We start from the raw sequence: 57,196 nt of genomic DNA, 5'->3' as shown, positions 1-57,196 counted from the left end.
TTCTCCTCCCGATTTCAGGATACCATCGCCGCCCAGTCCGGCTCGACGGATGAGCCGAGGCCGACGGACCGCAAGACGGTGGAAAAAGTGACTTCGCCGCCCCGGATCGCCAGCCGCGCCCGCCCGGAACCGCTTTCGTAGAGATCGCCATGATGGGCGAGATAGGCGGCCTGCTCCGCCGCCGGGGCGCCGGCCATGCCGTCGACATAGTGGTGGCCGTTGCGTTCGACGTGGCCGGCGCCGACAAGCCCTGCCAGCACGAGGTCCTGCTGGAGCGCCAGGCCCGACTGCGTCGTCAGGTCCTCGGCGGACATGAAATAGCGCGCGGCCCCGGCCTCGGCGTTCCACATCTCCACGCGAGCGCGGTTGACGAGTGCCCGGTAGAAGCCTTTGCAGGACTTCGAGGAGATGCCGGCATAACCGAGCGCGCGGGCACGGAGAAATGCGCCGATATCGCCATCGGACTCGTCGATTTCGAGCGGCATCCGCCGGGCTACCTCCGTGACCGGCCTCGACAGCGCCTCGGCGCGAGCGATCGGCTGCTCGAAGAAGAGCGCCGAGGCGCGCAATTTTTCGAGACGCGGCTCTTCGGCGATCCGGTCGAGAAGATCGGCAACGGCATCGGCATTTTCGAACTGCTCGTTGCCGTCGAGCGTCACCCTATACGCATCGACGCGCTGGTCGAGGACCGCGGCGATGGCGAGCAGACGCCGGGTGTCCTCGGCCGGGCGTCCCGAAACCTTGATCTTGAAATAACGATGGCCATAGGCGGCGATCACCTCTTCCAGAGTCTGAGGCAGTCCGTCCTCCAGCCGCTGCCCGGGCGCTAGATCGGCCGCCGTCAACGCGTCGGCAAGGCCGATCGTATGGCGAACGGCCAGCCTCGGGCCGGGTTCGAGGCGCGAAAGGAACCGCGCAAGGTCGAAGCCTTCCAGATCGGGCGCGGTGGCGCCGGTGATGCCCGGCAGGTTGGCTCTGACCGCCCCGGCGGCGCTTGCTCCGGTCATGCGGCACAGCGCATCGAGGATGGCGCGGTCAAGAAGCGCCAGGCCGTAGGAGGCGACAAGGGCTGGCAGACCATGCCCGGCTGCCGCCCGGTGGTGATCACCCTCGGCAGCCGCATGCAGGCCAAAGGGGGTCTGCGCCTGCAGCGATGTCAGTCCTTCGATCGCCAGCCGCAAGGAGGCACGAAGCTGCTCGACATTATCCTCCGGCGAAAGGCCCGGGTTCTTGTCGAACCATTTCGGCATCATCATCTCGGCCGACCAGCCGATGGCGGACCGGCCGCGCGCATCCTCGACCCGCACCCGGACGAAGGCCTGCGGCGCGGTCGCAACGCGCGCCGATCCGAAGCGGAAGGGGAAACGGAATTCGACCGGCCGCTCGAAAACCTCCGCTTCGGCCAGCCTGACGCGCGGGGCTTCCGTCATCGCAAAGGCCTCACTCGACGCCGTGCACGGCGAGCACGCGCCGCATGCGCGCGGTCGCAAGCTCCGGATCGGCGAGGGCCCCGGCCTTGTCCGCCAGGCGGAAAAGCTCGGCGAGATGGACGAGCGATCGGGCGCTCTGCTGCCCGCCGATCATGACGAAATGGTCCTGTAGACCGTTCAGATAGGCGAGGAAGACGACGCCGGTCTTGTAGAAACGCGTCGGGGCCTTGAAGATGTGGCGCGACAGCGGCACCGTCGGCTCCAGCAATTCGAAGAATTCGCCGTTCCGCCCGCTACCCAGCGCTTCCAGCGCCGCCGAAGCCACCGGCGCGATAGCGTCGAAGATGCCGAGCAGCGCGTCCGAATGCCCTTCCTCGTCGCCGGCGATGAGCTCGGCATAATTGAAGTCGTCGCCGGTATACATGCGCACGCCTTTCGGCAGTTGCCGCCGCATCACGATCTCCTTCTCCTTGGAAAGGAGCGAAATCTTGATGCCGTCGACCTTGGCGGCGTGCGCCTCGAGGACGTCGAGGCAGGTCTTCATCGCCGCCATGTGGTCGGCATTGCCCCAATAGCCTTCGAGCGCCGGATCGAACATCTCGCCGAGCCAATGGATGATCACCGGCTCCTTCACCTGCGAGAGAATGCGGTCGTAGACGCGGATATAGTCCTCCGGGCCCTTTGCCGCGGCGGCAAGCGCCCGGCTCGCCATCAGGATGACCCGGCCTCCTTCTGCCTCGATCGCCTCGATCTGGCTCTCATAGGCCGCGAGAATATCGTCGATCGATACGTCCGGCCCCCGCGCCAGATGGTCGGTCCCGGCGCCGCAGGCGATCAGCGCGTCCGGGCGGCCGCGCGCTTCGGCAAGCGAGCGGCGGATGAGTTTGCGCGCTTCCGGCCAGCCGAGGCCCATGCCGCGCTGGGCTGTATCCATCGACTCGGCGACGCCGAGACCGAGATCCCAGAGGCGGTGACGAAAGGCGAGCGTGCGCTCCCAGTCGATCGCCGGCGCCAGCCAGGGATCGTTGTCGGCGAGCGGGTCGGCGACCACATGGGCGGCGGCGAAGGCGACCCTGGAAAAGGCCTTGGCATCGCGGCTGTTGAACGGCACCGGCCGGCCGGTAAGGTCGTAGCGGGCAAGCCTGCCTTCGATTGGAAGATCGATGCTGACCATGGCTCAGAGCTCCAATTCCGGAACGTCGAGCCAGCGGCGCTCCGCCCAGGATTTGAGGCCGAGTTCCGCAAGCTGCACGCCCTTGGCGCCGGCCTCGAGCCCGTAGGGCCAGGGACCGTCCTCCGCCACGTGGCGCAGGAACATTTCCCACTGCGCCTTGAAGCCGTTGTCGAAGGCCTGCGTATCCGGCACCTCGTCCCAGGTCCTGTAGAAATCGATCGTCTGCGGCTGATCGGGATTCCAGACCGGTTTTGGGGTATTGACGCGGTGCTGCGTCCAGCACTTCGTGAGCCCGGCGACAGCGGAACCATGGGTTCCGTCGACCTGAAACGTCACCAGATCGTCGCGCCGCACGCGCACCGCCCAGGAGGAATTGATATGCGCGACGATGCCGCCCTCGAGTTCGAAGGTGGCATAGGCCGCGTCGTCGGTGTCGCAGTCGTAGGCGCGACCCTGTTCGTCGATGCGGCTTGGGATATGGGTCGCGCCGAGGCAGGAGACCGCCTTCACTTCCCCGAAGAGATTGTCGAGCACGTAGCGCCAGTGGCAGAGCATGTCGAGGATGATGCCGCCGCCGTCCTTTTTCCGGTAGTTCCATGAGGGCCGCTGGGCCGGAACGCCCCAATCGCCTTCGAACACCCAGTAGCCGAACTCGCCACGCACCGAGAGTATCTTGCCGAAGAAGCCTGAATCCCTCAGCAGGGCCAGCTTGCGAAGGCCGGGCAGGAACAGCTTGTCCTGAACGACCCCATGCTTGAGCCCGGAGGCGCGCGCCTTCCGCGCCAGTTTGACCGCCGTCTTCAGATCATCGGAGATCGGCTTCTCGCAATAGACGTGCTTGCCGGCGTCGAGCGCGCGGCCGATGAGCTCGGCACGCATCAGCGTCGTGCCGGCATCGAAGAAGATCTGGTCGTTCGGATCGGCAAGCGCCGCGTCGAGATCGGTCGACCAGCGGGCAATATCATGGCGCTTGGCCAATTGCTCCATCTTGTCGCGATTGCGGCCGACGATGATCGGATCGATCTCCAGCCTTTCGCCCGACTGGAGCGTGATCCCGCCCCGATCACGGATGGCCAGGATCGAACGCACCAGGTGTTGGTTGTATCCCATGCGGCCGGTGACACCGTGCAATATTATACCCAAACGCGGCATGCCGTTCCTCCCTGAGAGGCCCGTGAGGGGAAGAACCAGCCCTCCCAAGCCAGTAACTAATCGGTTACTTTGTGGCAGAGGAGAATCACACTTGTCAACAAAAAAAACGACATGTGCCTGGATCAGCGCCGGATCGATGCCAGCGTGACATGGACGATATGGCGCTGCCAGACGTCGAGATTGCTCTTGTCCATGAGGTCGCGGCCGAAGATCGTCGAGAGCGTGTATTGGTTGGAAAGGTAAAAATAGCCGAGGGCGGCGATCGTCAGATAGAGGTTCAGCGGGTCGACATCGGGCCGAAAGAGGCCACCGGCCTTGCCGCGCTGGAGAAGGTCGGAGAGCTTGTCTATGAAGCTCGAATGCAGTTCCTTTAGACGCGTCGACTGACGCAGCCAGCGGGCCCGGTGCAGGTTTTCGGTGCCGAGGAGACTGAGGAACTCCGGATGCTCCAGGAAGTAGCCCCAGGTGAACATGGCGAGCTCGGCAATTCCCTGTTCAGGTTCCAAGTCGCTGAGGTTTAAGGATTTTTCCGCCGTTCTTATGCCGACATAGGCCTCTTCCAGGACCGCGAGATAAAGCTGCTCCTTGTCGCCGAAGTAGTGATAGAGCATGCGCTTGTTGATGCCCGCCCTCTCGGCGATGGCATCGACGCGGGCGCCGCCTATGCCGTTTTCGGCGAACTCCCGGGTCGCAGCGGCGAGGATCGATGCGCGCGTGCGCTCGGGGTCGCGCTGCAGCGTCCGTTCCGCCCGCCCCCCGGACCCGTTCCTCCCCTTCGCTCCGTCTCGCATCTTCTCCATCACACGCAACCTCCGCATCCTCTTGCCTTTAGCGGCATTCGGGTGCAACTTTGTCATAATAATTTACAAGTCAATGATAGTTCCGCACACAACTGCTTGACAGGATCATTGCTTGTCCATAACTTGTAACCAAATAGTTATTTGTTGCAAGAGGCCGGAACGTTGTGGAGGCGTTCCGAAGGGAGGAGGAACAGATGACGCATAAGATCAGCAGGCGAAATGTACTCGCGGGAGGGGCGGCACTTCTTTCGATGTCCGCACTGGCGCCCGCCTTTGCGCAGGAGGCACGGCTGCGGGTGCTCTGGTGGGGTTCGCAGGCCCGTGCCGACCGCACGAACAAGGTCAATCAGCTCTTTCAGGAGCAGAACGCGGGCGTCGCCATCAATGGCGAATTCCTCGGCTGGAGCGACTACTGGCCACGGCTTGCGACCCAGGTCGCCGGGCGCAATGCGCCCGACATCATCCAGATGGACTATCGCTACATCGTCGAATATGCCCGGCGCGGCGCGCTCGCGCCCCTCGACGACTATCTCGGCTCCGTGCTCAAGGTCGAGGATTTCGACCAGGTGCAGATCAAGGGCGGCAGCGTCGAAGGCAAGCTCTACGGCATCAGCCTCGGCGCCAACTCGGCAGCGATGATGGTCAATGCCGCCGCTTTCGAGGAAGCCGGCATTGAACTTCCGACGCCGTCAACGACCTGGGATGAGATGGCGCGAATCGGCGCCGAGATCACCAAGGCAGGCAAGCGCAAGGGCTTCTATGGCCTCTCCGACGGCAGCGCGGTCGAGCCGCTTTTCGAAAACTGGCTGCGCCAGCGCGGCAAGGCACTGTTCACGGCGGACGGCAAGATCGCCTATGATGCGAACGATGCGGCCGAATGGTTCGCCATGTGGCAGAAGATGCGAGAGGACAAGGCCTGTGTCCCGCCGGACATCCAGGCGCTCGACCAGTACAATGTGGAGACGAGCCCGCTGTCGCTCGGCAAGGCGGCCGCTTCCTTCGCGCACTCCAACCAGTTCGTCGCCTACCAGGGCATAAACAAGGACAAGCTGGCGTTGAGAAGCCATCCGCTGATCGGCAAGGATGCGAAGGGCGGCCATTACCGCAAGCCGTCGATGTTCTTCTCGGTTTCGGCCCAGACCAAGGACCCGGAACTCGGCGCCAAATACGTCAACTTCTTCGTCAAGGATCCGAAAGCCGCCGAAATCCTGGGCGTCGAGCGCGGCGTACCGGAATCGGCAGCCGTACGCGAAAAACTGGCGTCGACGCTCGACGAGCTCGGCCGCGCCATGCTCGACTATGTCTCGGGTCTCGGAGCGCTTGCCGGCGATCTGCCGCCGCCGCCGCCCAGCGGTGCCGGCGAGGCGGAATTCGCTCTGCGCAACGTCGCCGAACAGGTCGGCTTCGGTCAGCTCGACGCCAAGCAAGGGGGCGAGACGCTGGTGAACGAGGTCAGCCAGATCCTCGCGCGGGGTTAAGGAGGATGGCGGCCGTGCAGGACACCGCTGTCGCAGTCGGCACGGGCGCGTCTTCGCGCCCGGCCGCACAGGGTCGCCTGGCCAGGATATGGGCAAGCCATGGAGCCGGCTACATGTTCCTGTTGCCATGGCTCATCGGCTTCTTCGGCCTGACGCTCGGGCCCGCCATCGCGTCGCTCTATCTCTCCTTCACGAACTTCGACCTGATCCGCGCGCCGGAATGGATCGGCACCGCCAACTACGCGCGCATCGCGACGGCCGACCCGAAGTTCGCCGCTGCCGTCAAGGTGACGTTTCTCTATGTCGTGCTCTCGGTGCCCTTCAAGCTCGCCTTCGCGCTGCTCGTCGCGATCCTTCTCGACCGCGGCGTCCGGGGGCTCACCGTCTATCGGGCGATCTTCTACCTGCCGTCGCTGCTTGGCGGCAGCGTCGCTATCGCCGTGCTCTGGCGGCAGCTCTTTGCCGGCGACGGCCTGATCAACAGCCTGCTGGCCCAGTTCGGCATCGAGGGGCCGAGCTGGATCTCGCATCCGGACTATTCGATATGGACGCTCGTGGTCTTGAGCGTCTGGCAGTTCGGATCGCCGATGATCATCTTCCTCGCGGGCCTTCGGCAGATCCCGACGGACATGTACGAGGCGGCAAGCCTCGACGGGGCGTCCAAGTTCCGTCAGTTCTACAAGATCACGCTGCCGCTGCTGACGCCGGTCATCTTCTTCAACGCGGTCGTGCAGACGATCGACGCCTTCAAGGCCTTCACCCCCGCCTTCATCATTTCCGGCGGCACCGGCGGCCCGATCAACTCGACGCTGTTCTACACTCTTTACCTCTACCAGGAGGCCTTCGGTAATTTCCGCATGGGCTACGCCTCGGCGCTTGCCTGGATTCTCGTGCTGATCATCGGGCTGTTCACGGCCTTCTCGTTCCTCACCTCTCGCTACTGGGTGCACTACGATGACTGACGCGACCATGAGCTCGGTAACCGCCCCGCCGCCGGTCCCGACGGGCCGCCGCGGCCCTGTCGGATCGTTCCTCGTTCACGCCGCCCTGATCGCCGCCTCGATCGCCATGATCTATCCGCTCCTGTGGATGATCTCGGCCTCGGTCAGGCCGGAGGACGAGATCTTCGCCTCGACGTCGCTTTGGCCCTCCTCGGTGGACTTTTCCTCCTATGTGCGCGGCTGGTTCGGGCTCGACGTCAGCTTCGGGCGGTTCTTCTGGAACTCGCTGGTCATTGCGGTCCTCACCGTCGTCGGCAATGTCGTCGCCTGCTCGCTCGCGGCCTATGCCTTCGCGAGGCTGCGCTTCGCGGGGCGGAATTTCTGGTTCGCGATCATGCTCGGCACGATGATGATCCCCTATCACGTGACGCTCATTCCCCAATATGTGCTCTTCCTCGATCTCGGCTGGGTGAACACCTTCCTGCCGCTGGTGGTCCCGAAGTTCCTCGCCAGCGATGCCTTCTTCATCTTCCTGATGGTGCAGTTCTTCCGCGGAATACCGCGCGAACTGGACGAAGCGGCGATGATGGACGGCTGCGGCGCCTGGCGCATCTACTGGAAGATCATGCTGCCGCTATCGCTTCCCGTTCTGGCGACGGCCGCCATCTTCTCCTTCATCTGGACCTGGGACGATTTCTTCGGGCCGCTGATCTACCTCAACGACATGAACAGCTACACGATCCAGCTCGGCTTGAGGACCTTCGTCGACTCCAGCAGCACCTCCGACTGGGGCGGGCTCTTCGCCATGTCGACGCTCTCGCTCGTGCCGGTGTTCTTCTTCTTCCTCTTCTTCCAGCGCCTTCTGATCGAGGGCATCGCCACAACCGGCATGAAGCGCTGAGCGACGGAGCTTGAAAATCATCATGGACGAACTGCGTTTCGCTGCCGTCGGGCTCAACCACAACCACATCTACGGCCAGGTCAACTGCCTGCTTCGGGCCGGCGCCCGCCTCGCCGGCTTCCACGAGAAGGACGATGCGCTGGCCGCGGAATTTTCCGCCGTCTACGCGGACGCCCGGCGCATCGCGACGGCAGAGGAAATCCTCGAGGACGAGAACATCGGCCTCATCGTCTCGGCCGCCGTTTCGAGCGAGCGCGCGGAACTGGCGATCCGTGCCATGCAGCACGGCAAGGGCGTGCTCGTCGACAAGCCGGGCATGACGAGCTTCGACCAGCTCGCCAAGCTGCGCCGGGTCCAGGCCGAGACGGGCCGCATCTTCTCGATCCTCTATTCGGAGCATTTCGAGAGCCCGGCCACGGTCAAGGCCGGCGAGCTCGTCGCCGCCGGCGCGATCGGCGAGGTGGTGCACATCGTCGGCCTCGGCCCGCACAGGCTGCGCCGCGAGACGCGGCCCGACTGGTTCTTCCGCCGCGCGGACTATGGCGGCATCCTGACCGACATCGCATCGCACCAGTGCGAGCAGTTCCTGTTCTTCACCGGCGTCAACGACGCGACCGTGCTATCGGCAAGCGTCGGCAACCGAAGCGTTCCCGACGCTCCGGAACTGCAGGATACGGGCAGTATCCACCTCTCGACGGGGCGGACCACCGGCATGATTCATGTGAACTGGCTGACCCCGGAGGGAATGCCGACCTGGGGTGACGGCCGGCTCTTCATCGTCGGCACCTCCGGAACGATCGAGGTCCGCAAGACGGTCGATCTCGCCGGCCGCGAAGGCGGCAACCACCTGTTTCTCGCGGACCGCAACGGCGTCGAACATATCGACTGCTCTCGCGTCGACCTGCCCTTCGGGCGCCAGTTCCTCGCCGACATCCGCGACAGGACCGAAACCGCAATGCCGCAGGAGCGCTGCTTCAAGGCCATGGAGCTTGCGCTTCAGGCGCAGGCGATCGCCGAACAGAACGGGGACAGGAACTGACATGAGCGTGAAGACAGTTGCCATCATCGGCTGCGGCATCGGGCGTTCGCACATCGTCGAAGGCTATCAGCCGCACCCGGACAAGTTCCGGGTCCAGGCTCTCTGCGACCTCAACGAGGAGCGGCTGAACGAGGTCGGCGACGAATTCGGCATCGAGCAGCGGACCCGCTCCTTCAACGAACTGCTCGACGACGACAGCATCGACATCATCGACATCTGCACCCCGCCAGGCATCCATCTCGAACAGGTGCTCGCAGCACTTGCCGCCGGCAAGCATGTGATCTGCGAAAAGCCGCTGACCGGATCGCTCGAGGGCGTCGATGCGATCATGGAAGCCGAGAAAGAGGCCCGCGGCGTGCTGATGCCGATCTTCCAGTACCGCTATGGCGACGGCATCGAGAAAGCCAAGCGCATCATCGAGGCGGGCATCGCGGGCAAGCCCTATGTCGGCTCGGTCGAGACGTTCTGGCTGCGCACGCCCGAATATTATTCCGTCCCCTGGCGCGGCAAGTGGGCGACGGAGCTCGGCGGCGTGCTCGTCACCCACGCGCTGCATCTGCACGATATGATGCTGCATCTTCTCGGCCCGGTGGCGCGCGTATTCGGCCGCGTCGCGACCCGGGTCAACGACATCGAGGTCGAGGATTGCGCCTCGGCGAGCCTGCTCATGAAGAACGGCGCCTTCGTTTCGCTTTCCTGTACGCTCGGCTCGCAGGAGCAGATCAGCCGGCTCAGGCTGCATTTCGAGAACGTCACCTTCGAAAGCAGCCACGAACCCTATGCGCCGGGTAAGGATCCGTGGAAGATCATCGCGGCAAATGACGAAGTGCAGGCGCGGATAGACGAAGTGACCGGCGACTGGCGCCCGGTCTCGCCACGCTTTACCACCCAGATGGCGCATTTCCACGATTTCCTGAGCGGCAGGGGACCCCTGCCCGTGACGACGCAGGACGCGCGCCGCGCACTGGAACTGGTCACCGCGATCTATCAATCCGCCGATACCGGCCGCGAAATTGAGTTACCGCTTGGGCCGGACAGCCCGAAATACGCCGATTGGCGTGCGAATACCCGATAAAGGCCGCAGGGAGGGACTTTGACATGGCGACGAGCGTCGTTCTTCAGAAGGTCGAGAAGCGCTACGGCGCGCTCGACGTGATCCACGGCATCGACCTGACCATAGACCCCGGCGAGTTCGCCGTCTTCGTGGGTCCGTCCGGTTGCGGCAAGTCGACGCTGCTCAGAATGATCGCCGGACTGGAGGAGATTTCCGGCGGCACGCTGATGCTCGACAGCGACCGGATGAACGAAGTGGCACCCGCCAGACGCGGCATTGCCATGGTGTTCCAGTCCTATGCGCTCTATCCGCACATGTCGGTCTACAAGAATCTCGCTTTCGGCCTCGAAACGGCCGGCTTCAAGAAGGCCGAAATCGAGCCGAAGGTGCGCCGGGCGGCCGAGATCCTGCAGATCGAAAAGCTGCTCGACCGCAAGCCGAAGGCGCTCTCCGGCGGTCAGCGGCAGCGCGTGGCGATCGGCCGGGCGATCGTGCGCGAGCCGCGCATCTTCCTCTTCGACGAGCCGCTTTCCAACCTCGACGCCGAACTCCGCGTGCAGATGCGCGTCGAGATCTCGAGGCTTCATCGGGACCTCGGCAACACCATGATCTATGTGACGCACGATCAGGTGGAGGCCATGACCATGGCCGACAAGATCGTCGTCCTGAATTCCGGCCGAATCGAGCAGGTGGGCGCACCGCTCGATCTCTACAACAATCCCGTCAACCGCTTCGTCGCCGGCTTCATCGGCAGCCCCAAGATGAATTTCCTCAAGGCGCGGATCGCGGACGTCACCGGAAGCGAGACGGCGATCGAGGTCTGCGGCGGAACGATCCGCCTTCCCCGTCGCCTGAACGGTGCGACACAGGGACAGGACGTCACGTTCGGCATCCGGCCGGAGCATCTTTCCGCGCGCGAGGGCGGTATCGAGCTCGCTACCGTCAATGTCGAGATTGTCGAGAATCTCGGCGGCGAAACCATGCTCTACGGGATCACGCCGGATCGCCAGCAGCTGACCGTCGCGCTGGAGGGGCAGCAGAAGGTCGAGCGCGGCTCCAATCTCGCCGTCCACTTCGACCCGTCGCGCTGCCATGTCTTCGGCGCCGACGGCAGGGCCATGCGATGAAACTGTTCTACAGCCGCAATCCCAATCCGCGTCTTGCCGTCGCGGTGGCACGCCATCTCGCAGCCGAGGTCGAGTTCGAGTTCGCCTCGCCCTTCGCGCCGGGGCAGGCGGAACGGTTTCGGCCGCTCAACCCGAACCTTTCGCTGCCGATACTCGTGGAGGCCGGAAAAAGCCTTTGGGAGGCCGACGCGATCGCCTGCCGGCTTTCACGCGCGATGAAATCGGATTTCTGGCGCATCGGCGACGACGAACCCGACATGGTCCGATGGATCAGCTGGGGCAAGGAAAACTTCGTACGAGCTTGCGACATGGTGCAGTTCGAGCGCGGCACGAAGCAGCGCTATGGGCTCGGCCCGATCGACCAGCAGCTGGTCGAGGAGGGGCTGAGCATGTTCCGTACGGCAGCGGCGATACTCGATATGGAGCTTTCCGGGCGGAACTGGCTGGTCGGAGGCGCCGTGTCCCATGCGGATTTCCGAATGGCGACCTTTCTGCCCTTCAACGATGCCGCCGGGCTGCCGCTTGGCGATTATCCCAACATCTGCCGCTGGAATGACCGGCTCGAGGAGATCGATGCCTGGCGCGATCCCTTCAGGGGACTGGATGCGCCCGAACTGCCGCCTGTCCCGGAGCGCTGATCGGACCGCAGACGCCAGCCTCAAATCCAACGATCGTCGAAGCGGTGGACGGCCACACCCGCCACGGGGCTTCTTGCGACAAAAATGCCGCCGGAGCGGTTTTCCTCGCCGATGCCCGCGGGCCGCAGCGACGTGACGAGAAACGTCTTCAAGTCCGGCCCGGCGAAGCAGGGCATGGTCGGCGCCGGCACCGGAAAGCGGTGCGTCCCGACAAGGCGGCCTTCGGGCGAGAAGCGATTGACGATCCCGGCCGACACGCCGGCGCTCCAGTATTGGGCTTCCACGTCGGTGGCGGCTCCGTCCGGTCGGCCGCTCGCCTCGTCCAGGCTTGCCAGCCGCCTGCGCCCGGAAAGCGCGCCCGTTGCTGGATCGAACTGCCAGCGGTCGATCCAGGCTCCGCGCGAATCCGAGTGAAACAGAAGGGAACCGTCGCCGCTCCAGGCGAGGCCGTTGGAGCAGACCACGCCTTCCACCTTGCGTTCCACCGCGCCCTCGGGCGAGACGCGGTAGAGCGACGCGACGGGGCGGCGGTCGGGCACATCGTGCATCGTCCCCACCCAGAAGGCGCCGTCCGGTCCCACCTTGCCGTCGTTGAGACGCGTATCCGCAATGTCCGGCTCGATCGCGGCGATTTCCCCGGTGACCGCGCCGGCGTCGGGATCGAACAGAACCACGCGATCGCGCTGCGCCAGCACGAGGCGTCCGGAGCGCGCAAGGCCGGTGCTGCAGGCGCCGCCCTCGATGGTCCATTCGACGTGGCCGGCGCCTGAAAGATCGACGCGATGAAGGGCGCTGCGGCCGATATCGACGAAGAACAGGCAGTTCCGGCGCTCATCGAAAACCGGGCTTTCGGCGACGTCGCAGCGCGAATCCAGAAGACACTCAAATGTTAAATCGAAAGACATGTTTCACACCATGGGCCCGGGCCGCTGCCAGGAGAAATGCGTACAGAGGCGCTTAAAGTCCATATTTGAATTCGTTGCCGCAGGTGTTTGCTCTATCATTGCTCTTGCCCTCGCTCAACTTGTAAAATAAAAATACAAGAAACCGGCCGGGAGATTTACATGAAGACGCCCCTTGAAACCGCGATTCTGAAGGCCTGCCGCTCCGCGCGGTGCGCCGCGGCAGCGTGAGCCGGGCTTTCGGCGAGCGCTTGAAGTGGATCGGAGCATGACCGGATCAGAGATCGCCATGGGAGCCGGTGATACGGGCGCGCGATTCCGTCAGATGGTAGCGCATGTAAAGGCGGGCGAGGTCCCGGTTCTGGCCCGAAATGGCAGAGTAGATCTTGCGGTGTTCTTCGAGGACACGGCGGCGGCGATCATCGGAGCCCTGCCGCGTCAGGCCGAGCGCCATGCGCATCGAGCCGCTGAGAATGTCACGCAGTTCTTCCAGAAGCCGCGGGAAAAGCTCGTTTCCCGCGGCTTCTGCCACGGCGTGGTGAAAGGCGAAATCCTCTTCCCAACCGGTTTCGCCGCGCGCGAAGGCGCCTTCCAGCGCCGCCAGCGCCTCGCCGATCTGATTGAGCTGAGCCTTTGTCCGGCGCATCGCGGCAAGCCCCGCGCATTCCGTCTCCAGCGCGAGCCGGGGCTCGAAAGCCCTCAGATAGCTCGCGATCTCGGCCGAAGCGGCGAGACTGGTGAGCTTGTCGGACGGGCGCGATTTCACGAAGGTGCCGATACCCTGGCGCGAAACCACCAGGCCGTCGGCCTGCAGCCGCATCAGCGCCTCCCGCACGACCGGACGGGAAACCTGAAAGTCGCGGCAGATATGCGCTTCGGACGGCAGCTTCGCCCCCTCGGCCATCTGGCCGCTGGCGATCTGCTCGAGAATTTGCCCGTAGAGAACATCGGCAAGCCGCTCCCGCCGCGCCGGTTTCAGTTTCAACGTTACGTCGTTCAAGGGTCTGCCTTCACCTGTCATTTTTCTGTACAGGCGCAATCTAGCCGACCCGCCCGCAAATGCAAAGGAGCGTGCCGATGACCAGGCGCAAGAAGCCGGAGGAATTTCGAAGCTTTCGCTGGTTCGGCGTCAAGGACCTGCGCGCCTTCGGTCACAGGTCCCGCCTCTATCAGATGGGCTACGACCATGCGGAACTCGCAAACAAGCCCGTCATCGCGATCATCAATACCTGGAGCGACATCAATCCGTGCCACGCACATCTCAGGGCTCGGGCAGAGGAGGTCAAGCGCGGCGTCTGGCAGGCGGGCGGCTTTCCGATCGAGCTGCCGGCCATGTCGCTTGCCGAGACCTATGTGAAGCCAACGACGATGCTCTACCGCAATTTCCTGGCCATGGAGGTGGAGGAGCTCATTCGCTCGCATCCGGTCGACGGCGTCGTCCTGCTTGCCGGCTGCGACAAGACCACGCCGGGAACGATCATGGGAGCGATCCAGGTCGACCTGCCGACGATCTTCGTGCCGGCCGGGCCGATGCTGCGCGGCAATTATCGCGGCCGGATGCTGGGTTCGGGATCGGACGTCTGGAAATACTGGGCGGAAAAGGAAGCCGGCCGCGTCACCGAGAACGAATGGAGCGAAATGGAGCGCGGAATCGCCCGCTCCTTCGGCACCTGCATGACCATGGGCACGGCCTCGACCATGACGGCGCTTGCCGACACGCTGGGGCTTTCGCTGCCCGGCGCCTCCGCCATCCCCGCGGCGGATGCCGGTCATGCGCGCATGGCCGCGCTTTCCGGCGCGCGCATCGTCGAGATGGTCTTCGAGGATCTGAAGCCGTCCGACATTCTGACGGCGAAGGCATTCGAGAATGCGCTCGCGGTGCACATGGCGATGGCCGGCTCGACCAATGCGATGATCCATCTTATCGCGATCGCGCGCCGTTGCGGCGTTCCTCTGACGCTCGATGATTTCGATCGCGTATCGGCCGAAGTCCCTGTTCTCTGCAACATCCGGCCGACCGGTGAATTCCTGATGGAGGACTTCTACTATGCCGGCGGCCTGATCGCGCTCTGGAAACAATTGAAGCCGCTCCTGCATACCGGGGAACGCAATGTGATCGGCACGATCGGCGGCGCCCTCGATGAGGCGGAGGTCCATCTGCCGGAGGTGATCCGCCCGCTCGACAGGCCGGTGGCCGCGCGCGGCGGCACGGCCATTCTCAAAGGCAACCTTGCGCCGCAGGGCTGCGTCATGAAACCCGCGGCGGCCGACCCTGCCCTGCTCCAACACCGCGGTCCGGCGCTCGTCTTCGACGATTACGACGCTATGATGAAAGCGGTGAACGACGAGGATCTCGACGTCACAGCCGACACGGTGATGATCCTGCGCAATGCCGGGCCGGTCGGCGGACCGGGCATGCCGGAATGGGGCATGCTGCCGATCCCGAGGAAGCTCCTCAAAGAAGGCGTGCGCGACATGGTGCGCATTTCCGACGCCCGCATGAGCGGCACCAGCTACGGCGCCTGCATCCTCCACGTAGCACCGGAGGCCTATGTCGGCGGCCCGCTGGCAGCGGTCCGCAACGGCGACATCATCGCGCTCGACGTTGCCCGCCGCACGATCACGCTCGAGGTCGATCAGGCGGAGATCGAGCGCCGGCTCGCCGAATGGAGGCCGCCGGAGCGCGATTATTCGAGGGGCTATCTGAAGATGCATGCGGAGAATATCCAGCAGGCGCCGGAAGGCTGCGACTTCACCTTCCTGCAATCGCCCCATAAGCTGCCCGAACCCGAGATTCATTGATCCCGACGACGACTGGTCATTAGACCCGAAATCATCGCGATCCGTGCCAAGCAGGTTGTACGCATGACGACGCGACTATTGATAACCGGGGCCGCGGGCGGCCTCGGCCGCTATGCCCGCGAGGGGCTGAAGGGCTGCGCCGATGTTTTGCGCCTTTCGGATGTCGCCACGCTTTCTCCCGCCGGAGAGGGCGAGGAGATCGTGCGATGCGACCTCGCCGAGCGCGAGGCGGTCGACCAACTCGTGCGCGGTTGCGATGCGATCCTGCATCTCGGTGCGATCTCGGTGGAGTCAGACTTCGACGCTCTTCTTCAGGCCAACATCCTCGGCACCTACAATCTCTACGAGGCGGCGCGAAAAGCCGGCGTGAACCGCATCCTCTTTGCGAGCACCAACCATGTGACCGGCTTCCATCCCATCGGCGAGACGCTCGACCACCTGTCGCCGCGGCGGCCGGACAGCCTTTACGGCGTCAGCAAGTGCTTCGGCGAGGACCTTTCCCGGCTCTATTTCGACAAATACGGCATGGAAACCGCCTGCCTCAGGATCGGCAGCTGCTTCGCCGAACCCACCAACCGGCGCATGCTCTCCACCTGGCTGAGCCCGCGTGATTTCCTGGCGCTTGTGCGCCGGCTTCTCGATGCTCCGAAAATCGGCCATCTGGTGCTCTACGGCGTCTCCGCCAACCGCGACGTCTGGTGGTCTAACGGGCATGCGGACTTCCTCGGCTGGCGCCCGCAGGACAGCAGCGAGCCTTACCGGCACGAGATTGAGAAGCGTGAGGAGGAGCCTTCGGACGGCGTGCGCTATCAGGGCGGGCGTCATGCGGCGGCGAAGTTGCCGGGTTGAGGCGACCGGCTCCGCAAGACCACGGTTTTCCGTCCCTGCCGCTACGCTCGGCATTGCCCTGGCGCCGCACCGCCATAGATTCTGCAGCGGCAGCTTCGGCGGCTCGTTGCACCGTCGCTATCCGAGCTCTCGCTTCAGGAGGAATACATGACTTCCCCCAGGACGGCACGTGACGTTTCCAGCCAAGAGCCTTTATCCGCCGGTCCGCTGTCTGCAGATGAACTTCAGCGGATGGACGCCTACTGGCGGGCGTCGAACTATCTCTCCGTCGGCCAGATCTACCTCCTCGACAACCCGCTTCTCAGCGAGCCGCTGAAGCGGGAGCACATCAAACCGCGGCTTCTCGGCCATTGGGGTACGTCGCCCGGCCTGAACATGCTCTATGTGCACCTGAACCGGGTGATCAAGCGCGACGATCTGGAGATGATGTATGTCATCGGCCCCGGGCATGGCGGGCCCTCGCTTGTCGCCCACGCCTATCTGGAGGGCACCTATAGCGAGGTCTATCCGGATATCAGCCAGGACGCCGAAGGCCTGCGGAAGCTGTTCAAGCAGTTCAGCTTCCCCGGCGGCATCCCGAGCCATGTCGCGCCGGAAACGCCGGGCAGCATTCACGAGGGCGGCGAGCTCGGCTATGCGTTGAGCCATGCCTACGGTGCCGCCTTCGACAATCCGGAGCTGATCGTCGCCTGCGTGGTGGGCGACGGGGAAGCCGAAACGGGCCCGCTCGCGACCGGCTGGCACGGCAACAAGTTCCTGAACCCGGCGCGCGACGGCTGCGTCCTGCCCATCCTGCACCTCAATGGATACAAGATCGCCAATCCCTGCTTTCTCGCACGCATTCCCAGAGAGGAGCTGCAGAAGTTCTTCGAGGGCATGGGCTATGCGCCGCTTTTCGTCGAGGGTCATGATCCCGCAGACGTGCATCAGCAGCTGGCGGCCGCGCTCGATACCGCGCTCGCGGATATCAGGCGCATTCAGACCGACGCCCGGGTCAACGGCAATCTGAAACGCCCTGCATGGCCCATGATCGTCTTCCGCACACCCAAGGGCTGGACCTGCCCGGCCGAGATCGACGGCAAGAAATGCGAGGATTACTGGCGATCGCATCAGGTTCCGATGGGAGACATGGACAAGCCGGAGCATATCCGCATCCTCGAAGGCTGGATGAAGAGCTATCGGCCGGAGGAGCTCTTCGACGGTGACGGGCGGCTGACGGCGGAACTGGCGGCGCTTGCCCCAACGGGACGCCGCCGGATGAGCGACAATCCGCATGCCAATGGCGGGCTGTTGCTGCGCGACCTGAAGATGCCCGACTTCCGCGATTATGCGGTTGCGGTTCAGAGCCCCGGAGCGGCCACGGCCGAGTCGGCCCGCGTGATGGGCAGCTATCTGCGCGACGTGATGAAGCTCAACCTGAAGTCCGGGAACTTCCGCCTGTTCAGTCCGGACGAAAACAACTCGAACCGCTGGCAGGACGTGCTTGAGGTCACGGATCGCTGTTTCATGGCGGACATCTATCCGGAAGACGACCATTTATCGCCGGACGGACGGCTGATGGAGGTCCTGAGCGAGCATCAATGCCAGGGCTGGCTCGAAGGTTATCTCCTGACCGGACGCCACGGCTTCTTTTCCTGCTACGAAGCCTTCATTCACATCATCGATTCGATGTTCAACCAGCACGCCAAATGGCTGAAGGTCTGCAACGAGATCCCGTGGCGGCGCCCGATCGCTTCCCTGAACTATTTCCTGAGCTCGCATGTCTGGCGCCAGGACCATAACGGCTTCAGCCATCAGGACCCCGGCTTCATCGATCACGTGGTCAACAAGAAGGCGGACATCATCCGCGTCTATCTGCCGCCGGACGCCAATACGCTGCTGTCGGTGACGGACCATTGCCTGAGGAGCCGTAACTACATCAACGTCGTCGTTGCCGGCAAGCAGCCTTCTCCGCAATGGCTGACCATGGACCAGGCGGTGAAGCATTGCACCGAGGGCCTCGGCATCTGGGAATGGGCAAGCAACGACAAAGGCTGCGAGCCGGATGTGGTCATGGCATGTTGCGGCGATGTTCCGACGCTGGAGACGCTCGCCGCGGTGCAATTGCTGCGCGAACACCTGCCGGAATTGAAGGTGCGGGTGATCAACGTCGTCAATCTGATGAAGCTGCAGCCATCGGGAGAGCACCCGCACGGCCTGCCGGACCGCGACTTCGACGCCCTGTTCACCAAGGACAAGCCGATCATCTTCGCCTTCCATGGCTATCCCTGGCTGATCCACCGCCTCACCTATCGCCGCACGAACCATGCCAATCTGCATGTCCGCGGCTACAAGGAAGAGGGGACGACGACGACGCCCTTCGACATGGTGGTGCTCAACCATCTGGACCGGTTCCATCTGGTCGAGGACGTCATCGACCGGCTGCCGCAACTCGGCGCCCGCGCGGCCTATTTCAAGCAGGCGATCCACGAGCGGCTGATCGACCACAGGCACCATATCGAGAAATACGGCGAGGACATGCCGGCGATCAGCGGCTGGAAATGGGGCGCCGGCAGCGCCGGCAAGGCACAGGGAACATCGACCGAAAGCGACAATGTCTGAGAGGACGCACTTCCGCGACCGGACATACCATCACAAAAGGCCCGCCGAAGCGGGCCTTTTTCTGTGTTTCGATCGCAGGGTCTGATGCAGAACGTGCCACTGCCCCCGAGTTCAGGCCGGCAGCTGGAAGAACCAGTTGGCGAACAGCACGATGGCGAGGCCTCCGCCGAGCGCCAGATAGGGTAACATGCCCGCCTTCCTGACGCCGAGGTTCTGCCCGGAGAGGCCGAGATCCTCCATGGCTTCGAGCGGGAACCTGCCGCGATCCTGAAAGTAGTGGCGATAGGCGAAGACCGGCAGGATGAGCGCGGCGAAGATGAAGCCGACCCACAACGCATTGGAGTAGCCCCAGACCTTGGCGCCGGCGCCCAGGAAGAGAGCGTTCACGAAGGCCAGCACGGTGTTCAGGCCGATCAGCCAGGTCGGCGCCTTCCAGGGCCGCTCGATATGGCCGGAGTCGATACGGTGGATCCAGCCGGAGTTGAGGTTCAGGAAGTTGAAGATGATGTAGCCGACATTGGAGACGGCGAGCACGAAGAAGTAGCCGCCGACGTCCGAGGCGATGGCAAGCAGGAACAGATTGAAAGCGAAGTCGGTCCACATGGCCCGGGTCGGCGCGCCGTTCTCGTTCACATGGTTGAGATATTTCGGCAGCCAGCCGTCCTTCGAGCCCTGGTAAAGCGTGCGCGAGGAGCCGGCCATCGCCGTCATGATGGCGAGGAAGAGAGCGAGAATCATTAGAACGACGAGAAGCTGGGTGACGATACGGCCGGCGCCGATCAGGCCCCCGAGCGCCTCGGCCACACCCGTGCCGTCGATGATGCCGGGCGCCAGCATGCCGGCATGACCAAGCACCCCCTGGAAGGCGAAGGGTACGAGGAAGAAGAACAGGCAGCAGACGAGGCCGGAATAGAAGATCGCCTTGAAGGTGTCGGTCCGCGGGTTCTTCAGTTCGCGCGTATAGCAGACCGCCGTCTCGAACCCGTAAGTCGACCAGGCGGCGATATAGAGGCCGCCGAGAAAGAGCGTCCAGCCGCCATTGCTCCAAGTGCCGTCCTCGCCGGAATAGGCGGCCGTCGGTGGCACGAGGCCGGTGACGTTGGAGGCAACGATATGGCCGCTGACGATCGGATAGATGCCGATGATCAGCAAGGGAATGAGGACGAGCATAGCGAGCCACTTCTGAACGCTGGCGGTCCCGGCGATGCCGCGATGCTGGATCGCGAAGATGATCAGCATCAGGATGCCGCCGATCAGGAATGTGGCGTTGATATTGGCCGTGGCGAGGAAGGGTATGCTGAAGCTGACCAGCGACCAGTTGCGGATCATGGGCGTCAGCGCCGCTACGCCGTCGGCTGCGAGAACCGCCTTGACGGCATCTTCCGGGGGGGTGCCGGCATGGGCCGCGATATACTCGGCGACACGGGGGCTATCGGCGGTGACGGAGGCGGCATGGGCGCCGATCCAGTCGAGCACCGCCTGCGAATCCGCCGCCGGAATCGGGAAGAGGGCATTGAGGATATAGCCCGCGGCGATCACGCAGCCGAGCGAGAGCACCGGCGACCAGGCGAACCAGTTGCACCAGACGGAAAGCGGCGCGATGAATTTCGAATAGCGCAGCCATGCGGTCGCTCCATAGATCGAGGCGCCGCCGGACTTGTTGGCGAACATCCCGGCGATTTCCGCATAGGTGAAGGATTGCAGGAAGCCCATGATCATCGAAATGATCCAGACCGCGAAGGCCAGCTTGCCGGTCGTGCCGGCAATGCCGCCGATGGAGAAGAGCACGAGTGGCGGCACGCCAGCTGCCACCCAGAAAGCGCCCTTCCAGTCGAGCGCGCGTATAAGCTTCCCCTCGGTGCCGGCAGCAATGCCGGCGTTCACCACATCTGTCATCGCTGAGTTCCCCTTTTATTTGTTCCGGACGTGTTCTTCGATACGTCTCCCTGAACGTGCCTCCCACGGCAGCCGGCCCGATGTCTTGGTGCCCCATTTATGCATTGAATTCAGATCCGGCCGTTTATGCATAGTGAAGAAAGTTTCTTCATAGTCAATATATCTCCTTTACTTCAGCTCGGTATTTTGCCAGCATGATCCGGGCAGGGGCCAACATTCGGCCGCGAGGGTGCTATGGAAAATCGCCGTCCTGGGATGCTTGGGGGGAGGCCCGTTTCGGCGAGCATCATCCGCTATCCGGGCATTCCGGCGCTGCCGAAGGACACTGAACGATACCGATGCAAGGGTGGCGGCTCGCTGGTCGTACGCGTCGAAGCGGGAGACCTGGTGACGGTCACCGATGCGGAGGGCGGCCAGGCATGCGAGCTTTCCTTCGTTGACGAAAGCGGCCGCTTCCAGGCGGCAGGCCTCGGCGCGGCGTTCACCAATGCCGCCGAGGGCCTCAAGACCATTCTCTCCCGCGAAGAAGCGGGCACGCTGCGCATTCGAAGCGCGCTTCGGCGCCGCGGTGCGGATCTGGCCACGGCCGGCGCGCTCCGCATCTTCGGGGAACGGTCCACGCCGGGCAGCAGGGTCGAATTCACGATCGCGGTGAAGGGGCTGCTGATCGTTGCCGCACCCGCAGAGGCGATGTCGCCCGAGGCACAGGACACGGCAACGCCCATCGAGGTCAGGGTCCGCCGCAGCAGGGTGGTCCGCGACTATTCCTCCGCCTTGCCGGAGCCGCTTGCCGATCCGATCGAAGACATCCGCATCAAGGCTGCAACCGCTTCGGCGTATTTCGTGCGGGCCGGAGAATTCATACAGATCATCGACGTCTATGGCCGCCAGTGCACGGACTTTCAGGCCTTTGCCGCCCGCAAGGTCGACAAGGGCCTCGACCTGGCTCTCGACTCAACCGTCACCCGTACCCTGCTCGGGCGCAGCTACCCGGCGCCGGGCCTGCCCTCCAAGGCTTTCGATCGCGATTTCGAGCCGCTGGTGGAGATCGTGCAGGACACGGTTGGCCGTCACGACGCTTTCGCCACCGCCTGCAATTCGCGCTATTACGATGACATGGGCTATCCCGGCCACGTCAACTGTACCGACAATTTCAACGCGGCGCTTGCGCCTTATGGCATTCCCGGCCGCAAGGGCTGGGAGGCGCTCAACTATTTCTACAACACCGATATCGACCACAACAATCAGCTCTATCTCGATGAGCCCTGGTCGCGTCCGGGCGACTACGTGCTGATGCGGGCCCTGACCGACCTCGTCTGCGTCTCCTCCTCCTGCCCCGACGATATCGACGCGGCAAACGGCTGGGATCCGACCGACATCCACGTCCGGACCTTTTCCGGAAAAGAGCAATTCTCACGAGCGGTAGCCTATCGCATGACACCCGATGCCGATCCCGAACTGACGCGTGAAACCGCCTTTCACCCCCGTTTCTCGGCGCTGACGCGAGACTACGCTGAATATCGCGGCTATTGGCTGCCGAACCGGTTTTCGTCGGCGGGGCCGGTCGAGGAATACTGGGCCTGCCGGGAAAGGGCGGCAGTGATCGATCTCTCGCCTTTGCGCAAGTTCGAGGTCACCGGTCCGGATGCCGAGGAATTGCTGCAATATTGCCTGACGCGCGACGTGCGCAAGCTTTCGACCGGGCAGGTCGTCTATTCCGCGATGTGCTACGAGCATGGCGGCATGATCGACGACGGCACCCTTTTCCGCCTCGGCGACAAGAACTTCCGCTGGATCGGCGGGGACGATTACAGCGGCATCTGGCTGCGCGAGCAGGCGGAGAAGAAAGGCTTCAGGGCCTGGGTGCGTTCCTCGACCGATCAGATGCACAATATTGCCGTTCAGGGCCCGAAGAGCCGCGACATCCTCAAGGAGATCGTTTGGACGGCACCGCGTCAGCCCACGATCGGCGAGCTCGAATGGTTCCGTTTCGCGGTCGGTCGCATCGGAGGCTTCGAGGGGGCGCCCATCGTCGTCTCGCGCACCGGCTATACCGGCGAGCTCGGCTACGAGATATTCTGTCACCCAAAAGACGCCCTGACCGTTTTCGACGCGGTCTGGCGGGCCGGCGAGCCGCATGGGCTGAGGCCGATGGGGCTGGAAGCGCTCGACATGGTCCGCATCGAGGCGGGCCTGATCTTCGCTCATTACGACTTCGACGATCAGACCGACCCGTTCGAGGCCGGTATCGGCTTCACGGTGCCACTGAAGTCCAAGCATGACGATTTCATCGGCCGCGAAGCGCTGATCCGCCGCAAGGAAAACCCGCGCCACTTGATGGTCGGCCTCGACATACAGGCGAACGAGGCGGTCGGCCACGGCGACTGCGTGCATGTCGGACGCGCGCAGATCGGCGTCATCACCAGTGCCACCCGCTCACCGGTCCTCGGCAAGACGATCGCGCTTGCCCGGATCGACGTTACGCATGCGACGGTCGGTACGCAGGTGGAGATCGGCAAGCTTGACGGCCAGCAGAAGCGCCTGCCCGCAATCGTCGTGCCGCTGTCGCACTACGATCCGCAGAAGAAGCGGCCGCGCTCCTGAACCGATTTGGGAAATCCTCTCTACGCCTTGCCGGCCGCGCAAGTGGAATTTAGCCCCTCCCACAGGTGGGAAGGGCATGCGCCGAGCCGAAGATCGTCAAGCGCGCAGATATTCCTCCAGGGAGTCGTCGAGCGCTTCCACCCAAGGCGTGTGATGCTTGGGCGACATATTGCCCGTCATCAGCGAACGATAGGCATTGTCGCGAAAACCCATGATGTTTTCCGCCTTGTGGTGCTCCCACTTCATGAAGGTCCGGTTGACCCCTTCGATATCGAAGCTCGGATAATCGGTTTCGGCCAGTAGCTCCTTCACATAGTCGCCCTGATACCAGATCATCTCCTCGGCATGCTCGAGCGTTTCCTCGCGGGCGCGCCACATGTCGAAATTGGCCTTCAGTTCCTCTTCCGGCGGCAGCGCGATGCGGCCCATCATGACGTCGCGCGCCCACCAGGCCTGCACGTCGAACATGTTGAAGGTATAGAACTGATCCTGCATACCGATGTAGAAAAGCTGCGGATTCTTGTCGAAGACCACGCCCTTGTAGAGATGGTCGGCCCAAAGGCGGTTGGCGGTCTTGAGCCTGAGTTCATCCGGCAGAAACGGAAAATGGTGCTGGTAGCCGGTGCACAGGATCAGCGCGTCCACTTCCTTCGTCGAGCCGTCCGCGAAATGAGCCGTCTTGTTTTCGAGCTTCGTCAGCAGCGGCCGTTCCTCGAAATTTTCCGGCCAGTTGAAGCCCATCGGCTTTGAGCGGTAGCTCGTCGTTACCGATTTCGCCCCATACTTCCAGCATTGCGAACCGATATCCTCGGCCGAGTAGCTCCGGCCGACGATGAGAACGTCCTTACCCTTGAATTCCAATGCATCGCGGAAATCGTGGGCGTGCAGAACGCGGCCGTTGAAGGTTTTCACGCCTTCGAAATAGGGGACGTGCGGTGTCGAGAAGTGGCCGCTCGCAACGACGACGTAGTCGAATTCCTCGTCATACATGCGGTCTTCGAGGCGGTTATGAGCGGTAACCGTGAATTTCTTCGTCTCTTCGTCGAAATGCACCATGCGCACCGGCGTATTGAAACGCACCCAGTCGCGCACATTCGCCTTCTCCACACGGCCCTTGATATAATCCCACAGCACCGCGCGCGGCGGGTAGGAGGCGATCGGCTTGCCGAAGTGCTCCTCGAAGGTGTAGTCCGCGAATTCCAGGCATTCCTTCGGACCGTTCGACCAGAGGTAGCGATACATGCTGCCATGCACCGGCTCTCCATATTCGTCCAGCCCGGTGCGCCAGGTATAGTTCCACAGCCCTCCCCAATCGGACTGCTTTTCATAGCAGACGATCTCCGGAATCTCGGCACCCTTCTGGGCGGCCGACTGGAAGGCCCGCAACTGGGCGAGGCCCGATGGACCGGCACCGATGACGGCAACTCTTGTCATGACGCATTCCCCTTTTGCTTTTGTGAAGTTGCAATTGCATGCAGTCGTCTTGGCGCTGGAAACGGCGTCAATCCGGGAATGTGCCGGGACTGGTCGGCGCGCCGTCGTCGAATTTCGAAAGCCAGTCGATCGTCGTCTGGCGATAGCGCGTCAGGCCCTTGTAATCGATGAGCTCGGGCGGCAGCGTGCTGAGCACGCGCGGAAAGCGGCGCGCCCATTTAGGCACCGTCACGAGCTCGTTCATATTCATCAGATAGCAGCGGATGACGAAGAGGATGGCGTTCGAGCGCGGCAGGCGCCACAGGCTCTGCACCTCGACGCGCAGATGTACCTTCTCGCCGACGTTTTCCGGTGTGACCGTCGCGCGGTCGGGTCCCCATTTATGGTAGTTTTCCGGGCTGGTATCGAGGCGCGGATTGATCGTCATCGTCCAGTTGAAACGGCGCGTAGGCTTGCCCTGCTGCAGGTTCAGGAGGAATTTCAGTGCGCGGTCGAAGACGCCCATCTGATGGGCGAGCGGCACCGGGCCGTGCCATTCCATGAAGTTCATGCCGATGTCGAAATCGAGCGACCAGTCGGCCTGGGTCGTGACCATGCCGGCATCCATCCAGAGATTGCCGTCGCGCTGGTCTACGATGCAGAAATCCCCCTGCGCCTGGCAGGTGATGTATTCGAGCGGTTCATAGGGCAGCGTCGAGCGATCGCCGAAGGTGAAGGTGTCGTCGATGCCGAGCGGCCGGTTGATCCAGCGCCATTGATCGCCGTTCCTGATGAGCGTGAAATGTTCGGGGAAGCCGGCGGCCTGCTCCTCCATCAGAAGTTCCAGCGTATCCCATTGGGCCGTCATCATATGGGGCAACGCCTGGTAGCGCAGCGGATCCTCTTTCAGAACCAGGGCCCGATCGTGCATCTCGGCGACGTAGTGCTCATCGACGTCGATCAGGCTTTCGAAGGCAGTGCCCTTCTGCCCCTTCACATGCGATTCCATGTTGACCGCGTACATGTATTCGTCGCGGTCGAAGGGAAACGGAAAGCGCCGGATGTTTTCCGGACTGTTGCGATAGCTGAAGTCGTCCCGGAACGTTTCCTGCTTGAAGGCGATTGCCATGCCCGTTCTCCTCCTGATCGGCCCGATGGATCGTTTCGTCGAACAATCCAAGTCTTTGAACTACGCATTTCTGGGCGGAAAACTGTTGGACGGTTTTCCTGGAACGGCTCTAGAGGTCGAGATGCAAAGCCTTTCCCTCGAATCGGGAGACGCAGAGCATCACCTTTCGGCCGGAAGCCTTTTCTTCGTCGGTCAGATAGACGTCGTTGTGCAGCAGCCTCCCGTCGCAGAGGGCGACCATCGTTTCGCACTGCCCGCAGGCACCGCCGCGACAGAGAAAGGGCGCATCGATTCCGGCCGCCTCGATCGCCTCCAGCATGCTCTCGTGATGACCGACATGGACGGTCTTGCCGGAGCGCGTCAGCTCGATCGAAAAGGGCTTGCCGGGCTGGGAGGACAGAAAGCGCTCGGAATGCAGGTTCTGCTCCGGCCAGCCAGCCTCCAGCCCGGTCTTGAGTACGCCGTCGATCATGCCCGCGGGACCGCAGACATAGAGATGCGTGCCGAGCGGCTGGCTGTCGAGCAAGCGGGCGACCGGAATGCGATTGTCTTCGGCATCGCAATAGATCTTCACCCGATGCGATCCGTAGCGGGCGACGAGGTCCTCGCAATATGCGCCGCGGTCGCGCGTTCGAATGGCATAATGCATTTCGAAACAGGCGCCTTCGCGGGCAAACTGCTCCATCATGGCGATGAAGGGCGTGATCCCGATGCCGCCGGCAATCAGCAGATGCTTTCGGCCGCGCCAATCCGGCTGAAACAGGTTGACGGGATGCGATACCCTCATTTCGTCGCCTTCGCGCACCTTCTCGTGCATGAAGGACGAGCCGCCGCGGGAATCCTCGACATGCAGCACGCTGATCTCGTAGGCCGAGCAATCATATGGCGCCGACATCAGCGAATAGGCATTGCGCCGCACGTGACCATTGTCGTTCATCGAAACGATGACGTGGGCGCCACCGGAGAAATAGGGCATCGGCCGGCCGTCGAGGCGCTCGAAGCGAAATCGTTTGATGCGATGAGCGACCGGCGTCACGCGGGTCACTCGGACGGGAATTTCAGTACCACCGCTCACAGGAACAACTCCTCCGGATCAGGCGCGCTGCCGGGTTCCTCCGCATCGATATTGACGCCCTGGAAGGCGCCGAGGCGCCGCGAGTAATGGTCGCGTACGAGAAGCGGCAGACCGCAATGGCCGCAGGGAAAGGGGCTGTGGGTGACGTCCTCGGTGACGCCTTTGCAGTGGACACATTGCACGCGGCGCGCCAGCGAGCCGCGGTGTTCGGTGATGATCGAGGCATGGTCCATGCCGTGATCGAGCGCCACCATCATCGCCTGGCCGATGAAGCCCTCCGTGCCGGCGATATAAAGCCGCGTCCCCATATGGGCGGTCGTCAGCGTCCCCCTGAGGCGGAAGAGCAGCGTCGCGATCGTCGGGGCTGCGAAGAACATATCGGCGCCAAGCGCGCGCAGCGCCTCGTCGTTTCCCTTGCCCTGCGAGCCGCGCGCGACATAGAGGATCTCGCTGCGGGAAAGCGCCGTCTCGTCGAGTGCCGGCTTCCGGTCGAGGAGGGCATGGGCGCCCTCCCCTTCCAGTGCGAAGATGTGCCGCCGGGCGCGCGGCTGGATGGAAAGTCCCGTATAGACCGGACGGCTCTTAATGCCTTCGACAAGCATGGCCGCCTCCCTAGCCCACGGCCGTCCTCTTTTTCTTCTCCGGATCGTCGAAGGTCAGCGTGTGGGCGATCGCTCTGGCATTGAGGTTCTTGCCGTGCACCTCGAGCTTCGCGCCCTGGACGGCCTTGTCGACGTCCAAACGGGCAATCGCCATGGATCTCTTCGTCAGCGTCGAATAGCTCGGGCAGGTGATCACCCCGACCTTCTTGCCCTCGGCATAGACTTCGTCGCCGAGATCCGCCGGACCGTCGGCATCGATCAGCATGCCGAATATCTTGAAGCGTTCCCTGCCTTTCAGGCGCGCATGCTCCTCGGCACCGCGGAAGCCCGTCTTGCCGGGGCTGACCGTGAAATCGAGGCCGAGTTCCCAAAGGCTGTCGCCGGGCGGCTGGTCGGCGAAGGGATACATCTGCGAATTGTCGTAAGGATAAAAGAGCAGGTAGCTTTCGACCCGCAGCATGTCGAGCACGCTGAAACAGCAGGGGATGATGCCCGTCTCCTTGCCTTCCGCGACGATGCGATCCCAGATCATGACCGCATCCTGCCCGCGCACGAAGATTTCGTAGCCACGCTCTCCGGTATAGCCGGTGCGCGAGATCATGACGGGCGCGCCGAAGAGCGTCGTCTGCATGTGGTGGAAATATTTAAGGTCGCGGATGCCCGGCACATATTTTGCGAGATAGTCGACGGCAAGCGGGCCCTGCAGCGAAAGATCATGCAGGTCGTCGTCGAACAGGACTGCGCAGTTGCGGCCCGCAGCCTGCTTCACGATCTCCTCGTAGCCCGAGCCGGAGCCGTGGACCAGCATCCAGGAATTCGGCCCGGTGCGGTAGACGATGCAGTCGTCGGTAAAATGGCCGCGATCGTTCAGCATGCAGGCATAGACGGAGCGTCCGGGATAGATCTTCGTCATGTCGCGGGTGGTGATGTAGTCGAGCACGGCGATGGCATGCGGACCGACCAAGTGCACCTTCTTCAGGCCGGAAACGTCCATGATCCCGGCCTTCGTGCGGATCGCGACATGCTCTTCGGACATGTCCTTCTCGTAGGTCCAGGCGGTTCCCATGCCGCTCCAGTCCTCCAGTTTCGATCCGAGAGCGCGATGCCGATCCGCCAAGGCGGAGAAACGCCAAGATAAAGCCATTTCGTTCCCTCTTTTTTTCCCATACGGAATATTTATTTCCTGAATATATTCAGAATTCCGCGGGGAAGCAAGCCGGCCCGATTATTTTTGTCGCGCCGCTGCGGCAGCGATTCGCACGCGTTGGTGCGGCTTTCCGCTCTGACGAGATGGGCGGTAATGGCGGCGTTGGAGTAAGGCCGGTCTCGGCCTCGATCGGCCTCAGCCCATCCGTTCCGAGGCGTAGGAACCCGGGCTCGGCGGGAAGACGACGACGCGGTTGCCGTTGATGAAGCAGCGGTGGTGGATATGGGCGTGCACGGCCCGGGCCAGCACCTGGCTTTCGACGTCGCGGCCGATCGAGACATAATCCTCGGCCGACTGCGCATGGGTGATGCGGGCGATATCCTGCTCGATGATCGGACCCTCGTCGAGATCGGCGGTGACGTAATGCGCCGTCGCGCCGATCAGCTTCACGCCGCGCTCATAGGCCTGCTTGTAGGGGTTCGCCCCCTTGAACGACGGCAGGAAGGAGTGGTGGATGTTGATGATCTTCCCCGACATCTTCTTGCAGAGCGCATCCGAAAGCACCTGCATGTAGCGGGCCAGCACGATCAGCTCGGCGCCGGTCTGCTCGACGACGTCCATCAGCTGGGCTTCGGCCTTGGGCTTGTTCTCCTTCGTCACCTTGATGTGGTGGAAGGGGATGTCGTGGTTGACGACCACCTTCTGGTAGTCGAAGTGGTTGGAAACGACGCCGACGATATCGATCGGCAAGGCGCCGATCTTCCAGCGGTAGAGAAGATCGTTCAGGCAATGGCCGAAGCGCGACACCATGAGCAGCACCTTCATGCGCTCGGACTGTTCGTGGAGAGCCGTCTCCATCTCGAACTTCGAGGCGATCGGCTTCAGCCCTTCCTCGAGAGCCGCAAGGCCAACCCGCTCCTCCGAGATGAAGCTGGTGCGCATGAAGAACTTGCCGGTATCCAGATCGTCGAACTGCGAGCTGTCGGCGATATTGCAGCCCTGCTCGGCCAGATATCCCGATAGCGCCGCAACTACGCCACGCGTTGACTTGCAGGACACGGTCAGAACGAAATTCTGCATGTTCATTTCTCTCCCCTCGCCGTTCGCGCGCACGGGTGTCGATCCCATCCCCGTTGTCGACGTCGCAAATTGCTACCAGAGCAGATCGACGAAATCAATCCGCAGGAAAATATATTTCTCCTCAGGCAACTTTTCGCTTTCAGCGCGTGCCGGAAAACGGAGCGTGGGTGAGAAGAGATGCGGCAGAAGCGACGCTCTGCCGTGCGCCTCAGTCCTCTCCGCGGCCGCGCGGATAGGAAATGATAGACAGATACCGGATCGGCAGCGTGGTCAGTTCTTCCGGCCCGTGCGGCGCGTCGGCGTCGAAGAACAGACTGTCCCCCGGAGTCATGCGGTAAAGATTGTTGCCATGCCGGTAAACCACCTCCCCTTCCAGCATGTAGAGGAACTCCAGACCATCGTGTTGAAACGTCGGAAAGACGTCCGAGTCTTCGGTCAGCGTGATGAGATAAGGCTCGACGACGACGCCGGAGGTGTTCGATCCGATATGGCCGAGGAGGTTGTACTGGTGGCCGGCGCGGGTGCCGCGCCGCTCGACGTCGACGCCTTCCCCCGCTTTGACGAACACGGCGCTATGCTCCTCCTCGAAACGGCGGAAGAAGGCGGTGATCGGCACGCCGAGCGCCCGCGACAGCGTCTGCAAAGTCGTGAGCGACGGCGATGTGTTGCCGTTCTCGATCTTCGACAGCATGCCGACCGAAATATCGGTCGCGGAGGCGACGTCGGCTACTGTGATGCCGAGCTTCTTGCGGAAGGCACGCACTTCATGGCCGATCGCGACTTCCAGCACCTTTTCACGGGTGTCGCGGATTGCATGCGGATCCTGGGTCAGCGTGACACGTGCCAACTCCGCCGCCGTCTTGCGCGCGCCGCCGGCGCTTGTCGCCGCCTTGCCGTTCTTCTTCGAGTTCCGGTGCTTTTCCGCGTTTTCCCTGCCCATGCCAATCTCGCTTTGTTTTTACTGATAGTAAATATTTCTGCGTGGTTCACAACGCTATACCCGCGTGGGCGAGGAAGTATTCCGCCCTGAGTAGAAGATCAACTCCCACTGCAGCCTATGCCTGCTCCGGCGATATGGTGCGCGTGAAGAGGCGTGGACAGCGTCACTTGACAGTGGTTTCGCTTTGCCTGACATTCCTGTTAGGCAAATATTTTTTCTAAGCAGAAAACGGCCGACTTCCCGCATCGAAATTACAAGGAACGAAAAACCACCCGGAGGAGGAAACATTGGAGGAGGAAAGCGAATGGAAGCGACACTAAGCAAGCTTGGCGAAGATGCGAGCTTCAGCCAGCGTATCGATGCAATGCACAGACGTGACCGCGTCTGCCTTACGGCCTTCGTCGTGGTCCTCTGGTGCACCCTGCTCTTCGCGCTGTTTACCGTTTGGCCCTACATCGCAACGCCCGCCATCGCCGTCATCCTGACGGTCGCCTGCGGCCTGGTGCTGCTCTTCAACACAGCCGCCATCGTTGCCATGCTGCGACATTACGAAGAAGACAAGCACTTCATCTACAGCCTCGATCTCAAGCATCTCGATGAGATGCGCCCGCAAAGCCGCTAGGAGGTATCATGGCATACGAACCTCCGAAACAGAGCTTTGCAGGCCAGATCTTCGACGTGATCACGTTGCTCGTGCTGACCATCGGAGCGCTCTACATACCGCTCTATCTCGGCCTTGCGGGCGCGGCCAAGGTGCCCGATCCGATCCCCGATCCGACCTGGGAAGCGCTCGGCCAGAACGCCACCGAGCAGCAGCAGTGGGCCGCGCTCGGCATAACCGATCCGGCGGCCGCCAACGACATCATCACCGCGCGCTTCGACTACAGCTTCAGCTGGGCCTCGCTCATCGTCATGGCCGTGCTCGTCATCGGCTATTTCGTGATGGTGGTCCGGCTTTCCGACAGGGAATACCGCGAAGTGATCGAAGAGCGCTTCGGCACGGAACGACACTAGGGAGGCGGCGGCCATGTGGGACATACTCGAATACGCGGCCTGGGCGCTTTCGGCGCTGTTCGGCGTGCTGATGCTCGCCGACCTCGTCCGCATCGACACCACTTACGACAACGAACTGCTGATCTCTTCTCGCGAAGGCGAGATCGAGGCGACGGCAGAGCGCCACGAGATCTGAGGGGAGGACGGCAAATGGACGATACTACATCCGCCGCACCCGAGCCGGACCGGCTGCGCCTGCTGAGGGTGCTGGGGCCTGCTCACGTCTGGGCACTCGGCGTCGGCATCGTGCTCGTCGGCGAATATATGGGCTGGAATTTCTCGGTGGGCAAAGGCGGCATGATCGCCGGCCTGATGGCCTGCTGGGTGGCCGGCCTGCTCTACACCTGCGTCGCCATGATCGACTCGGAAGTGACTTCGACGGTCGCCGCGGCCGGCGGCCAGTACGCTCAGGCCAAGCACATCGTCGGCCCGCTGATGGCCTTCAATGTCGGCCTCTTCCTTGTGATGGCCTATACCATGCTCGAAGCCGCCAACGCCATCACGGTCGGCTTCCTGCTCGATACCGTGGCCGGAATGCAGGGCCAGACCGGACTCAATCAGCAACCCTTCATCGTTCTCGCGATCATGTTCCTGGCGTGGCTCAACTATCGCGGCGTGCTCGCCACCCTGACCTTCAACCTGGTGATCACCGCCATCGCCTTCCTTGCGATCGTGGCGTTGTTCGTATCGGTGCAGTTCGGTGCCTCGGCGGTGCCGCTCGATTTTTCGGCCATCACCTCCGATCCGCTACCCTATGGCTGGGTGGGTATCGTGGCATCGCTGCATTTCGGGCTCTGGTACTATCTCGGCATCGAGGGTACCTGCCAGGCGGCCGAGGAGGTGCGCTCTCCTGCCCGCTCGCTTCCCTACGGCACGATGGCCGGCATCATGACGCTGCTGATCGCGGCGACCATGACCTGGTATATCTGCTCCGGCCTGATGCCGTGGGAATATCTTGGCCAGGCCGGCACGCCTTTGTTCGACGCCGCCCGCGTCACCGGCAGCACCGGACTGATGGTCCTGCTCTTCGTCGGCACGGCATTCGCCACGCTCGCCTCCGCCAACGGCTGCATCAACGACGCTTCCCGCGCCTGGTTCTCGATGAGCCGTGACCGTTATCTGCCAAGCTGGTTCGGTGCCGTCCATCCGGTCTACCGCACGCCCTATCGCGCGATCGTATTCCTGGTCCCGATCGCGCTCATCTTCGCGCTCGGCGCCCCGCTCGACCAGGTCGTGACCTTCTCGATCCTGTCGGGTCTGCTCGGCTACACCTTCATGACCTTCAACATGGTGATGTTCCGAAACAAGTGGCCGCTCGGCAGGATCAAGCGCGGCTACGTGCACCCGTTTCATCCTTTACCGACGGTCGTGCTGCTCATTCTGTGCTCGACCGCCTATTTCGCCGTGTTCCTGGGCTACGGCACGCAGCTCAGCGCGATGATGTGCTTCTACATCGTGGCTTCGCTGTGGTTTCACTTCCGGCGCTACAAGTTCGTACGCCGCGGCGATCAGTTCACGATGCCGTGGCCAAAGCCACACGGCTATTGATCGGTTGGAGCGCGCCGCCCGTTTCGGATCGCGCGCTCCGGCTGCTTCTGAAACTGTCCGGAGCGCTTCCCGCGCAGAAGCCGCCGACCAAGCCAGGGCGATCGTATGATCACCACAATTGCCTTCTCTGCCTTCGCAATAGCTTCCGGCATATGGATGAGCGTTCGCGCGGTCCGCGACCACCGGGCCGCCATTGCCGAGCGCCGCGGCCTTCTGGACGACGCGGCGCGGCACTTTCCCGGCGCCCGCATAACTCACGGCGCAGATCATTTTCCGATCCTCGCCGGCAGGCTGGACGACGGGCGGCAGGTAAGGGTCGAACTCGTCCCCGACACGCTGGTCTGCCGCCGATTGCCGCAACTGTGGCTGAAGCTCACTTTGCTTGAAACGAGCCCCTGTGCCAGGCCCAAGATCGGTGCGCTGGCGCGGCCGACCGGCGCCGAATTCTACTCGCTGGTGCACGAGATGCCGCATCTGTTGATCCCGCCGCCCAGCGAGGCCGCCCTCCTGATGCGCGGCGACGGCAACGCATCGCGCCGGCAGGTCGAACGCGCCGCGGCCATGTTCGCCAAGCTGTTTGCCGATCCCACGCTCAAGGAGGCCGCGATCACTCCACGCGGCGTGCGGCTGGTCCGCCAGGCGGCGCAGGGGCAACGCGGCGCCCATCTGCTGTTGCGGCAGGCGCACTTTTCAATCACGGCCATTGCGCCCGAGGTGATACGCCGGACGATCGCCGAAGCAGAGGCCCTGAGCGGATGGCTGGCGGACGATGAGCCCGCTTATTCGCTGCCGCCGTCGGCGGGGGCATTTCCAGGAAGTATTCAGCGGTTTTCGGACCGGGAGTGCGTAGTTTCAAAGTGCTGAGGAGGTCGCCGTGGCCAAGCCGATCAATCCCTATCTGGTGCTGATGCTGGCTGCGGTGTTGCCTGGGGCCGGCCATGTCGCCTTGCGCGACGCGGCTCGGGGCTTGGCCTTTGCCTTTTTCGTCGTATTCTTTTCGGTGATCACCTACATGACGGCGCCACCGGACCGTTCCTTCATCGGACGGCATGCAGGCGGCATTTTCGTCTGGGCCCTGTCGATCCCCGACGCCTACCGCCGTGCGCGCATCCGTACGGTCATGGCCCGGAAAAGCTGAAGGGACGTTAAGTTCCTCACGTGCCGCTCACGCCGCGATCGACTCCAAAAATCCCCGTGCCGAGGCACGGGGATGGCCGCAAGGCTCCTGTGGAGATTCTAGTCTACACGTCGAGCGTGGTTTGGTGTTCCCATTCGGTGAATTGCGAACAATAGGTGTTCCACTCGCCTTGCTTGAGTTTCAGATAGGCCGCGGAGAACTCTCGTCCCAAGGCCTCCTGCAGCTCCTCGTCCCGATTGTATTCCCGCAATGCGTCGAGCAGGTTCAGCGGAAGCTTCGGTGCATCGGTTACCTTGTGGCCGTCCTTGTACATGTCGATGTCGTAGTGACGGCCGGGATCGGCTTTGGAGCGAACGCCCGAAAGGCCGGCCGCAATGATGATCGCCTGCAGGAGATAGGGATTGACGGCGCCGTCCGGCAGGCGCAGCTCGAAACGGCCGGGGCCGGGAACGCGCACCATGTGGGTGCGGTTGTTGCCGGTCCAGGTCACCGAATTGGGCGCCCAGGTCGCGCCAGAGATCGTGCGCGGCGCGTTGATGCGCTTGTAGGAGTTGACCGTCGGATTGGTGACCGCGGCGAGCGCGCTTGCATGTTTCATGATACCGCCCAGGAAGTGGCGCCCCTCGGCTGAAAGGCCGAACTCCGCCTTGTTGTCGGCAAAGGCATTCACCTCGCCTGCCAGATCCCAGACCGAAATGTGGCAATGGCAACCGTTGCCCGTCAGACCCTTGAACGGCTTCGGCATGAAGGTCGCGCGCAGCCCGTGCTTCTCGGCGATCGACTTCACCATGAACTTGAAGAAGGAGTGTTTGTCGGCGGTCCGGAGCGCGTCGTCATACTCCCAGTTCATCTCGAACTGGCCGTTCGCATCCTCATGGTCGTTCTGGTAGGGCTTCCATCCGAGTTCGAGCATGTAGTCGCAGATCTCGGCGATCACGTCGTAGCGGCGCATGATCGCCTGCTGGTCATAGCAAGGCTTTTCCGCCGTATCGAACGTGTCGGAAATCTTCGATCCATCCGGCGAGATCAGAAAGAACTCCGGTTCGACGCCGGTCTTGACGCGAAGCCCTTCCTGGGCCGCCTCGGCGACGAGCTTCTTCAGCACCACGCGCGGTGCCTGTTCCACGGGCGCGTCGTCCATGATGCAGTCTGCCGCCACCCAAGCGACGTCCTTCTTCCAAGGGAGCTGGATGACCGCAGACGCATCCGGGAGAGCGAAGAGATCGGGATGCGCAGGCGTGAGATCGAACCAGGTGGCAAAACCTGCGAAGCCTGCGCCGCCCTTCTGCATGTCGGCGATCGCTTCCGCGGGAACCAGTTTGGCGCGCTGCCCGCCGAAGAGATCGGTGTAGCTGATCATGAAATATTTGACGCCCTTCTCGCGGGCGAATGTGGAGAGATCCAGTGTCACTTCGTTCCCCTTTTGGATTCCGACACTCAATTTCAAAAGAAAGGGCCGCACCCTCTCAAGTGCGGCCCGTCATCCTTTCATTCAAAAGGTACCTTTGCCAGGATACCAGCTCGTTCCCGCGAGCGGCACCTGTGCCATGGCTGCGGCTTCCATCGTCAGCGCGCACAGATCCTCCGGCTCGAGATTGTGGAGGTGGTTCTTGCCGCAGGCGCGGGCGATGGTCTGTGCTTCGAGCGTCATCACCTTCAGATAGTTGGCCAGCCGCCGGCCGGCGGCGACCGGGTCGAGGCGCTTCATCAGTTCGGGGTCCTGCGTCGTGATGCCGGCGGGGTCCTTGCCCTCGTGCCAGTCGTCATAGGCGCCGGCCGTCGTGCCGAGCTTCTGGTATTCTTCTTCCCAGTGCGGGTCGTTGTCGCCGATGGCGACCAAGGCCGCGGTACCGATGGCAACCGCGTCGGCTCCAAGCGCCAGCGCCTTGGCGACGTCCGCGCCGGAGCGGATACCACCGGACACGACGAGCTGTACCTTGCGGTGCATGCCGAGATCCTGCAGCGCCTGGACGGCTGGCCGAATGCAGGCAAGCGTCGGCATGCCGACATTCTCGATGAAGACGTCCTGCGTCGCCGCGGTCCCGCCCTGCATGCCGTCGAGCACGACGACATCCGCACCGGCCTTGACCGCGAGCGCCGTGTCGTAATAGGGCCGCGCGCCGCCGACCTTGACGTAGATCGGCTTCTCCCAGTCGGTGATCTCGCGCAGTTCGAGGATTTTGATCTCGAGGTCGTCCGGCCCGGTCCAATCCGGATGACGGCAGGCCGAACGTTGGTCGATGCCCTTCGGCAGGTTGCGCATGTTGGCGACCCTGTCGGAGATCTTCTGGCCGAGCAGCATGCCGCCGCCACCGGGCTTGGCTCCTTGCCCGACCACCACCTCGATCGCATCCGCGCGGCGCAGATCCTTCGGGTTCATGCCGTAACGCGACGGCAGGTACTGATACACGAGCGTCTGAGAATGACCGCGCTCCTCATCCGTCATACCGCCGTCGCCGGTGGTGGTCGAGGTTCCCGAAGCCGTCGCACCGCGTCCGAGTGCTTCCTTGGCGGGACCGGAGAGTGCTCCGAAGCTCATGCCGGCGATGGTGATCGGAATCTTCAGATGGATCGGCTTCTTCGCGAAGCGCGTTCCCAGAACGACGGAGGTGTCGCATTTCTCGCGGTAGCCTTCGAGCGGATAGCGCGAGATCGATGCGCCGAGAAAGAGAAGGTCGTCGAAATGCGGGACCTTGCGCTTGGTGCCGGCGCCTCTGATATCATAAATGCCGGTCGCAGCCGCACGGCGGATTTCCGCAAGCGTATAGTCGTCGAAGGTCGCGGACTTGCGCGGCGGGGTATAGGGGTTGTGATAGCTCATACTGGTCCCTGCCTTTAATACGCGTCTGCGTTGTCGATGTTGAAATTGTAGAGCTTGCGTGCCGAGCCGTAGCGCTTGAACTCTTCCGGCCGGACATCCTTGACATCGGCCTTCTCCAGGAGCTCGGCCAGCTTTTGCAGGTGCTCCGGACGCATCTCCTTCTCGATGCAGTCGGCGCCGAGACTCTTGACCGTGCCGCGTACGAAGAGCTTGGCCTCGTAGAGGCTGTCACCCAAGGCATCGCCCGCATCGCCGAGCACGACGAGGTGGCCCGACTGGCCCATGAAAGCCGACATATGGCCGATATTTCCGTGGACGACGATATCGATGCCTTTCATCGAGATGCCGCAGCGCGACGCCGCATTGCCCTTTATGACGAGCAGGCCGCCGCGCCCGGTAGCGCCCGCATACTGGCTGGCATCGCCTTCGATCACGACTTTGCCGGACATCATGTTTTCCGCGACGCCCGGTCCTGCCGAGCCGTGAACCGTGACCGTTCCGCCATCGTTCATGCCGGCGCAATAGTAGCCGACGGAGCCGTTCACATCGACCACGACGGGACCGTCGATCCCGACGGCGACCGCATGGCTGCCACGAGGATTGGCGACTTCGTAGGACAGATCGTTCGAGCCCTGCTGAATATTATGCAAGGACCTATTGAATTCACGCAGCGGCGTGGTGGCGAGATCAATAACAGGCATACTTGAAAATTCCTTGGAAAGGGGCCGAAATCACCCGTCAGGCGGCCTTCTGATGATCCCAGAAGTATACGGTCGCGGGCTCCGGCTCCCAGATGCGCGCGCTCTCGATATCCGGCAGGTTGACCAGCGCCCGGTATTCGGAACCGAATGCGACATAGCGATCCGTTTCGGCCATGACCGCCGGCTTGCACGCGATCGGGTCGCGCACGACGCCGAAGCCCGACTTGGTGCCGACGACGAAGGTAAAGAAGCCGTCGAGGTCGTCGAGCGCGCCGGTCAAGGCCTGTCCGAGATCCTTGCCCTTGGCCATTTCCGCCGTCAGGTACGCGGCAGCAACCTCGGTGTCGTTCTGCGTCTCGAAGGCAATGCCTTCACGGATCAGTTCCCGGCGCAGATTGTTGTGGTTCGACAACGATCCGTTATGCACGAGGCACTGATCCGACCCGGTGGAAAACGGGTGCGCGCCAAGTGTGGTCACGGCCGATTCCGTAGCCATGCGGGTATGGCCGATGCCATGCGAACCGCCCATCGAGCGTACATCGAACCGTGCGACGACATCCTTCGGCAGGCCGACTTCCTTGTAGATCTCGACGCTGTCGCCGGCACCCATGATGCGTACATCCGGACGGATGGCGGCGAGAACGGCACGGACATCCGCGAGCCTGGCAGCTGCGATCGCAACGACCGCATGAGTGCTCTTGACGGCAACGCGTGCCGGCACGCCTGCTTCAGCGAGGTCCCGTTCAAGGTCTGCGAAGTCGATCTCGGGCTTCGCAGACTGGATCGTCACCTTCGCCTTCCCCTCGGTAGCCGAGCCGTAAATGGCCAGCCCGGCCGAGTCCGGACCACGGTCCGTCATGGTGATCAACATGTCCGAAAGAAGCTGGCCAAGCTGCGGCTCGAGCCTGCTGTCTTTCAGAAACAAACCAACAATGCCGCACATTCGCGTAGTCCCTCCATTCGTGCATGGAACGATGCTAGCACGCAGCCGCGGGACCATCAACTGTGGAGAATATTTTTTTCTTAGTAGGCAATTTCAGATGCCTCCGCTCATGAGCCGCTGCGGCGGCGCAGGCTTCCCGGTGTCTGCGAAAACAGGCGTTTGAACGCATTCGAAAAATGCGCGGGGCTCGAAAAGCCGGTGGCGTAGGCGATCTCCGGGATGGAGAGCGGACTCTGCTGCAGGAGCCGGCGGGCGTGGCGGAGCCGGATATCCCGGTAGGTGTCGAGAAAGCCGGTCCCGCGATGCTCCCGGAAAAGCCGATCGAGATGCCGCGGGCTAACCCCGGCCAGGCGCGCCATGGCGGTCCGGTCGAGCGGCCGTTCGATCGCAGTTTCCATTTTCTCGAGAACCGCGAGCAGGGCGGGATGGTTGGTACCGAACCGCTCTGCGGCCGAACCGCGCTGCGGCGCTGCCGGCTCGGCGACGGCCGCGTGCAGATACCAGTCGCTGACCCGGCGAGCGAAGTCGGTCCCCAGGCGTTCGGCGATCATCGCATGCATCATGTCGAGCGGCGCCACCCCGCCGCCACAGGTGGCAATTCCGCCATCGAGCACGAAGCGGGCGTGTCTCGGGTTGAGATGGGGAAATGCTTCCTTCAGCGCAGGCGCGTGTTCCCAATGAATGGTGAAGTCGCGGTTGTCGAGCAGGCCCGCTGCGGCAAGCACGAAAGCCCCGCTCGATATGCCGCCGATGCGAATGCCGAGGCGCGAGAGCCGCCGGAGCGTCGTGTGGGACGCAGACGTATCCGCCCAGTCGGTTGGCTCTCCGCCCGCGCAGACGAAGACGGTATGGCAGCTCTCTCCTTCACTCTCCAGATCCGCACAGCCGACCGACAGCCCGGAAGATGAAGCGACGGTCCCTCCTCCCGGCGCAAGCGGGACGATCTGGTAGAGCGGCCGGCCGGCAAGGAGATTGGCCGCACGCAGGGGCTCCGTCGCCGATGCGTAGCTCATCAGCGCAAAATTGCGCACCAGCAAAAAGCCGATCCTCTGTACGTTCCTGCTGTCGGAAGATGCTGCCATGACCGATTCCTACATCGGGAGGTCCTAAAATTGCAACTCTCCGGAGGTTTCGGATGCTAACTTGCCCCCTCGGATCACTTATGGGGCGGCATCCATGCGCTACTCTGCACTTTCCATCCTCCTGAACGGCCTGCGCGGCAACCGGAACTGGGCCCCGGCATGGCGCCAGCCCGATCCGAAGCCCCATTACGACGTGATCATCGTCGGCGGCGGTGGCCATGGCCTGGCGACGGCATACTATCTCGCAAAGGAATTCGGCATCACCAATGTCGCGGTGCTGGAAAAGAACTATATCGGCTCGGGCAATGTCGGCCGCAACACGACGATTATCCGCTCGAACTACCTGCTCCCCGGCAACAACCCGTTCTACGAGCTCTCCATGAAGCTCTGGGAGGGGCTGGAGCAGGACTTCAACTTCAACGCCATGGTCTCGCAGCGCGGCGTTCTCAACCTCTTCCATTCCGACGCTCAGCGCGACGCCTACACGCGGCGCGGCAATGCGATGCGGCTGCACGGGGTGGACGCGGAACTCCTTTATCGGGCGGCCGTGCGCAAGATGCTGCCCTTCCTCGATTTCGACAATGCCCGCTTCCCCATTCAGGGCGGGCTCTTGCAGCGCCGCGGCGGCACCGTGCGGCACGATGCCGTCGCCTGGGGCTATGCACGCGGCGCAGACAGCCGCGGGGTCGACATCATCCAGAATTGCGAAGTGACCGGGATCAGGCGGGAAAACGGGCGCGTCATCGGCGTCGAGACCAGCCGCGGCTTCATCGGCTGTGCAAAGCTGGCGCTGGCGGCGGCCGGCAATTCCTCGCAAGTGGCCGAAATGGCCGGACTGCGCCTGCCGATCGAGAGCCACGTGCTTCAGGCTTTCGTGTCGGAGGGCCTGAAGCCGTTCATCGACGGCGTGGTCACGTTCGGAGCCGGGCACTTCTACGTTTCGCAATCGGACAAGGGCGGCCTGGTCTTCGGTGGCGATATCGACGGCTACAACTCCTACGCCCAGCGCGGCAACCTCGCGACCGTGGAACACGTGGCGGAAGCCGGCAAGGCGATGATCCCGGCATTGTCGCGGGTGCGCGTGCTGCGTTCCTGGGGCGGTATCATGGACATGAGCATGGACGGCTCGCCGATCATCGACCGCACGCCGATAGACAATCTCTATCTGAATGCCGGCTGGTGCTATGGAGGGTTCAAGGCCACCCCCGCCTCAGGATTCTGCTTCGCCCATCTTCTCGCCCGGGGCGCGCCGCAGAAGACCGCCGCAGCTTTTCGCCTCGACCGTTTCGAGCGCGGCTTCCTCATCGACGAAAAGGGACAGGGCGCTCAGCCCAACCTTCACTGATTTCGCGGACCAAGGAACATCCCAAATGGCAAGCCTCGTGCCCTGCCCGAATTGCGGGCGAAGACCCAAGGAAGAATTCACGATCAAGGGCGCGGCCCTGTCGCGACCGGCGGCCGACGCGGATTCGACCGATTGGTTCGACTACGTCTACCTACGCGACAACCCGCGCGGCGCCTACGAGGAATACTGGCACCACACGTCCGGGTGCCGCCGCTGGCTCGTCGTTGCCCGGGACACCGTGACGCATGAGATTGCAGCGTGCTGCGATGCGGCCGGCCGCGCTCGATCGGAGGCGCGCAAATGAGCTCCTACCGTCTGCCGAAACGCGGTCTTGTCGACCGCAACGCCCCGCTCTCCTTTACCTTCGACGGCCGCCCCATGCAGGGCCTGGAAGGCGACACGCTCGCCTCGGCACTGCTTGCGAACGGTCGGATGCTCGTCGGCCGCAGCTTCAAATATCATCGGCCCCGCGGGATCCTGACGGCGGGGGCCGCCGAACCGAACGCGCTGGTCACCGTGGGCCGCGGCGGCCGCGCCGAGCCGAACACGCGCGCCACCATGCAGGAGCTCTACGAGGGTCTCGAGGCGCGGAGCCAGAACCGCTGGCCCTCGCTCGACTTCGATATCGGTGCGCTGAACGGTCTCCTGTCACCCTTCCTCGGCGCCGGCTTCTACTACAAGACGTTCATGTGGCCGGCGCCGCTCTGGGAGAAGCTCTACGAACCGGTCATCCGCAAGGCCGCGGGACTCGGCAAGGCAAGCTACGAAGCGGATCCCGACGCCTATGAGAAGAGCTGGGCGCATTGCGACCTGCTGGTCATCGGCGCCGGCCCGACGGGGCTAGCCGCGGCACTTACTGCCGGCCGCGCCGGCGCACGGGTCATTCTCGTCGACGAGGGCTCGCTGCCTGGCGGCTCGCTCCTGTCCGATACGGCGACGATCGACGGCAAGGCGGCGGCTGATTTCGCCCGCGACACGAGCGACGAACTGCGGTCGATGCCGAATGTCCGGGTCCTGGTGCGGACGACCGCCTTCGGCTGGTACGACGGCAACGTCTTCGGCGCGGTCGAGCGCGTGCAGAAGCATGTGCGCGAGCCCGCCAGCCATCTGCCGATCGAGAGGCTGTGGCGGATCGTTGCCGGAAAGGCCCTGCTTGCGACCGGCGCCGAAGAGCGCCCGCTCGTCTTCGGCGGCAACGATCGCCCGGGCGTGATGATGGCAGGCGCGATGCGCGCCTATCTCAACCGCTACGGCGTCGCCCCGGGCCGGGCGACCGCCATCTTCACCACCAATGACAGCGGCTATACGCTCGCGCAGGAGCTCGAGGCCGCTGGCGTCGACGTCGTCGCCATCGTCGACAGCCGCCCTGCGGCCGGCGTCGACTATCGCGGAAAAGCACGCCTTGTCCGGGAAGCGGTGGTTTGCGGCACCAAGGGCGGCAAGGCGATCTCGGCGATCGAAGTCCATCACGGCGGTCGGACCGAACCGATCGCGGTCGATGCGCTCGCCATGGCGGGCGGCTTCGACCCGATCATTCATCTTGCCTGCCACCGGGGCGGCAAGCCCGTCTGGTCTGCGGAAAAGGCGGCATTCCTCGCGCCCGGGAGCTTGAAGGGGCTCGAGGTTGCCGGCGGTGCAGCAGCGACGACGGGCCTCGCTGCCTGCCTCGGCGAAGGCGCCGCCCGCGCTGAAGCCATCGTCAGGGAGCTCGGTCTGCCCTGCCCCCCGGTCGCCGTTGTGAAGGTCGAGAGCGACGAAGGGATACATTCCCCTGCCCCGCTCTGGTCGATCCCCGGGATCAAGGACAAAGCCTTCGTCGATTTCCAGAACGACGTGCATCTCAAGGATATCGGCCTGGCCGTCCGCGAAGGCTACAGCCATGTCGAGCTTGCCAAGCGCTACACCACCAGCGGCATGGCGACGGACCAGGGCAAGCTTTCGAACGTCAATGCGATCGGGTTGATCGCCAAGGCACGCGGCGTCTCGCCCGCCGAGGTCGGGACGACGACCTTCCGCCCTTTCTACACGCCGGTATCCTTCGGTGCGCTGACCGGCGCACATGCGGGCCATCATTTCCAGCCGGTCCGCAAGTCGCCGCTCCATGATTGGGCAAAGAAACACGGTGCCGTCTTCGTTGAGACGGGTCTCTGGTATCGATCCTCCTGGTTTCCGCTGAGCGGTGAACGGACGTGGCGGGAGAGCGTCGAGCGAGAGGTGCTGAACGTACGGAAGAATGCCGGACTCTGCGACGTCTCGATGCTCGGCAAGATCGAGATAGCAGGAAGCGACGCCGCCGAATTCCTCAATCGCGTATACTGCAACGCCTTCCTCAAACTACCCGTCGGAAAGGCGCGTTACGGGCTTATGCTGCGCGAGGACGGCTTCATCTACGACGACGGCACGACGAGCCGCCTCGAGGAGAACCGCTTTTTCATGACGACGACCACCGCCTATGCGGCCGGCGTCATGAACCACCTCGAATTCTGTGCGCAGGTGCTCTGGCCGGAATTGGACGTGCGTCTCGCCTCCATCACCGACCATTGGGCCCAGATGGCGATTGCCGGTCCGAAATCACGCATGATCCTGCAGAAGATCGTCGATGAGGATATATCCGACGCGGCGTTCCCGTTTCTTGCAGCGAAGGAGGTTTCGCTGTTCGGCGGCGCCCTTCACGGCTGCCTCTTTCGGATTTCCTTCTCCGGCGAACTCGCCTACGAACTTGCGGTTCCGGCCGGCTATGGCGAGAGCATCGGCGATGCCCTCCTGGAGGCGGGGAAGGATCACGGCATCATGCCTTACGGCGTCGAGACGCTCAGCGTTCTGCGCATCGAGAAGGGCCATGTGACGCACAACGAGATCAACGGCACCGTCGTGCCGGCCGATCTGGGCTTCGGGAAAATGGTTTCGGCCGGCAACCCGGATTTCGTCGGCAAGGCGATGCTTCAGCGGGAGGGGCTGACCGCGCCCGACCGGCCGCAGCTGGTGGGCGTCGTGCCGCTCGATCCGCAACAGTCGTTCCGCAGCGGCTCACACATTCTCGCCAAGGGGGCGGCAGCCACGCTCGAAAACGACGAGGGCTATGTCACCTCGAGCGCCTATTCGCCGCATGTCGGATCCACCATCGCGCTGGCACTGGTGAGGAACGGCCGCAACCGACACGGCGAAGAGGTGCTGGTCTGGAGTGGCCTTCACGGGGAATCCACGCCTGCGCGTCTCTGCAATCCGGTTTTCTTCGACCCTCAGAACGAGAGGCTCCATGTCTGAATTCCGTCCAACCCTTCGCCCGGCGCTCGGCAGCCGGCAGGCGGTCGCTTCCGCCGATTTCAGGCTCTCGCCCCTGCCGGAAGGCACGATCATCCATGTTCTCGCCCGGCCGGGTCATGAGGACATCGTGCCCTTTCTCGGCAGGTTCACCGATGCGGCTCCGCACGCTTTGCGCCCGGTTTCGCCCGACCAGTGGTTCATCATCAGCGACGCACCTATCCCGCATCAGGAAATGAAGAGCCTCTTTGCCGCCCTCGAACCGCGCGCCACCGGTGTCGATCAGAGCCACGGCCGCGTGCGCATCCGAATCGAGGGAAAGATGGCGCATCGCGCGCTTTCGAAAGGCACAGCGCTCGACCTAGACCCGTCCGCATTCCCGATCGGTCAATCCGCGGTGACACTGGTCGCCCATATCGCAGCCCATGTCACCCGCGTCGGACCGGAAACCTTCGAGATCATCGTGCTGCGCGGCTTTGCCGAAAGTCTCTGGGACGATCTTGCCCGAATGGGCCTGGAATTCGGCTGAACCCCACTGTCGGAGAGCGAACATGACGACGATCATCGACGGCAAGGCCGTAGCGGCTTCCATCAACGGCGCGATAAAAGACGCAAATGCCGAGCTGCAGGAGCAGACAGGCAGGAAAACCGGACTTGCCGTCATTATCGTCGGCGACGATCCCGCAAGTCATGCCTATGTCGGCGCAAAAAGCCGCATGGCCAAGAAGTGCGGCTTCTTTTCGGTCCAGCACACGCTGCCGAAGGAAACGACACAGCAGGAGCTTGCGGGCCTGGTGCATCAACTGAACGCTGATGACGGCATCCATGGAATTCTCGTGCAGCTGCCTTTGCCGGAGCACCTGGACGCAGATGCCATCATTCAGTCGATCCGGCCCGAAAAGGACGTCGACGGCCTGCATGTTGCCAATGCCGGAAAGCTCGCAACCGGCGACCTGGAGAGCGGCCTGACCTCCTGCACCCCGGCAGGCGCGATGGTCTTTGTGCGCCGCGTGCACGGCCGCGACCTTTCCGGCCTGAATGCGCTGGTCATCGGTCGTTCCAATCTCTTCGGCAAACCGATGGCGCAGCTGCTGCTGAATGCCAATGCGACGGTGACGATCGCCCATTCCCGCACCAACGATCTGGCCTCGATCTGCCGCAACGCCGATATCGTGATCGCCGCCGTCGGCCGGCCCGAAATGGTCAAGGCGAACTGGTTGAAGACGGGCGCCACCGTCATCGATGTCGGGATCAACCGTGTTCCCGCACCTGAGAAGGGGGAGAACAGGACGAGGCTGGTCGGCGACGTGGCTTTCGCGGAGTGCGCACCATTCGCATCGGCTATTACGCCGGTTCCGGGCGGCGTCGGACCGATGACCATCGCCATGTTGATGGCCAACAGCGTGATTGCAGCTCACAGAGCATCCGGCCTGAAGGTGTCCGAACGGCTCTCGAAGCTGATATCCGGCTGACAGCCGTGGGGTCGCTGCAGGCGTCGTCGCAATTATCCAAATACGACTTCCCGATCATCGCTAAACGTCGCAACGACCTTGGGCCGGAATGCTTTACAGATAGATGCCCAGGCAGAGAATCGAAACGGCCAGCATCGGCAACCGCTGCCTCTTCACGCGAAACAGAGGGGCGATTGCAAGGGCCGCGAGAGAGGCGACCGCTGCAGCAAGAACGCTTCCGGCAGAGAGGTACAGACCCAACGCTCCGACGAAAACCGCGGCTCCGACAGTCGTCTCGGCGGCGGATTGCCAGTTATCGGGGTCAGCGCGAAAAGCCGCGAGAAATGCGGGGCCGCTCAAGCCTAAAGCGAGCCAAATCAGCACCGAGGAGGAGAAGGCGAAGAAATCCAAGTTGCACCCGTACCCGACTGTGGTCGTGTTACGGAAGCAGTTTTCGTGCCAACTTCCAGCCCCGGCAGGAATGGGCTACAGCAACGAACGATTAGGACGCGGTGCCACGGCGATCGCTACGCCGAGGCACTTCTCCTCGATCCGCGTCATCGCGCCCGCTCACACCGGCCTATTTCCGAAATGTCGCGGGAACCACACAGAAATCCGTCCGTGCTATTGCCTCGCCCTTTTTATAGGCACATAAGCTTCGAAAAATAAGCAACTGCATCCGACGCCCGCAAATGATTGTCCCCCCTCCGCCACACGATCGAAAGTCCGGCCGTTTGCCGAGATTCAAGCTGTTCTCGCCAATTCTGGCGGGTGCAACGCTCAAAGAGCGCTTGATCGGCTGTATCGGGGCGTTGATCGGGATTTGTGTCACCGGCCTGGTCTGCGGGTTCGTTTTCGGGGACGACCCCCAGCTGCCGCTGATCGTTGCGCCCATTGGTGCCTCCGCGGTTTTGCTCTTCGCCGTGCCGGCCAGTCCGCTTGCGCAGCCTTGGTCGATCATCGGCGGGAACACGATTTCCGCCCTGATCGGCGTCTCCGTGACCTATGTCGTGGCGGACCAGATGCTTGCCATCGGCCTCGCAGTCGCTCTGGCGATTCTTGCGATGTCGCTGACGCGATCGCTTCACCCGCCAGGAGGCGCCGCCGCGCTGACCGCCGTAATCGGTGGAGCCGCGGTCGCACGCTCGGGTTTCTGGTTCCCGTTCATACCCGTTGCGATCAACTCCTTGATCCTCGTCGGATTGGGCATGGTGTTTCATCGGCTGGCCCGCCGCCAATATCCTCATCGACCCGGAATTGCGCCGGTGAATACACATGCGACGGCGGATCCTCCACCTGCGCTTCGTGTCGGCTTCAATTCCGAGGACATAGACTCTGCAATAGCGCGGTTGAATGAAACACTCGATGTCAGCCGCGAAGACATCGATGCCCTCTTGAGGGAAGTCGAACTGCAGGCCCTCATCCGGCAGAGGGGAGAGTTGACCTGTGCCGACATCATGTCCCGCGACGTCGTAACCGTGCCCGGCGACACAACCCCTGACCATGCTCGATACCTGTTGTTGAAGCACGACATTCGTACACTTCCCGTGCTTGACGAAAACGAGAAGCTTCAGGGTACGGTGGGCCTGCGGGAGCTCGCCGGCAAAGAGCCCGGCAGCAAATTGCCGATAAGCGCGGCGGCTACCGCCAGGCCATCCGACCCGGCGATCGGCCTGCTTCCCCGCCTCACGGACGGGGCGACACACGCCGTCGTCATTCTTGACGACGACGGCAAGGTCGTGGGCATCATATCCCAGACCGACCTGCTCGCGACTTTGGCCAAAAGTCTCTCGCATAATGGTCTGTCCGAAATAATGCAGGGCAACGGGCAGGGCATCTGAAGCCCCGGCCAAAGAATATTATATGCAGAACCAGGTCATCCGGGCGCGTTAGATGCGTGGTTTCGGCGCGGGTTCCCGGTCCGAGTCACCCGAATTGGGTTCCCCCTTTGGCTCTATGAGAAGAACCTTGACCTCTGTCTCTGCTCGGGGACGGTGTACAACGCCTTTCGGAACCACAAACAGCTCGCCAGCTTTGACCACCTGAGAGGGTTTTCCTTCGATATCCATGATCATTTCGCCCTCGAGGACGTAGAAGAAATCGTCCGTGGTCTCATGCTTGTGAAATGGGTATTCCCCTTTAAATTTGACGACCATGACATCGTTGTCGTTGTAATCGGACACGACGTGCGGGTCCCAATGGCTCGAAAACAGAGCCAGCTTCTCGGAAATATTGATTGGTTTCATCGCGATATCCTTTCGGCTGTTCGCCCGCAACTATCGGTGAAGGTGACTTGATGCAACGCGAGTTCTCCGCCCCCTTCAGACGCCGGCACTGAATGCGGCGGCCCTCAATCCTGCCCGAATGCGATCCAGCATAGACCGATCCGCCTTTGCGGAAGAAACGAGATAAGCGGGGTAGGCAAATTCCGGACTGTTGGGAACGAGCTCGAGGCGGCCGTCCACAAGATAGGGCCGAACGAAGCCCTGCCGAAAATATCCGGATCCGCCGACTTCCAGAATGTAATCGAGAGCAAGCGGCCCATAACTGATCGCTACCACCGGATTCCGGCCGCCCGGAAAGGCCGCCCTATAGCTGCCGGCAAAATCCTCTCCCCAATCGATGCCAACGAGGTCTTCCGGTCCGGGCGGCTGCGACAAAGCCGTCGTGCGAACGAGAACGAGCTTTCTTCGAAAAGCAGCTCCGTAAGCGTGCCTGGACGATTTGGCGCTCCATAAAGGACCGCCGCGTCAAGTGAACCGTCCTGCACGAGTTCCATCAGCCGCTCCGATCTGTCTATCGTCGTTCGAATGGCCACGCTGGCGCATTCGCGGCGCATCCACAAAAGCCAATGCTTCAACAGCGGATTCCACAGGCTGAGCTCAGCACCGATCGTCACCATGGCCTCGCGTCCCGGGGGCAAAGCGACCGTGGTTCGCGCCGCCTCCCATACTTGCACTAGGCTCGTTGCAAAACGGAAAAACTGCTCTCCGGCGGGGGTCAGCCTGGCACCGGCCTTGTTCCGAACGAACATCGGCCGATCGAGTTGTTCCTCGAGTACGCGAATTCGCGCACTCACTGCCGTCTGGGAGATGTTCAGATTGGCAGCGGCATTCACGAAGCTTCCCGTCTTGACCACCTCGAGGAACGTACGCGCAATGCTGATGTCCATCTTCGCCCCGCGCAAATGGCGTCGCCGCGTCGGCCCTGCCTGCCGGCGGCACGCCTCATAAAATAAGTGCAGAATATTTGCGGTTAACCAGCAATTCAATTCGTTGTCAGCAGATTTCACGCTTGCCATCCTGGTCCGCATGCCTCGGCTGATCCCGACCAGCCACGCTGATTTGATGCCATCAAGGGACCTACTGCCGATGCTCGAGCGAAAATCCAGATCTGACAGAGCCGAAACCACGGCCGCAGCCCACGGGGTCGCGACCGACCCGGCATTCGGCTCCGTGGTGCCGCCGCTATACTTGTCAAGCACCTACGAGTTCGCCGGTTTCGACACGCCGCGCGCCTACGACTACGGCCGCTCTGGAAATCCGACCCGTGACTTGCTGGCGCAAGCACTTGCGAAGCTCGAGGGAGGTGCCGACGCGGTTGTCACGCCGAGCGGCATGGCCGCGCTCGACCTCCTGCTAGGGCGCTTGAGACGAAACGATCTCGTGCTGGCACCGCATGATTGCTATGGCGGCACATTGCGACTGCTGAAGGCGCGTGCCGATCTGGGGCACCTCACATTCCGGCTTACCGACCAGAGGGATTTCGGCGGATTCGAGGCCGCATTGTCGGACGCTCCGGCCCTCGTCCTCATCGAGAGCCCCAGCAATCCTCTGATGCGCGTCACCGACATTGCCCGATTGTCCACGCTCGCCAAGGCGGCAGGCTCCGCCGTAGCCGTCGACAACACGTTTCTGTCCCCCGCTGTCCAGCAACCCCTTTCTCTCGGAGCCGATTACGCCATTCACTCGGCGACCAAATTCCTGAACGGACATTCGGACGTCATCGCCGGTGCGGTGATCGCTGCCGAGCCGCAGGAGGCGCATGATCTCAAGCGCTGGGCCAACGTTACCGGGGCAGTCGCGGCACCTTTCGATGCCTGGTTGACTTTGCGCGGGCTGAGAACGTTGTTTGCGCGAATGTCCAGCCAAGAACGCAGTGCCATGACGATCGCAGAGTATCTCGACGCCCACCCTGCGGTCCGCCACGTCCACTATGCGGGACTTCCGGATCACGCAGACCACGAAGTCGCAAGACGGCAGCAGCGCGGCTTCGGCGCCATGATGAGCTTCGAACTCGAAGGGGGCGTTCCAGCCGTTCGGCGATTCCTGGCACATATTCGCTGCTTCACGCTGGCCGAGTCGCTCGGAGGGGTCGAAAGTCTCGTGGCTCATCCGGCCACCATGACCCATCTCGACATGGGTCCTGAAGCCAGAGAGCGCGCGGGTATTCGCGACGAACTGCTCAGACTTTCGATCGGGCTCGAACATATTGACGATCTTATGGAGGGGCTTGAACTTGGATTGGGCGCCTGTTGAGCGAAGATCGATCGAGGAGGTAAACGGGAATGGACATCGACGAAGATACTCCGCCGACCTTTGCGTCGCCACCCTGCTTGATGCACGAACTCGACCCGGCCTATGCGGGCCTGTCTTCCGACCGGTCGATCTGTGCCGATGTCAGGCGGTGGCGGACAAGCGAACGTGCTCGCCTCATCGCCCAACGCCTGGCCATATCTCCCGACCTTCGGGCCGCTTGCGAAGCTGAGATCGTCAGCCGCCTACTTGCCGAAATCGGACATGTGCGCGGCCGTGTGGTCAGCGTCTACTGGCCTTTTCGCGGTGAGCCCGATCTCAGACCGCTGATGCGGCAAATAGCCGATGACGGCGGCCAATGTGCGCTTCCGGTGGTGGTCGAAAAAGGGAGGCCTCTGGAGTTTCGCATCTGGCGACCGGGCGACAAACTCATCCGCGGGATCTGGAACATACCCGTCCCGGCCAGGCTCGTTTCATGCACCCCCGATATAGTCGTCGCCCCGGTGGTGGGTTTTGATCCGTCGTGCTACCGGCTCGGTTATGGCGGGGGCTATTACGACCGGACACTGGCGACAATGGCGGCGACGCGCCGCGTGCTGGGCGTTGGTTTCGCACAGTCGAGGATAAGGACCATTTATCCTCAGGCGCATGACATCCGGATGGATGTCGTGGTGACCGAGTCGACCACCGATCGTTGCTGAGCGCGTCTTGAATTCCGATATGGCGCTGCGGCCATCGAATTGCGAGAACGTGGCGCCTTGACGAAAATTGCTTTAGGTTCTCCGCGGACTTGGGTCGATTTGTGAACGGCTGCGAATCGGGTGTCGCCATGGACGAGCAACGACGGAGCTACCGGCAGCGGCTCATTGCGCTGGCCGCCGCCAGTATCGGCAGTCTGGCGGCCAGTGCGATCTCCTACGGAGCGGCGATCTATCGCGCCGCCAATCCCGAACCCCTGCGCGCCGCCGTGCCGGGCGAAACGGTCGATACCGGGCGATGGCATGTGACGATCGCCGGAGCCCGCGTGAGCGATTCCCCACCTTCCGGCAGGAGGCCGCCCGAGCCGCAAACTTTCCTGCTTGTCGATTTCGAGGCCGGCAACCGCTCGGCGTCGACCGCCTACCTGCCGGCGAAACTGCTCACCTTTGCCGGCCTGGAGGCGAAACTTGCCTCCCCCACCTTCTATCTGACGCGGGACAAGGCGTTCGGCCCCAGCCTGCACCCCGGCATGCCGGAGAGGTTGACTGCCGTATGGGAATGGCCGGCGGGGGAAATGCCGCCGCGTGAGTTGAAACTGCTGATCGGGAGCCAGGTCTACAAGAAACGCGACAATCTCTATGGCGCCTCCAACTGGTTCGACCGTGATCCCGTGGCGATAGTGTCCCTGACTGTCACGCAGGAAGCGGCGAGGGCAAGGCAATGACGGCCTTCGCAAATATCGTCGCCCTGCTCCTGGCGGCGGCGGCGCTCTACGGCATGCAGCACTCGACGCCATCCTACAGCGAAATCCTGTCGCCCGTGGCGGTGCCCGCCGCGCAGGGAAAGCCGGCGCAGACCGAACGCTTCGTCTTCGGGGTCGCCAAGGTGCATCTCGCCCGCCAACTGGTCGCTTCGCATTTCGGCGAGCCGCGCACCTACACCACCTCCGGAAAATGGCTCGTCGTCGAAGCGGCGGCGAAGGCGCAGGACCGATCGGTGTCGCTGACCTCGGCTGCGTGGCGCGGCCCTTCCGGTCTGCGCTTCGCCATGAGCACGCGCATCGGCAGTACGCTCGGCCTGTTGGGTTCCGAGCGGCTGGAGCCCGGCATTCCGCGCCCGGTGCTGCTGGTGTTCGAGCTTCCCGAAGACCAGATCGAGGGCGGTACACTGCTGGTCGCCGAGACCGCGGTAACTCCCCTGTCCGAGCAGGTGGAGATAGCCATGGACAGCGTGCCGCCGGAAAACAGGTACGAGTCCCTCACCCTAGCACGCGGCGGCCGCATCATGCCCTGGTCGCTGGAGTTTCATCAATGAGCGCACGGGCTTCGTCACGGGAGAGAAAGAGCTACTGGATCAGCCTCGTATCGCTGCTCGCCGCCGTGCCGCTCGCGGTCCTCGTCGGGTCCCGTGGCGAATTCGCCGCCTGGTTGCAACGGCGCATGGAATCACCCGTGACCGTCGAGCGCAACGGAAGCGGGCAAGGCGCTGGCGGCAGCTGGCGGCTCATATCGCTGCGCCGCCTGCCGGGAACCTTGCCGGATACCAGCCTCATGCTGGCGGAAATCGATTTCTCGGTTGAGGCAGCGGATGTCTTGCAGCAGGCCTTGCCCTGCGCGCTCTCGCTGACGGATGGCGCTGGCCGCCGCTGGGACCCGCTGCCGCTGCCCGGCCGACTTTTACGCGAGGCCGCTCCCGAGGTTGCCGACAGGCCGCAATGCACGACGCTGACGATCGGCGAGGCCGGCGATGCGCCGCTTCGCGTGGTTGAACTCTTTCTCGTGCCGCAGCAGGCGGACGGGTTCACCCTGTCACTTGCCCTGACTGGCTCGCCGCCGATTCTCTTGAAATAGCGCGGTTACCATAAGCCTGCGCGCCGCCGGGTTCGCCGGATCGGGACACTGCGTATTCCAGCATGGCGGCCAGCAGGGCGATCCGCACCGGAGCGAAAAGGATTCCGCCGTCGAGTTCGGTCGGACTGCCGATGACAACGGCCAGGACGTCGCCTATCCGCTGCCAGGTTTCGAGATCGTACGGCCCGAGATGACGGGTTGCGCCGTACCACGCCCAGGCGGGGAGCCAGCCGGTGGCGCGGTAAAGCACGACGAAGGCGAGCAACGTCCCGAGACCGGCGCCGAGCACCGTGCGCAGGCAGGCCCAGACCGGGCGGTAGCGGGTCCGGTAGCCTCCGAGGAAGTGGGCGGCGAAATCGGCCAGCCATTTGCGCAGCGTGGTGGCGCGAGCAGGCGGCGGGGGAGCGGCGACGGGTTTCGCCGAAAGGTCGTAACCATAGACGATGGCAGCCATGACAAGCCAGACAAGCGGCAGAAGGGCGTAGAAGAACAGCTCCTGCGCCTGCGCGGCGAGCCCAGGCTCCTGGAACTCCACCGCAGTGCCGGCCGCTGCCGCGTGTGCTTCCATGGAGAATCCGACGATGCCGGCTTTCACCATATCGAGAAACGCGCCCGCGCCGATCCAGCCTATGAAGTCGTCCTTCCATCTATCCAGCGCATAGAGTCCGATGAAGATCCAGCTCGCGTCCGCCGCCACGATCACGAAACGCAGCCACGGCGACTGCAGGCGCCCGTTGGCGCGCTTGGCAAGCCATCGCACGAGCCAGCAGGCGAGGATCGCCGCGACCAGGCTGCGCGAGCGCAGGAGCTCGAAAATCTGTAACCGTTCTCCCAGTGCCACCCGATCCAGGGCGAGACGCGAATACTCGCGCACCGTGTCGCCAAGGAAACCCCACGCGGCGTAATAGGCGAAGAACGGCAAGATGGCTGCGGAGGTAATCACCAGAAGGCGATTCGACAGCCGTTCCGTCTTCGTCACGCCAGTACCTGGCGCCGCGCCGCGTAAGGCCGCGAGGGCCGACAGGCCCGGACGCAGGATCGCGAACATCGCAATAACGACCAGCAGCTTGACGAGGACTACAAGCGACAGCGTTACCATTCCGCCAAGGGGAACTTTCAGGCCGACCCCGACCGCCGCCTCGAGGAGCAGGACACGCGCGATATATCCCAGCGTTGCGGCGAGCAGAAGCTGCGGCCAGAACCGTGCAAGAAGGCGCGCTGTCAATGCCGACAGTCCGCCGATGTCCCTGAGCATCCCCATGCCCCCGAACCTAACCATAACCTTCCGGGCTCTCAACCGGGCAAATAGATGGAAAATTGCAGTCCGCGCGCGCTGCGGTACGGACGCATTGAGTAGCGGCGCCATATTATTCCGCTGCAGGCAGCACTGTTCGTGGTCCACCCGCTCTGGCGCTGGGAGGCCCTCAAACGCCAAAAGGCCCGCTGCTGCGGGCCTTTTGGCGTGTATATGTGTGTGTGTTTGGTTGCGGGGGCAGGATTTGAACCTGCGGCCTTCAGGTTATGAGCCTGACGAGCTACCGGGCTGCTCCACCCCGCGTTATCCGAGTTTTGCGAAGCAAAATCTTGTCCGAGTTTTGCGAAGCAAAATCTCGCCGAGTTTGTCCGGCTTATGAGAGATGATGTTCGGTTTTGTTTATCCTGCGTTTTGCAGACCTGGCAGCGACCTACTCTCCCGCGTCTTAAGACGAAGTACCATCGGCGCTGGGGCGTTTCACGGCCGTGTTCGGAATGGGAACGGGTGCAGCCACCCCGCCAGAACCACCAGGTCGGCAAAGCGCAAGATTGAGCCTGCGCTGCAGGCTCGAACCGATTTTGAGAAGCTGGTGAAGCGATTGCTTCGTTTTGAACACGTCTTCTGTCTGTCGCCCCGGCCGTGAGGCCGCAAGCGCAGAGCGCGTCGCGCCTTGTGGCGCGCACCGTCCGCAGCGCTACGCGCGTGAGGACAAAGAAAGTTGCGATGCTCATCTTCGATGAGCATAAGCAATGGGAACGATCAAGCCAATCGAACGATTAGTACCGGTAAGCTTCATGCGTTGCCGCACTTCCACACCCGGCCTATCAACGTGGTCGTCTTCCACGGTTCTCAAGGGAATACTCGTTTTCAGGTGGGTTTCCCGCTTAGATGCCTTCAGCGGTTATCCCTTCCATATATAGCTACCCTGCTATGCCCTTGGCAGGACAACAGGTCCACCAGAGATATGTCCATCCCGGTCCTCTCGTACTAGGGACAGATCCTGTCAATATTCCTACACCCACGGCAGATAGGGACCGAACTGTCTCACGACGTTCTGAACCCAGCTCACGTACCGCTTTAATTGGCGAACAGCCAAACCCTTGGGACCTGCTCCAGCCCCAGGATGCGATGAGCCGACATCGAGGTGCCAAACAACCCCGTCGATATGGACTCTTGGGGGTCATCAGCCTGTTATCCCCGGCGTACCTTTTATCCGTTGAGCGATGGCCCTTCCACGCGGGACCACCGGATCACTATGACCGACTTTCGTCTCTGCTCGACTTGTCAGTCTCGCAGTCAGGCGGGCTTATGCCATTGCACTCGACGAGCGATTTCCGACCGCTCTGAGCCCACCATCGCGCGCCTCCGTTACTCTTTCGGAGGCGACCGCCCCAGTCAAACTACCCACCATACACTGTCCCGGATCCGGATGACGGACCGCGGTTAGACATCCATGACGATAAGGGTGGTATTTCAAGGATGGCTCCACGAGAACTGGCGTCCCCGCTTCAAAGCCTACCACCTATCCTACACATGCCGACACGAATGCCAGTGTAAAGCTATAGTAAAGGTGCACGGGGTCTTTCCGTCTGACCGCAGGAACCCCGCATCTTCACGGGGAATTCAATTTCACTGAGTCTATGTTGGAGACAGCGGGGAAGTCGTTACGCCATTCGTGCAGGTCGGAACTTACCCGACAAGGAATTTCGCTACCTTAGGACCGTTATAGTTACGGCCGCCGTTTACTGGGGCTTCGATTCAGAGCTTGCACCCCTCCTCTTAACCTTCCAGCACCGGGCAGGCGTCAGACCCTATACGTCGTCTTGCGACTTCGCAGAGCCCTGTGTTTTTGATAAACAGTCGCTACCCCCTGGTCTGTGCCACCCCATCCTACTTGCGTAGAAAAGGGTCACGCTTCTTCCGAAGTTACGCGTGCAATTTGCCGAGTTCCTTCAACATAGTTCTCTCAAGCGCCTTGGTATACTCTACCTGACCACCTGTGTCGGTTTCGGGTACGGTCTATACGGTGGAGCTATTTCCTGGAACCGCGTCCCCGCCCGGACAATCCAATAAGTCCGGACAAGTTGAGCAATCCGTCACTACCACCAGGCCCACGAATATTAACGTGGTTCCCATCGACTACGCGTGTCCGCCTCGTCTTAGGGGCCGGCTAACCCTGCTCAGATTAACTTTAAGCAGGAACCCTTGGTCTTTCGGCGAGAGGGTCTCTCACCCTCTTTATCGTTACTCATGTCAACATTCGCACTTCCGATACCTCCAGGACCCCTCACGGGTATCCCTTCACTGGCTTACGGAACGCTCCGCTACCCCTACGTCTTCCGAGGAAGATCGTAAGCCTCAGCTTCGGTGCATGGCTTCAGCCCCGTTACATTTTCGGCGCAAAGACCCTTATTTAGACCAGTGAGCTGTTACGCTTTCTTTAAATGATGGCTGCTTCTAAGCCAACATCCTGGTTGTTTTGGGATCCTCACATCCTTTCCCACTTAGCCATGACTTGGGGACCTTAGCTGGAGGTCAGGGTTGTTGCCCTTTTCACGACGGACGTTAGCACCCGCCGTGTGTCTGCCGACTAGTACTCCTCGGTATTCGGAGTTTGGTTAGGATCAGTAAGACGGTGAGTCCCCATAGCCCATCCAGTGCTCTACCCCCGAGGGTATTCGGTCGACGCACTACCTAAATAGTTTTCGCGGAGAACCAGCTATTTCCGAGTTTGATTGGC

49 protein-coding genes, 1 tRNA gene, 2 rRNA genes and 2 pseudogenes (1 of these 54 running past the window's edge) are annotated in these 57,196 nt (G+C 62.7%); 28 read left to right on the top strand and 26 right to left on the bottom strand.

The features are described from left to right. Positions 1-14: 14 nt before the first annotated feature. The 4 genes from PZL22_RS18660 to PZL22_RS18645 all read right to left on the bottom strand — a co-directional run bounded on the left by PZL22_RS18660 (position 15) and on the right by PZL22_RS18645 (position 4,556). Entirely contained in the window at positions 15-1,430 is a 1,416-nt protein-coding gene (locus PZL22_RS18660) for an enolase C-terminal domain-like protein (RefSeq protein WP_003532466.1), read from the bottom strand. A 10-nt stretch (positions 1,431-1,440) separates the two neighbouring features. After that, positions 1,441-2,604: a dihydrodipicolinate synthase family protein gene (locus tag PZL22_RS18655; protein ID WP_003532467.1), complete on the bottom strand. Its 1,164-nt coding sequence runs from the start codon at positions 2,602-2,604 to the stop codon at positions 1,441-1,443. 3 nt (positions 2,605-2,607) lie between these two features. Beyond that, a complete protein-coding gene (locus PZL22_RS18650; protein ID WP_003532468.1) occupies positions 2,608-3,756 on the bottom strand; it encodes a Gfo/Idh/MocA family protein in 1,149 nt (382 codons plus the stop codon). Positions 3,757-3,878: 122 nt separating this feature from the next. Further along, positions 3,879-4,556: a TetR/AcrR family transcriptional regulator gene (locus tag PZL22_RS18645; RefSeq protein ID WP_003532480.1), complete on the bottom strand. Its 678-nt coding sequence runs from the start codon at positions 4,554-4,556 to the stop codon at positions 3,879-3,881. Positions 4,557-4,750: 194 nt separating this feature from the next. Here PZL22_RS18645 and PZL22_RS18640 point away from each other — a divergent pair, with 194 nt between their 5' ends. Genes PZL22_RS18640 through PZL22_RS18610 form a run of 7 tightly spaced genes read left to right on the top strand, consistent with a single transcriptional unit; the run spans position 4,751 to position 11,734 of the window. Continuing rightward, complete coding sequence (locus PZL22_RS18640; protein WP_003532482.1) at positions 4,751-6,034, top strand: ABC transporter substrate-binding protein; 1,284 nt, start codon at positions 4,751-4,753, stop codon at positions 6,032-6,034. 5 nt (positions 6,035-6,039) lie between these two features. Then, positions 6,040-6,996 carry a carbohydrate ABC transporter permease gene (locus PZL22_RS18635; RefSeq protein ID WP_014529984.1) on the top strand — a complete coding sequence of 319 codons (957 nt, stop codon included), beginning with the start codon at positions 6,040-6,042 and terminating at the stop codon, positions 6,994-6,996. Beyond that, positions 6,989-7,876: a carbohydrate ABC transporter permease gene (locus tag PZL22_RS18630; RefSeq protein WP_003532486.1), complete on the top strand. Its 888-nt coding sequence runs from the start codon at positions 6,989-6,991 to the stop codon at positions 7,874-7,876. The genes PZL22_RS18635 and PZL22_RS18630 overlap by 8 nt, the downstream gene beginning before the upstream one ends. A gap of 22 nt (positions 7,877-7,898) precedes the next feature. Next, complete coding sequence (locus PZL22_RS18625; RefSeq protein WP_003532488.1) at positions 7,899-8,915, top strand: Gfo/Idh/MocA family protein; 1,017 nt, start codon at positions 7,899-7,901, stop codon at positions 8,913-8,915. 1 nt (position 8,916) lies between these two features. Continuing rightward, positions 8,917-9,990: a Gfo/Idh/MocA family protein gene (locus PZL22_RS18620; protein ID WP_003532489.1), complete on the top strand. Its 1,074-nt coding sequence runs from the start codon at positions 8,917-8,919 to the stop codon at positions 9,988-9,990. Between the two features lie 23 nt (positions 9,991-10,013). Further along, positions 10,014-11,096: an ABC transporter ATP-binding protein gene (locus PZL22_RS18615; RefSeq protein WP_003532490.1), complete on the top strand. Its 1,083-nt coding sequence runs from the start codon at positions 10,014-10,016 to the stop codon at positions 11,094-11,096. After that, entirely contained in the window at positions 11,093-11,734 is a 642-nt protein-coding gene (locus PZL22_RS18610) for a glutathione S-transferase family protein (RefSeq protein ID WP_003532491.1), read from the top strand. Before PZL22_RS18615 ends, PZL22_RS18610 begins: the two co-directional genes overlap by 4 nt. Positions 11,735-11,754: 20 nt before the next feature. On the opposite strand, the gene PZL22_RS18605 is transcribed toward PZL22_RS18610, so the two are convergent. Further along, on the bottom strand, positions 11,755-12,639 hold the full coding sequence (locus PZL22_RS18605) for an SMP-30/gluconolactonase/LRE family protein (protein ID WP_284718529.1): 885 nt from the start codon (positions 12,637-12,639) through the stop codon (positions 11,755-11,757). 274 nt (positions 12,640-12,913) lie between these two features. Further along, positions 12,914-13,636, bottom strand: a complete 723-nt coding sequence (locus tag PZL22_RS18600; RefSeq protein WP_003532493.1) for a FadR/GntR family transcriptional regulator — start codon at positions 13,634-13,636, stop codon at positions 12,914-12,916. A gap of 77 nt (positions 13,637-13,713) precedes the next feature. On the opposite strand from PZL22_RS18600, the gene araD reads away from it, so the two are divergent. From araD to PZL22_RS18585, 3 genes are all read left to right on the top strand, one after another. Beyond that, positions 13,714-15,438: an L-arabinonate dehydratase gene (araD, locus tag PZL22_RS18595; RefSeq protein ID WP_003532494.1), complete on the top strand. Its 1,725-nt coding sequence runs from the start codon at positions 13,714-13,716 to the stop codon at positions 15,436-15,438. A gap of 63 nt (positions 15,439-15,501) precedes the next feature. Next, entirely contained in the window at positions 15,502-16,287 is a 786-nt protein-coding gene (locus tag PZL22_RS18590; RefSeq protein ID WP_003532495.1) for an NAD-dependent epimerase/dehydratase family protein, read from the top strand. A 147-nt stretch (positions 16,288-16,434) separates the two neighbouring features. Further along, on the top strand, positions 16,435-18,888 hold the full coding sequence (locus PZL22_RS18585; RefSeq protein WP_033048965.1) for a phosphoketolase family protein: 2,454 nt from the start codon (positions 16,435-16,437) through the stop codon (positions 18,886-18,888). Positions 18,889-18,999: 111 nt separating this feature from the next. On the opposite strand, the gene PZL22_RS18580 is transcribed toward PZL22_RS18585, so the two are convergent. After that, on the bottom strand, positions 19,000-20,784 hold the full coding sequence (locus PZL22_RS18580; protein WP_003532497.1) for a trimethylamine N-oxide permease: 1,785 nt from the start codon (positions 20,782-20,784) through the stop codon (positions 19,000-19,002). A 234-nt stretch (positions 20,785-21,018) separates the two neighbouring features. On the opposite strand from PZL22_RS18580, the gene PZL22_RS18575 reads away from it, so the two are divergent. Then, positions 21,019-23,388 carry a trimethylamine N-oxide demethylase gene (locus PZL22_RS18575; protein WP_003532499.1) on the top strand — a complete coding sequence of 790 codons (2,370 nt, stop codon included), beginning with the start codon at positions 21,019-21,021 and terminating at the stop codon, positions 23,386-23,388. A 96-nt stretch (positions 23,389-23,484) separates the two neighbouring features. On the opposite strand, the gene PZL22_RS18570 is transcribed toward PZL22_RS18575, so the two are convergent. The 7 genes from PZL22_RS18570 to PZL22_RS18540 form a co-directional block, all read right to left on the bottom strand. Continuing rightward, positions 23,485-24,822, bottom strand: coding sequence for a trimethylamine monooxygenase (locus tag PZL22_RS18570; RefSeq protein WP_003532501.1), 1,338 nt, complete (start codon positions 24,820-24,822; stop codon positions 23,485-23,487). Positions 24,823-24,889: 67 nt separating this feature from the next. Continuing rightward, positions 24,890-25,930 carry a heme-dependent oxidative N-demethylase family protein gene (locus PZL22_RS18565; RefSeq protein ID WP_003532503.1) on the bottom strand — a complete coding sequence of 347 codons (1,041 nt, stop codon included), beginning with the start codon at positions 25,928-25,930 and terminating at the stop codon, positions 24,890-24,892. A gap of 109 nt (positions 25,931-26,039) precedes the next feature. Further along, positions 26,040-27,005 (bottom strand): PDR/VanB family oxidoreductase, encoded by a 966-nt coding sequence (locus tag PZL22_RS18560; protein WP_003532505.1) that lies wholly within the window; start codon positions 27,003-27,005, stop codon positions 26,040-26,042. Beyond that, positions 27,002-27,607 carry a dimethylamine monooxygenase subunit DmmA family protein gene (locus PZL22_RS18555; RefSeq protein WP_003532507.1) on the bottom strand — a complete coding sequence of 202 codons (606 nt, stop codon included), beginning with the start codon at positions 27,605-27,607 and terminating at the stop codon, positions 27,002-27,004. The genes PZL22_RS18560 and PZL22_RS18555 overlap by 4 nt, the downstream gene beginning before the upstream one ends. A 10-nt stretch (positions 27,608-27,617) precedes the next feature. Continuing rightward, positions 27,618-28,751: an aminomethyl transferase family protein gene (locus tag PZL22_RS18550; protein WP_003532509.1), complete on the bottom strand. Its 1,134-nt coding sequence runs from the start codon at positions 28,749-28,751 to the stop codon at positions 27,618-27,620. A 198-nt stretch (positions 28,752-28,949) separates the two neighbouring features. Continuing rightward, positions 28,950-29,834: a formyltetrahydrofolate deformylase gene (gene purU / locus PZL22_RS18545; RefSeq protein WP_003532511.1), complete on the bottom strand. Its 885-nt coding sequence runs from the start codon at positions 29,832-29,834 to the stop codon at positions 28,950-28,952. Between the two features lie 208 nt (positions 29,835-30,042). Continuing rightward, positions 30,043-30,774, bottom strand: a complete 732-nt coding sequence (locus PZL22_RS18540; RefSeq protein WP_003532514.1) for a helix-turn-helix domain-containing protein — start codon at positions 30,772-30,774, stop codon at positions 30,043-30,045. 304 nt (positions 30,775-31,078) lie between these two features. Between PZL22_RS18540 and PZL22_RS18535 the strand changes: the two genes are divergently transcribed. The 6 genes and pseudogenes from PZL22_RS18535 (at position 31,079) to PZL22_RS18510 (ending at position 34,513) form a co-directional block, all read left to right on the top strand. Further along, positions 31,079-31,396 carry a hypothetical protein gene (locus PZL22_RS18535; protein ID WP_003532516.1) on the top strand — a complete coding sequence of 106 codons (318 nt, stop codon included), beginning with the start codon at positions 31,079-31,081 and terminating at the stop codon, positions 31,394-31,396. A gap of 8 nt (positions 31,397-31,404) precedes the next feature. Beyond that, positions 31,405-31,788 carry a hypothetical protein gene (locus PZL22_RS18530; RefSeq protein WP_003532519.1) on the top strand — a complete coding sequence of 128 codons (384 nt, stop codon included), beginning with the start codon at positions 31,405-31,407 and terminating at the stop codon, positions 31,786-31,788. Between the two features lie 13 nt (positions 31,789-31,801). Then, entirely contained in the window at positions 31,802-31,963 is a 162-nt protein-coding gene (locus PZL22_RS18525; RefSeq protein ID WP_003532521.1) for a hypothetical protein, read from the top strand. A 14-nt stretch (positions 31,964-31,977) separates the two neighbouring features. Beyond that, the gene (locus PZL22_RS18520) at positions 31,978-33,375 is read left to right on the top strand and encodes an APC family permease (RefSeq protein ID WP_003532523.1); all 1,398 of its coding nucleotides are present in this window, start codon (positions 31,978-31,980) and stop codon (positions 33,373-33,375) included. Positions 33,376-33,480: 105 nt separating this feature from the next. Further along, positions 33,481-34,225: pseudogene (locus PZL22_RS18515) on the top strand (hypothetical protein). A gap of 24 nt (positions 34,226-34,249) precedes the next feature. Next, positions 34,250-34,513 (top strand): hypothetical protein, encoded by a 264-nt coding sequence (locus tag PZL22_RS18510; protein ID WP_003532527.1) that lies wholly within the window; start codon positions 34,250-34,252, stop codon positions 34,511-34,513. A gap of 103 nt (positions 34,514-34,616) precedes the next feature. Here PZL22_RS18510 and glnT read toward each other — a convergent pair whose 3' ends face one another. From glnT to PZL22_RS18485, 5 genes are all read right to left on the bottom strand, one after another. Continuing rightward, positions 34,617-35,924 (bottom strand): type III glutamate--ammonia ligase, encoded by a 1,308-nt coding sequence (gene glnT / locus PZL22_RS18505; protein WP_003532529.1) that lies wholly within the window; start codon positions 35,922-35,924, stop codon positions 34,617-34,619. Between the two features lie 81 nt (positions 35,925-36,005). Next, positions 36,006-37,334 carry an FMN-binding glutamate synthase family protein gene (locus PZL22_RS18500; RefSeq protein ID WP_010968347.1) on the bottom strand — a complete coding sequence of 443 codons (1,329 nt, stop codon included), beginning with the start codon at positions 37,332-37,334 and terminating at the stop codon, positions 36,006-36,008. A 14-nt stretch (positions 37,335-37,348) separates the two neighbouring features. Continuing rightward, a complete protein-coding gene (locus PZL22_RS18495; protein WP_003536329.1) occupies positions 37,349-38,035 on the bottom strand; it encodes a GltB/FmdC/FwdC-like GXGXG domain-containing protein in 687 nt (228 codons plus the stop codon). Positions 38,036-38,072: 37 nt separating this feature from the next. Further along, positions 38,073-38,978 carry a class II glutamine amidotransferase gene (locus tag PZL22_RS18490; protein ID WP_003536328.1) on the bottom strand — a complete coding sequence of 302 codons (906 nt, stop codon included), beginning with the start codon at positions 38,976-38,978 and terminating at the stop codon, positions 38,073-38,075. A 107-nt stretch (positions 38,979-39,085) separates the two neighbouring features. Further along, the gene (locus tag PZL22_RS18485; protein ID WP_284718528.1) at positions 39,086-40,060 is read right to left on the bottom strand and encodes a GlxA family transcriptional regulator; all 975 of its coding nucleotides are present in this window, start codon (positions 40,058-40,060) and stop codon (positions 39,086-39,088) included. A 94-nt stretch (positions 40,061-40,154) separates the two neighbouring features. On the opposite strand from PZL22_RS18485, the gene PZL22_RS18480 reads away from it, so the two are divergent. The 5 genes from PZL22_RS18480 to folD are packed head-to-tail and all read left to right on the top strand — an operon-like array spanning position 40,155 to position 46,138. Next, a complete protein-coding gene (locus PZL22_RS18480; RefSeq protein ID WP_003536326.1) occupies positions 40,155-41,405 on the top strand; it encodes a sarcosine oxidase subunit beta in 1,251 nt (416 codons plus the stop codon). A 25-nt stretch (positions 41,406-41,430) separates the two neighbouring features. Continuing rightward, positions 41,431-41,709 (top strand): sarcosine oxidase subunit delta, encoded by a 279-nt coding sequence (locus PZL22_RS18475; RefSeq protein ID WP_003536325.1) that lies wholly within the window; start codon positions 41,431-41,433, stop codon positions 41,707-41,709. Further along, positions 41,706-44,669, top strand: a complete 2,964-nt coding sequence (locus PZL22_RS18470) for a sarcosine oxidase subunit alpha (RefSeq protein WP_003536324.1) — start codon at positions 41,706-41,708, stop codon at positions 44,667-44,669. The genes PZL22_RS18475 and PZL22_RS18470 overlap by 4 nt, the downstream gene beginning before the upstream one ends. Further along, positions 44,662-45,195: a sarcosine oxidase subunit gamma family protein gene (locus PZL22_RS18465; protein ID WP_003536322.1), complete on the top strand. Its 534-nt coding sequence runs from the start codon at positions 44,662-44,664 to the stop codon at positions 45,193-45,195. The genes PZL22_RS18470 and PZL22_RS18465 overlap by 8 nt, the downstream gene beginning before the upstream one ends. Positions 45,196-45,217: 22 nt before the next feature. Then, positions 45,218-46,138 carry a bifunctional methylenetetrahydrofolate dehydrogenase/methenyltetrahydrofolate cyclohydrolase FolD gene (gene folD, locus PZL22_RS18460; RefSeq protein ID WP_003536320.1) on the top strand — a complete coding sequence of 307 codons (921 nt, stop codon included), beginning with the start codon at positions 45,218-45,220 and terminating at the stop codon, positions 46,136-46,138. Positions 46,139-46,231: 93 nt separating this feature from the next. Here folD and PZL22_RS18455 read toward each other — a convergent pair whose 3' ends face one another. Next, entirely contained in the window at positions 46,232-46,528 is a 297-nt protein-coding gene (locus PZL22_RS18455) for a hypothetical protein (protein WP_003536318.1), read from the bottom strand. A 281-nt stretch (positions 46,529-46,809) separates the two neighbouring features. On the opposite strand from PZL22_RS18455, the gene PZL22_RS18450 reads away from it, so the two are divergent. Then, complete coding sequence (locus PZL22_RS18450; protein WP_028011623.1) at positions 46,810-47,958, top strand: CBS domain-containing protein; 1,149 nt, start codon at positions 46,810-46,812, stop codon at positions 47,956-47,958. A gap of 48 nt (positions 47,959-48,006) precedes the next feature. Here the strand turns inward: PZL22_RS18450 and PZL22_RS18445 are convergent, their stop codons facing one another. Both PZL22_RS18445 and PZL22_RS18440 read right to left on the bottom strand, forming a co-directional pair. Beyond that, positions 48,007-48,363, bottom strand: a complete 357-nt coding sequence (locus PZL22_RS18445) for a cupin domain-containing protein (protein ID WP_003536314.1) — start codon at positions 48,361-48,363, stop codon at positions 48,007-48,009. A gap of 75 nt (positions 48,364-48,438) precedes the next feature. Then, positions 48,439-49,289, bottom strand: a pseudogene (locus PZL22_RS18440) (LysR family transcriptional regulator). Between the two features lie 199 nt (positions 49,290-49,488). Here PZL22_RS18440 and metB point away from each other — a divergent pair. The 5 genes from metB to PZL22_RS18415 all read left to right on the top strand — a co-directional run bounded on the left by metB (position 49,489) and on the right by PZL22_RS18415 (position 53,201). Continuing rightward, positions 49,489-50,655: a cystathionine gamma-synthase gene (gene metB, locus PZL22_RS18435; RefSeq protein WP_003536310.1), complete on the top strand. Its 1,167-nt coding sequence runs from the start codon at positions 49,489-49,491 to the stop codon at positions 50,653-50,655. Positions 50,656-50,684: 29 nt separating this feature from the next. Beyond that, positions 50,685-51,353, top strand: a complete 669-nt coding sequence (locus PZL22_RS18430; RefSeq protein ID WP_003536308.1) for a 5-formyltetrahydrofolate cyclo-ligase — start codon at positions 50,685-50,687, stop codon at positions 51,351-51,353. Positions 51,354-51,442: 89 nt separating this feature from the next. Continuing rightward, positions 51,443-52,075 carry a hypothetical protein gene (locus PZL22_RS18425; protein ID WP_127517033.1) on the top strand — a complete coding sequence of 211 codons (633 nt, stop codon included), beginning with the start codon at positions 51,443-51,445 and terminating at the stop codon, positions 52,073-52,075. Continuing rightward, a complete protein-coding gene (locus PZL22_RS18420) occupies positions 52,072-52,665 on the top strand; it encodes a hypothetical protein (RefSeq protein WP_003536304.1) in 594 nt (197 codons plus the stop codon). Before PZL22_RS18425 ends, PZL22_RS18420 begins: the two co-directional genes overlap by 4 nt. Beyond that, on the top strand, positions 52,662-53,201 hold the full coding sequence (locus PZL22_RS18415; RefSeq protein ID WP_003536302.1) for a hypothetical protein: 540 nt from the start codon (positions 52,662-52,664) through the stop codon (positions 53,199-53,201). Before PZL22_RS18420 ends, PZL22_RS18415 begins: the two co-directional genes overlap by 4 nt. On the opposite strand, the gene PZL22_RS18410 is transcribed toward PZL22_RS18415, so the two are convergent. From PZL22_RS18410 to PZL22_RS18395, 4 genes are all read right to left on the bottom strand, one after another. Next, positions 53,152-54,462, bottom strand: coding sequence for a hypothetical protein (locus PZL22_RS18410; RefSeq protein WP_003536300.1), 1,311 nt, complete (start codon positions 54,460-54,462; stop codon positions 53,152-53,154). The genes PZL22_RS18415 and PZL22_RS18410 overlap by 50 nt on opposite strands. A 220-nt stretch (positions 54,463-54,682) precedes the next feature. Then, positions 54,683-54,759, bottom strand: a tRNA-Met gene (locus PZL22_RS18405). Between the two features lie 114 nt (positions 54,760-54,873). Beyond that, positions 54,874-54,988: ribosomal RNA gene (rrf, locus tag PZL22_RS18400) — 5S ribosomal RNA — on the bottom strand. A gap of 223 nt (positions 54,989-55,211) precedes the next feature. Then, positions 55,212-57,196 (bottom strand): 23S ribosomal RNA (locus tag PZL22_RS18395) (it continues 821 nt past the right edge of the window).

The sequence above is a fragment of the Ensifer meliloti genome (assembly GCF_030064585.1).
Classification (GTDB): domain Bacteria; phylum Pseudomonadota; class Alphaproteobacteria; order Rhizobiales; family Rhizobiaceae; genus Sinorhizobium; species Sinorhizobium meliloti.
This window is presented reverse-complemented; position numbering and strand designations above follow the sequence as displayed.

Bases quoted from the DNA above. Each gene is read 5' to 3' on its own strand.
- PZL22_RS18550 (WP_003532509.1), bottom strand. From the start codon at position 28,751: ATGGCTTTATCTTGGCGTTTCTCCGCCTTGGCGGATCGGCATCGCGCT.
- PZL22_RS18615 (WP_003532490.1), top strand. From the start codon at position 10,014: ATGGCGACGAGCGTCGTTCTTCAGAAGGTCGAGAAGCGCTACGGCGCG.
- PZL22_RS18570 (WP_003532501.1), bottom strand. From the start codon at position 24,822: ATGACAAGAGTTGCCGTCATCGGTGCCGGTCCATCGGGCCTCGCCCAG.
- PZL22_RS18430 (WP_003536308.1), top strand. From the start codon at position 50,685: ATGGACATCGACGAAGATACTCCGCCGACCTTTGCGTCGCCACCCTGC.
- araD (WP_003532494.1), top strand. From the start codon at position 13,714: ATGACCAGGCGCAAGAAGCCGGAGGAATTTCGAAGCTTTCGCTGGTTC.
- PZL22_RS18610 (WP_003532491.1), top strand. From the start codon at position 11,093: ATGAAACTGTTCTACAGCCGCAATCCCAATCCGCGTCTTGCCGTCGCG.
- PZL22_RS18530 (WP_003532519.1), top strand. From the start codon at position 31,405: ATGGCATACGAACCTCCGAAACAGAGCTTTGCAGGCCAGATCTTCGAC.
- PZL22_RS18645 (WP_003532480.1), bottom strand. From the start codon at position 4,556: ATGGAGAAGATGCGAGACGGAGCGAAGGGGAGGAACGGGTCCGGGGGG.
- PZL22_RS18450 (WP_028011623.1), top strand. From the start codon at position 46,810: ATGATTGTCCCCCCTCCGCCACACGATCGAAAGTCCGGCCGTTTGCCG.
- PZL22_RS18655 (WP_003532467.1), bottom strand. From the start codon at position 2,604: ATGGTCAGCATCGATCTTCCAATCGAAGGCAGGCTTGCCCGCTACGAC.
- folD (WP_003536320.1), top strand. From the start codon at position 45,218: ATGACGACGATCATCGACGGCAAGGCCGTAGCGGCTTCCATCAACGGC.
- PZL22_RS18475 (WP_003536325.1), top strand. From the start codon at position 41,431: ATGGCAAGCCTCGTGCCCTGCCCGAATTGCGGGCGAAGACCCAAGGAA.
- metB (WP_003536310.1), top strand. From the start codon at position 49,489: ATGCTCGAGCGAAAATCCAGATCTGACAGAGCCGAAACCACGGCCGCA.
- PZL22_RS18555 (WP_003532507.1), bottom strand. From the start codon at position 27,607: ATGCTTGTCGAAGGCATTAAGAGCCGTCCGGTCTATACGGGACTTTCC.
- PZL22_RS18500 (WP_010968347.1), bottom strand. From the start codon at position 37,334: ATGAGCTATCACAACCCCTATACCCCGCCGCGCAAGTCCGCGACCTTC.
- PZL22_RS18485 (WP_284718528.1), bottom strand. From the start codon at position 40,060: ATGGCAGCATCTTCCGACAGCAGGAACGTACAGAGGATCGGCTTTTTG.
- PZL22_RS18660 (WP_003532466.1), bottom strand. From the start codon at position 1,430: ATGACGGAAGCCCCGCGCGTCAGGCTGGCCGAAGCGGAGGTTTTCGAG.
- PZL22_RS18590 (WP_003532495.1), top strand. From the start codon at position 15,502: ATGACGACGCGACTATTGATAACCGGGGCCGCGGGCGGCCTCGGCCGC.
- PZL22_RS18620 (WP_003532489.1), top strand. From the start codon at position 8,917: ATGAGCGTGAAGACAGTTGCCATCATCGGCTGCGGCATCGGGCGTTCG.
- PZL22_RS18585 (WP_033048965.1), top strand. From the start codon at position 16,435: ATGACTTCCCCCAGGACGGCACGTGACGTTTCCAGCCAAGAGCCTTTA.
- PZL22_RS18580 (WP_003532497.1), bottom strand. From the start codon at position 20,784: ATGACAGATGTGGTGAACGCCGGCATTGCTGCCGGCACCGAGGGGAAG.
- PZL22_RS18630 (WP_003532486.1), top strand. From the start codon at position 6,989: ATGACTGACGCGACCATGAGCTCGGTAACCGCCCCGCCGCCGGTCCCG.
- PZL22_RS18565 (WP_003532503.1), bottom strand. From the start codon at position 25,930: ATGGCAATCGCCTTCAAGCAGGAAACGTTCCGGGACGACTTCAGCTAT.
- PZL22_RS18490 (WP_003536328.1), bottom strand. From the start codon at position 38,978: ATGTGCGGCATTGTTGGTTTGTTTCTGAAAGACAGCAGGCTCGAGCCG.
- PZL22_RS18635 (WP_014529984.1), top strand. From the start codon at position 6,040: ATGGCGGCCGTGCAGGACACCGCTGTCGCAGTCGGCACGGGCGCGTCT.
- PZL22_RS18445 (WP_003536314.1), bottom strand. From the start codon at position 48,363: ATGAAACCAATCAATATTTCCGAGAAGCTGGCTCTGTTTTCGAGCCAT.
- PZL22_RS18420 (WP_003536304.1), top strand. From the start codon at position 52,072: ATGACGGCCTTCGCAAATATCGTCGCCCTGCTCCTGGCGGCGGCGGCG.
- PZL22_RS18640 (WP_003532482.1), top strand. From the start codon at position 4,751: ATGACGCATAAGATCAGCAGGCGAAATGTACTCGCGGGAGGGGCGGCA.
- PZL22_RS18625 (WP_003532488.1), top strand. From the start codon at position 7,899: ATGGACGAACTGCGTTTCGCTGCCGTCGGGCTCAACCACAACCACATC.
- purU (WP_003532511.1), bottom strand. From the start codon at position 29,834: ATGCAGAATTTCGTTCTGACCGTGTCCTGCAAGTCAACGCGTGGCGTA.
- PZL22_RS18650 (WP_003532468.1), bottom strand. From the start codon at position 3,756: ATGCCGCGTTTGGGTATAATATTGCACGGTGTCACCGGCCGCATGGGA.
- PZL22_RS18575 (WP_003532499.1), top strand. From the start codon at position 21,019: ATGGAAAATCGCCGTCCTGGGATGCTTGGGGGGAGGCCCGTTTCGGCG.
- PZL22_RS18465 (WP_003536322.1), top strand. From the start codon at position 44,662: ATGTCTGAATTCCGTCCAACCCTTCGCCCGGCGCTCGGCAGCCGGCAG.
- PZL22_RS18520 (WP_003532523.1), top strand. From the start codon at position 31,978: ATGGACGATACTACATCCGCCGCACCCGAGCCGGACCGGCTGCGCCTG.
- PZL22_RS18540 (WP_003532514.1), bottom strand. From the start codon at position 30,774: ATGGGCAGGGAAAACGCGGAAAAGCACCGGAACTCGAAGAAGAACGGC.
- PZL22_RS18535 (WP_003532516.1), top strand. From the start codon at position 31,079: ATGGAAGCGACACTAAGCAAGCTTGGCGAAGATGCGAGCTTCAGCCAG.
- PZL22_RS18480 (WP_003536326.1), top strand. From the start codon at position 40,155: ATGCGCTACTCTGCACTTTCCATCCTCCTGAACGGCCTGCGCGGCAAC.
- PZL22_RS18410 (WP_003536300.1), bottom strand. From the start codon at position 54,462: ATGGGGATGCTCAGGGACATCGGCGGACTGTCGGCATTGACAGCGCGC.
- PZL22_RS18415 (WP_003536302.1), top strand. From the start codon at position 52,662: ATGAGCGCACGGGCTTCGTCACGGGAGAGAAAGAGCTACTGGATCAGC.
- PZL22_RS18470 (WP_003536324.1), top strand. From the start codon at position 41,706: ATGAGCTCCTACCGTCTGCCGAAACGCGGTCTTGTCGACCGCAACGCC.
- PZL22_RS18605 (WP_284718529.1), bottom strand. From the start codon at position 12,639: ATGTCTTTCGATTTAACATTTGAGTGTCTTCTGGATTCGCGCTGCGAC.
- PZL22_RS18525 (WP_003532521.1), top strand. From the start codon at position 31,802: ATGTGGGACATACTCGAATACGCGGCCTGGGCGCTTTCGGCGCTGTTC.
- PZL22_RS18495 (WP_003536329.1), bottom strand. From the start codon at position 38,035: ATGCCTGTTATTGATCTCGCCACCACGCCGCTGCGTGAATTCAATAGG.